This window comes from Shewanella sp. BJSY2023SW007 (genome assembly GCF_047314525.1).
Taxonomy (GTDB): domain Bacteria; phylum Pseudomonadota; class Gammaproteobacteria; order Enterobacterales; family Shewanellaceae; genus Shewanella; species Shewanella chilikensis.
In genome coordinates, this window is record NZ_JBKORL010000050.1 from 1 (window position 1) to 57,413 (window position 57,413).

A 57,413-nucleotide genomic window follows, 5' to 3' on the forward strand; every position below is an offset into this window, starting at 1 on the left:
TATAGGCGGTTAGCGGATTGCTGGGTTTATAGCGCCGTCATGCAGGGTTCAAATCCCTGCTCCTTTGCCATATTCAGAGAGGCCCGCTTGTGTAAGCAGGCGGGCTTTTTCGCATCTCAGTTTTGATGATAGCGATTAGCCTGGTATAGGCGGTTAGCGGATTGCTGGCTTTCTCGCGCCGTCATGCAGGGTTGAAATCCCTGCTCCTTTGCCATATTCAGAGAGGCCCGCTTGTGTAAACAGGCGGGCTTTTTCGTATCTCAGTTTTGATGATTGTTATTCGTTTGGTGTTGTTTGGGGAGATTTCAGGGGGGATTGCTGGGTTTATAGCCCTAGCTACGGGGCAGTCCCAGCATATTTTCCCACCTAGATTGATAATGACCAATTCAACTCGACCACTACAGGGGCTGGATTACAGAGGTTACAGTTTTTGATTATGGTTCTAAGTTGGTGTTACTGCAGCTTCCACTCAATCAGCTAGCTATTTTCTTATCATATCCATGGTAAATCCGGTTTTTGAGTGAATATCCTTCAAGTAATAAATTAAATGACTCAGAATCTGCCAAGGAGACTATAACCTGGGAGAGGACAATGGTATAAATGGAGCCGATTTGTCCCTACATGTCCAATTACAGGAAAGCTGTCATGATTTTTTCTCAGATTACCGCCGCGCCGGCCGATCCCATTCTTGGTTTAACTGAGGCTTTTAAAGCCGATCCCCGCACGGATAAAGTCAACCTGGGTGTTGGCATCTATAAGGATGAGGCTGGCCAGACCCCGGTACTCAAGTCGGTCAAGTTGGCAGAGGCCAAGTTGCTCGAAGAGGAAAAGACCAAGAGCTATCTCGGTATCGAAGGGGTTGCCCTGTATAACCAAGCGGTTCAACAACTGCTATTCGGTAAAGATAGCGCCATAATCGCCGCTGGCCGGGCAGTAACGGCTCAGGCTCCGGGAGGTACAGGCTCATTGCGGGTCGCTGCGGAGTTTGTCCTTAGCAATACAGACAGTAAAACTATCTGGATCAGCAACCCAACCTGGGCCAATCATAAGAACATCTTTGAAACCGCCGGGCTTGAGATCAAAGAGTACAGCTATTATCAGGCAGAAACCCATGATCTCGACTTCGATGCTATGATGACAGATCTGCAACAGGCGAGTGAGGGGGATCTTGTGCTGCTGCACGGCTGTTGCCACAACCCGACCGGTATCGATCTGAATATCAATCAATGGCAACAAGTTGCCAAACTGTGTGCCGAAAAGGGCCTTGTCCCCCTGTTTGACTTTGCCTATCAGGGCTTTGGCACTGGAATTGAAGAAGATGCCCAAGGGCTCAGAGCCGTTGCCGCCATGGTGCCTGAGCTGCTGGTTGCCAACTCTTTCTCGAAAAACTTCGGGCTTTATAATGAGCGTATCGGTGCCGTGACTCTGGTGGCCAAAGACAGTGAGTGCGCTGCACGGGCTTTCAGTCAGGTTAAGCGCACCATTCGTGCCAACTACTCCAACCCGCCGGCTCATGGCGCCATGATTGTCAGCACTATTCTTAATGACGGTGAACTGAATGCCCTGTGGCAGCAAGAGCTGACTGAAATGCGCCAGCGCATAGCCAGCATGAGAACCCTGTTCGTTGAGAGCCTCAAGGCCGAAGGCGTCGATCGCGACTTCAGCTTCATTTCTCGTCAAAACGGTATGTTCAGCTTCTCTGGCCTCAACAAGGAACAAGTTGCCAGGCTTAAAGATGAGTTCGGCGTCTACATTGTCGGCTCTGGCCGTATCAGTGTTGCCGGGATGACCAAGACCAATATGCCCGTTATCTGCAAGGCGATAGCCAAGGTGCTCTAAGCCTGTTGGATTTTATCCACGCTTAAAAAGGACAGCTGCGGCTGTCCTTTTTACTTATCCTCCATTAACCGTTAATTTGATTTAGGCAATGAGTTTCTTCGGCTGCAGAGCTTGCACCAGCGCGTTGACCAAGGCGTCTCTGTCGTGGCAGCCACTCTGGATTGGGTCGGCTAGCAGCGAGCGATAAATCAATTCGTCCTGATATGGCTGGCCATGACACAGCACAGCATCAATACGCCCCGGGCCTATTAGTTGCTGGCACCAATCCAGTTTGGCATTGAGACTGAGTTCGCCTGCCACTGACGCCTCAGGTTTCAGATTATCGATAAATACCACTCTGGCTTGACTGCTTTTAATCGCTGTTGCCAGTTCTGGCAATAACAAAGGTGGCATCAAGCTGGTGAGAAAACTGCCCGGGCTTAAAATTATCAGTTCGGCAGCTGTCAACGCCGCTACCGCTTCCTCTGTGGCCCGAACCATAGGTTCAAGACTCATCGCCACCGGACGCTCAGCCATGCTGTCGACTTCCAGCTCACCGAACACTTTGCTCCCTGAGGCGTCAAGCGCCAGTAAGTGGGTAGGGTGTTCAGACATGGGATATAGGCGGGTGTCTATTTTAAGTAGGCCGCGGATAAGATTTATAGCCTCAAGGGGCCTGACACAGAGTTGATCCAACGCAGTCAGGATAAGGTTGCCCAGGTTATGGCCACAGAGTTCATCCTGACTATCAAACCTGTACTCGAACAATAAGGAACCGACTGAGGGTTTATGCGCCAATTGGCTGAGACAATTACGCAGATCGCCCCAGGCGATACAGTCATTACTGTTTCTTAATCTGCCTGTGCTGCCACCGTTATCTGTGGTCGCAACTATGCCTGTTAGTCGATCGCCCAGAAAAGCCAGGGATGATAGGACTCTTCCTAATCCATGGCCTCCACCAATAGCAACAACTTGCTGATATTGACTGAATAACTGCCTTTGCATAGCTGATCCTTGCCGTCGCTTTTAACTTGAACATTCTACACCAGTGCTGCATAAGAGTCAGAGAGCTATTTTGTGAAAAGTGATATCTGACATATAATGCGCGGAAATTTTCCCCTTCACTTTTGGGTAACCGGCAAAAGGAAAGACTGATTGAAAACCGGAAAACTTGGCTCATTTACCCTGGCTTTGGCTTTGGTAATACTGTCAGTATTGGCACTTAGGGTGTACCTGATACCCAGTTTGAAAACCGCCGAGCAGACTTCAGCGCCACTGATAAAGAACCAATTGGGTATCAGCTTGATCCCAGATTTCAGCAGCATAGGTAATGTCAGCGATAAGAAACAGGCGTTTTTTGACTTCTTGCGTCCGGCGGTGCAAAAGCAAAATAGCATTATCGCCGAGGAGCGTAAATTTCTCGAACAGGTGCAAAAGCACTTGCAAAACCAGCATCAGCTCAATGATGCCGAGCAATATCGTATTCAGCGTCTGGCAGAAAAGTATCAATATGCCATGCGTGCTATCGATAGCGACAGCATCAATAAATTACTGCGTCGGGTTGATGTGATCCCGGAATCTATGGTGCTTATCCAGGCAGCCAATGAAACCGGCTGGGGCAGCTCTCGGTTTGCCCGTGAAGGACTCAATTTTTTCGGTCAGTGGTGTTTCAAGAAAGGTTGTGGTTTGGTTCCGCAGTCGCGCTCTGAAGGCATGTCCCATGAAGTGGCCGTATTTAAATCGGTCGATGACTCTGTAGCTTCTTATATGCGTAATCTCAATTCTAACGCTGCCTATTCTTTGTTTCGTTCCATACGCGCTGATCTGCGTAGTCAACAGGAACCCCTTACTGCAGAGAAGTTGGTTTACGGCTTGGTGAATTATTCAGAACGCCAGGAAGCCTACATTGACGAATTATTGGATATGCTGCGTCATAACGAAGAATATTTGGTGGAGAACCATGTCGAAAAAACTGCTGTTTAGTACGCTATTATTGCTGTCCCCCTCTTTGATGGCCAGTCAGGTGTCTTTGAACTATGCCGACTTTTACGCGCGGATGAAAGTGATGAATAAAGGCAATTATCCGCTTATCGATCTGGCTTTTACGGTTCCTGAAACTCAAAACTGTCAATTAAAAAATGGCAGTATCAGCACAGAAACTGAACGCTTTCCTCTGACATTTGATGCCAGTCAGAGGTTGTTTATTCCTTTCGATGAAAAACTCAAGAGTGCCAGAGCTTTGATTAACCTTGAGTTGGCAGGAGAGGGGCAAGGCTGCGGCATTGGCATGCAGCTCAGGGTTCGTACTCCCAAACAGGAGTACAGTGGCGATGAACTGAGAAACATCAGCAATCAAATGAATGAAGCCCTGAAGCAAATGCAAGGATTTCCGATGAAGTATTTTGCCAAGCCTATTTCAGGTCTTAATATTGAATTTATCGGCAGTGAAAATGGTGCTTGGCTTGATGGGCGCTATCAAACGATCGGTAAACGCCACGAGCTCAGTAATGAGGAGATCAGTCAAATTGAAGTATTGAAATTTGACTCGGCTCCTGCAGTGATCAGTCCATGGGTCATGCCAGACAACTAACTACTTGCTTTTTATTAGGATGAGTTTCAAAGGCAGGCTATCATTTGGAATGATGTTGCTGGCAGTTTGCTGACGGTCCAGTTGCCCGGCAACTTGAGACTAGCTCTAGCTTACTGCCAATATTCAAGCTATTTATCTGCCCGTTTTTTGCTCTTTTTTATTTGAGTAACAAATCGTCGTCAATGGGACAGTAGTCGCTGGCCGCATTGAGTAGGCTCAACGAGGTTAATTCAGTAACGGAATAGATTTCAACTCGTTTGCCTTTTTGACGTAGTTTTTCGGCCAACAAGGCAAAATCACCGTCCCCGGACACCAGTACCACAATGTCCACAGCATCGGCATATTCCAGTGCATCTATGGTTATTCCCACATCCCAATCACCTTTGGCTGTACCATCAGCGCGTTGGATAAAGGGCTTCAACTTCACCTCAAAGCCAATGGCCCGTAGGATATTTTGAAACTCGCGCTGTTTTTTATCACCTCTATCTATAGCGTAGGCAAATGCTCTAACCAATTGTTTCTGATCAGTGACTTTGGACCAAAGCCGGTTGTAGTCCAGGTTTCGCCCGAAAGCTTGTCTGGTGGTGTAGTAGATGTTTTGAACATCGGCCAAGAGAAGCACTCTGCTAGGCTGATCTTTCATTGTTTATGTTCCTTATCTTCTGAACTCTGTCTCCCTTTAGCTATGGCGAGGGAAAAGCTCTTTTTTGTGTGAGCACTTAAGCCTTTTAAACCTGTTAGTTGCATTTTGTACTCTTTGTGACCTGTATGAGGACAGATTTGTTCGCCGATTATTACAGCGCCCTTGTGCCGGTAAAAATTGACACTGGCTTGGTTGTCACAATAGACGTTTAACGTCAGTTGCTCTCTTTGTTGCCTGGCATGTTCAAGTAAATTACCGCCGATCCCTAACCCCTGCATTTCGGGTTTAACAAATAACGCCGCCAACTTGTTCTCATAGAGAGAGTAGAAGCCAAGCACTTGGGTACCATGCTGATAGAGATAGTTTTCTGCCGCAGGAATATAAAATAGACGCATGTCATTCAACTGCTCTTGCCAAAATTTTGCGGCAATAAAATGATGTGCGTCGATAGAGGCTGTTAGCCAGATCTTCAATACAGCTGGCATGTCTTCCATGGTAAATGCGCGGATCATATGACTTCCTTGTGGATGGCTGGACAAAAGAGGGGATTTAACGGGTTTTGCTGCTTTTATTGACTCGCAGGCCAGGCTAAAAATTCAAAATAATATGCAGAATAACAAAGTAGGTTGAATAAAAAAATGATAAGGCGCTCAGAGTGTTGCTTTGCTTCTCCTTTGTTTACAAGCTGATGGGTGTTTGACAGCCATTTGAAGCTGTTGAGTCAAAGGCCTGCGCCGCAGATGAAAAATTTACACTGTTATTCCGATGGTTAACCGGCACTAAGGCAAAAGTGGATTACACTTTAAATCAAACATAGCGTACTGTATTGAAAAGGGCTTAATGCCGCATTGAACTATAACAGCCTTAGCATCGAATGAGCTGGATTGTACACTCGGGAAGAACTAAACCGAGAGCTAAACAGTGCTGAATACCGGGCAGGGGAAATGGTCTCCTGTGGGGTTTTGTCCTAAAGCAAGTGCGGACAAAGTGACTGAGGGATTAGTAACTATGCTAGATGATTTACTGTTTTCATCTGAAACATCACCGGAAGAAACTCATCAACGCGATACCATGTGGCGTATCTTGGCGGTGGATGATGATGTCAAATTCCAGAATTCGCTGAGTTTTGCCATTAATAAAATGACCTTGATGGGGCGTCCCCTTGAACTCATACAAGCCTACAGTATGGCAGAGGCATCCAGTCTATTGGGAAAAGATGCCGACTTTGCTGTGGTGTTGGTTGATGTCGTGATGGAAACCGAAGATGCCGGTCTCAGGTTAGTCAAAGCCGTGCGGGATTTGCTGGGAATATCCGATACCCGTTTTGTACTCTTGACCGGCCAGCCAGGAATGGCTCCGGTCGAATCTGTGATGCAGGACTATGACTTGTCTGATTATGTGCTCAAGTCAGAGCTCGCCAACCGTGGGATACGCAACATACTCACAGGTGCAGTACGTAATTATCATCATCTCAAGACAATTTCTTCTGCTCGTCGTGGTTTGCAGCTCATTGTGGAGTCCAGCAATCGTTTGTTGGGGCTGAGAACGCTTACGCAAATAGCCTCGGTTACTTTGAGTGAAATTGCTAATCTTATCAATGTCGCCGACGAAGGCTTGGTTTGTGTTAATCGCGGCCCTCACACAGTGGATAGCTCAGGTCGGGAGATCTACGAACCCCTAACCATAGCCTGTAGTGGTCGCTTTCGTCAGTATATTAATCGTGCATTGAGGGAATTGCCGGATCCGACTATTCAATCCATGGTTGAGCAGGCACTCAGGGAAAAGCGTTTTGTCAGTACCGATGAAAGCCAGGTGCTATTCTTCCCTAAATCGGCAGCACTGGCTGAGTTTGCCATCTATGTGGCTACCAACCGCACGCTGGATGATACAGAGATGGAGTTGCTTAAAGTTTTTGCGGCCAATGTTTCCAAAGGCTTTGGCAATGTAGCCTTGATTAGCCGGCTCGATAAAGTGGCGTATCTGGATGAGTTGTTGAGAATTCCCAACCGCAGTGCCCTGCTGCGTGAATTGTCCAGGTTGCAGGCTATGTCCAGCGCTGATGCCCATAATCTGCTGCTATTGGATCTCGATCATTTTTCCGGGCTTAACAATTTATTTGGCTGTGTATTTGGCAATCAGGTATTACAGGCTGTGGCTCAAAGGTTACAGGAGGCATTTCCTCAACCGATAGTCATAGGAAGATTGCACTCGGATCTGTTTGCCATTATCGGCCATAAAGAACAGGTCAATATTGACAGGGCCCAAGAGGTGTTTGGCGCGCCCTTTGAAATTGATAATAGTCGCCATATTCTCACCGCCTGCATGACGGAAGTCTCTTTGGCTATCAGTCGTGGGCAGGATCCCGCGGAGTTATTACGAACAGCCGGAACAGGGCTGAGGAATGCCAAGTCTCGAGGCCCTGGAAGCATACAGGCGTTTGATCCTGAATTTGAACATCAAGCCGCCCACAGGTTTAAGTTGATGCAGCGTTTACACAGCGCCATTCAACGTCAGGAGTTTGTGTTGCATTATCAGCCACAGATCGACCTCAATACTGGTGAGGTTGTTGGGGTTGAGGCTTTATTACGCTGGCAGACCGAAGAGGGTATGGTGCCACCCGGCACCTTTATTCCGCTGGCAGAACAGTCGTCCTACATTCACGGGATAGGCGACATAGTGGTTGCTTTGTCCTGTCAGGCTGTGCATGCACTGGATCTGGCAGGGTTTAGCGACATTCTTATCAGCGTCAATTATTCAGCCCGGCAACTGGATAAGCCGGATGTTTTAGACAGGCTCAAACAACAATGTCGTCTGGCCGGGGTAGAGCCGAGCCGGCTGTGTTTGGAAGTCACTGAAACCGCTATGATGCAGTCTTTTCAACAGGTAGCCAATATTCTCCAGCGTCACCGAACTTCGGGAGGCACAGTGGCGATAGATGACTTCGGCACCGGGCTTTCATCACTCGAATATTTGCTGCAACTGCCGGCCGATCACCTGAAGATTGATATGACTTTTGTCGCCAGGTTGGATGAAGATGAACGTAGTCGCTTCCTGGCATCAATGATTATTGAACTGGGAAGGCGACTGAATATTTCGGTTGTTGCCGAAGGGGTTGAGACTCACAGCCAGGCTAATTGGCTCAGAGAACATGGTTGCCACATAGGTCAAGGATGGTTGTATGGAAAGGCCATGCCATTGGATGAGTTATTGCAGTGGCTCAATAATCGCTGAATGGAATCTTGCTAATGTCGATAGAGTTGCCCGAACAAGCTTTAATGGCACCGCTGAACTCTGAGGGCGTATCTTCAGGACGAACAAGGCGAAATTCTTGGCTGACTTGGGTGAGTTATTTGCTGCCCTGGTGGTTACTGGTGCCACTGGGTAGCTGGCTTATGTATCACTATGCCTCCCAATGGCAGATAGATCAGGTGCGTTATGCCCAGCAGGAGTTGGTAGACAGAGATACTCTGGTACTCAGCGCTACACTTACCAGAGTTCATCAGGACGTCAGTTTACTATCACAGATGACCGCATCGGTATTAGCAGATAACAGGCTCGGTGAGACTGAACAGCTGGAACTATTGCAGCGTCTATTTGTTGACTTCAGCAGCGCCTATCCCAGCTATATGCAAGTGCGCTGGATTGGAAATTCCGGCGTTGAGCGGGTGAGGGTTGACTATATAGATAATCAAAGGCGAGTTGTCGCTGCTGATGCATTACAGGATAAATCATCGCGTTATTATGTCATTGAGGCCAAGCGCTTGGTTTCGGGGGCGGTTTATTATTCTCCTTTTGATCTCAATATCGAAGCCGGTAAAATAGAGATCCCCTATCGACCTACCTTACGTGCTGCTACCAAGGTAATGGACAGCAACGGCAAGGCACTCGGGCTGGCACTATTGAATCTGGATGGCAGTGGTTTACTCGAACGTTTGCGCCAATCCGGTAAGACTATGTTGTTGAACGCTGAAGGCTATTGGTTGCTGTCAACTTTGGGTCACAGAGAGTGGGGCTTTATGTTCGACGCTCCTGAACAGCGTCTGGCAGTTATTCATCCTGAAGTTTGGCGGCGTATACAAGAGGAACCACAGGGGCAGTTCATCGATGAAACCGGGATGTGGACTTTCTCCCGTGTGGCGCCAATACTGAATGGTGACAGCAAGGTCCCCATGCTTTACGCCCTATCTCATGATGAACAGCCACTGCTCATTCAAGCCAGACTACAACGGCTTTATGCCGGTGTTGGTGCAGTAGTTTTTTTATGCATGACTTTGCTGGGGGCGTTTTTAGCGCGCTCCAACCTGCGTTTGGAAGACAAGGCTCATGAGTTACAGCAAAGTAACGCGGCGCTGGCAATGACGTTGGCTCAGTTGAAGACATCGCAGCAGGAGTTGGTTCGTACCGAGAAATTATCATCCTTGGGGTTGATGGTGGCCGGGGTAGCTCACGAACTCAATACACCTATTGGTGCGGCAATGCTGTGTGTCACCGCACTGAATGACAGGCTAGGTGAACTCATGCGGGATTATCACAACGGTACTATCAAACGCTCGCAACTGGAGGAATTTATTCAATACCAGGAGGAAGGTTTGACCCTGGCTGAACGCAACCTCAAACGCTCGGCGCTACTCATTCAACAGTTTCGTCAGGTAGCTGCCGACAGAGCTAATGCTGACCGGCAAGCCTTTTGGTTGCATGAGTTGGTGACGGACATTCTGGCGCTGAATCATGGTCAGTGGAAGCACAGTCATCATAAGCTGACCACTGATATTCCCTCGGATATCCATATGCACAGTTATCCCGGACCTTTGGGTCAGGTACTTCAGAATTTGGTGCACAATGCACTCATACATGCTTTTGAAGATACTGAGCGGGGAGAGATCCATATCTGTGCCCGTAAACTTCAGCATAAGGTTGAGATCTGTGTGATGGATAATGGTGTAGGGATTGAAGAGCAGGATTGTCAGCGAGTGTTTGATCCCTTTTATACCACCAAGCGCAATAGCGGCGGCACCGGGCTTGGCCTGCATATAGTGCATCATTTGACCACTGAAGTATTGGGGGGAAGTGTGCGGATTTCAAGAGGAGTCAATGGTATAGGTACTTCGATGATTTTGTTGTTGCCGCTTGAGCAGGTCGATGGCAAATCGGAAAAGGCGGCTAACGGGAGTATGGCTTCCTGAACAAACCGCATAGATGTCGAGATTTATAGCGCTTGAGAGTGCTTTAAAAACAAAATTGGTGTCTATCTACTCCTTGGTAAGGAACATACTGACAACACCCTGTGTAACGAAACGGGCATACATAATCGTGGGGTCACTCGCAGTGGGTTGGCTTAACGGTTTGGCTGTTGAAGTGTTGTTCGATCGAGGTAGGGTTGAGACAGACAAGGTTGGATGCAGGACGATACCGTTTCTATTGAGCACAAAAGGTATCGTCCTTGATGGAGAAGTTTAACTTGGATTAAAGCAGGTTGTTTTCTCTGACGTAGGCTTCAAACTCTGTGCAGCCGCCAACGTGCTCTTTGTCGACAAAGATCTGTGGCACAGTCTCAACCGGCTTGCCTACGGTTTTTTCCAGGTCGGCCTTGGTGATGCCTTCGGCGTGAATATCGACATACTTAAACTTGAAATCATCACGTTTTTCTGCCAGTTGCTCAGAAAGTTGCACTGCACGTACACAATATGGGCAACCTGGACGACCGAAAATAACTACAAACATATTGACTCCCATGGACTTGATTTGCAGCAGTTATACCACAGCTTAAAGGCCTATGCTAAGTTGCTTGATCCCAAGAATGATTTTTCGGTTTGAAACCTGCCTTGATAATCAAAGAAAGATTGTAATAAATCCCAGCGTCGCGCTTGTTTTTTCAGCAGCAGCATATCCGGTGCCCGAAACCGCGCCGCGTCATCGACCAGTTGTTGTGGTTGACTGTATTTCGGCAGTTTCAGCCCAGGTGTTTTACTGTGGGGATGGATAAAACAAGCAAACAGTGCCCGGCGTTGAGCACTGGTTTCCATTTTAAAATACTGGTTGAAGTCATTGCCGTCATAATCCAGATACTGAACTCTTAGGCGCCCCTCTTCGGCGTGCAGCAACATTTGCTGCACCTTGAACAGGTGGTGATGCTGTTTTGACAACACCTCTTTGAGGCGTTTGTCCGGGTCGACCAGAGTCGATTGGCACTGGTGGCAAATCTTGGCGGCGATATCGTTTTCGGCGCCGCAATCCGGGCATGACTTGGAGCGATAGCGATAACTGCATTGACTATTGTCCTGTAACAGTCCCTGGCAGCGGCGGCCGAAGTGCTCGATGATGTCGCCATCCTCATCCGTCTTGCCCCAGAAGATATTGGCAAAACCGCACTCGGGGCAGGGAACCTGTACCGGCACCGAGTTTGCAGCGGGCTTGGGAGTGCCAACCTCGGGATAGAACAGGTCAAAGCCGCTGGCGGCATAATCTATGACCAGGCAGTCCTGTTTGCCTTCGGCTAACCTCAGGCCGCGGCCAACCATCTGTTGAAACAGGCTCACAGATGCCGTGGGCCGCATGATGGCAATAAGGTCCACATGGGGCGCATCAAACCCGGTTGTGAGCACGGCCACATTGACCAGAAACTTAAGTTCCTGAGCCTTAAAGGCACGGATGATGGCATCCCTTTGTTGCATCTCAGTGGTCGCTGTGATGAGCGCTGCCTGTTCGTCAGCCAGCAGCGTTAACACTTCTTCGGCGTGACGCACAGTGGCGGCAAAAATAATCACTCCCTTGCGGGTGTTGGCCAGTTGCCTTAGTTGGTTAACAATGGCCTTGGTCGCGCGGCCACTGTGACTGAGCAGGGCATCGACCTTAGCCTCATCGTACTCCCCATTGCTGTTACTCGGCAGGCTGCTGAAGTCATACTGAGCGCTCAGGCCATCGTAAAGCCTGGGCGGCGTCAGATAGCCTTGTTTAATTAGGGGCCTTAAGGGCAACTCAAAGATGCAGTCATCGAAAATCCCTCGGTCGGGATTACCGACCCGGCCGTGATAGTGGCGGCGATAAATAAAACCCAGTCCAAGGCGATAAGGGGTGGCCGTCAACCCCAGCAGCTTAAGTTTGGGGTTATGGGATTTGAGGTGTTCAAGCAGTTGCTGATACTGGCTGTCCTGCTCAAGGCTCACTCTGTGACACTCGTCTATGACCACCAGGGAGTAGTGGCTGTCAAAGGCTTCCAGGTTGCGCCCGGCGGATTGCACGCTGGCGACAACGGTTTTGCCTTGGGTGAGCTTTTGCCTCAGGCCGGCCGAGTAGATACTGGCTTCATCGGTTAATAGGGCAACTTTTTCGGCGTTTTGGGCGACCAGCTCTTTGACATGAGTCAGTACCAGTACCTTGCCTTTGGCGATGCGAGCCAGTTCAGCAATCACCAAACTCTTACCGGCGCCAGTGGGCAGCACTATAACAGCCGAGCCTGATTGAGCGCGGAAATAACGTACCGCAGCATCTACGGCTTGCTGCTGATAATCACGTAGGCGAATGCCGGTCTTGGCGGTATCTTCTGCCTGAGTGTTTGTCGTCGCTTTCTGAGTTGCTGGCTTTTTACTATCTGTTGACACTGACTTGCGAAGAGGAATTGACCATGGGGCGAGCTTATCACAGACGCGTCTGGGTACTGTGGTTTTCCGGCTTTATTGGCGACTTTTTATTCTCGGGCACTACTGCTCGTCCGGCTCAAGACATCAATGGTTAAAAAAAGCACTTTTTCTAGGCAATTCATTTGCTAAAATACCTCACGCCACTGGTCAAAGACCCGTGGCTAACGTAAAATTCCACTCTTTTACTGTTTTAATTCAAACAGACACCAAAATCGCCGCCTACGGGCCGGCATGCACTGGAAGAGAAGATGCAGCAGTTAACTGAGATCGTAGAACAGGCCTTAGCCGCCATCGAAGGGGCCAGTGATCTGAAAATCCTTGATGACATCCGCGTCGATTATCTTGGCAAGAAGGGCAAGATCACCGACATGATGAAGTTGATGGCGACCCTGAGTCCACAAGAAAAGCCCGCCTTCGGCCAGAAGGTCAACGAAGCCAAGCAAAAGGTACAGCAGTTCCTTAATCAGCGCATTGAAGGGCTGAAAGCCGCCGAGTTGGAGCAGAAGCTCCAGACAGAGAAAATCGATGTTACCCTGCCGGGACGTCGCCTGGACAACGGTGGTTTACATCCGGTCACCCGTACCATAGAACGAATTGAAAGCTTTTTTGGTGAGTTGGGCTTTAGTGTCGTACAGGGGCCGGAAATCGAAGATGATTATCATAACTTCGATGCTCTGAATATTCCTGAGCATCATCCAGCCCGGGCTGATCATGATACTTTCTACTTCAATCCCAAGTTAGTGTTGCGTACCCAGACTTCAGGGGTGCAAATTCGCACCATGGAAGTGGAAAAGCCGCCGTTGCGAATCATCTCTCCCGGCCGTGTCTATCGTAATGACTATGATATGACCCACACGCCAATGTTCCATCAAGTGGAAGGTCTGCTGGTGGACGAGAATGTAAACTTTGCCGAACTGAAAGGCATTTTGCACGACTTCCTGCGTAACTTCTTTGAAGAGGATTTGGAGATACGTTTCCGTCCTTCATACTTCCCCTTCACCGAGCCGTCTGCCGAAGTGGATGTAAAAGGCAAGAATGGTTGGCTGGAAGTGCTCGGTTGCGGCATGGTGCACCCCAATGTGCTCCGTGGTGTGGGAGTCGATCCTGATAAATACTCCGGTTTTGCTTTTGGTATGGGTGTCGAGCGTCTGGCCATGTTGCGCTATGGTGTCAACGACCTGCGTGCCTTCTTCGAAAACGACCTGCGTTTTCTCAAGCAATTCAAATAACGGAGCTTTAGTATTATGAAATTCAGCGAATCCTGGCTTCGTGAGTGGGTTAACCCTGCGATTAGCCGTGACGAATTAACTCATCAAATCACCATGGCCGGCCTGGAAGTGGACGACGTCATTGCCGTTGCCGGTGACTTTTCCGGCGTGGTAGTGGGTGAAGTGGTTGAATGTGGTCAACACCCGGATGCCGACAAGCTAAGGGTCACCAAGGTCAATGTCGGTGGCGAAGAACTGCTGGATATTGTTTGCGGTGCCCCTAACTGCCGTCAGGGACTCAAGGTTGCTGTGGCCGTTGTCGGTGCCGTGCTGCCCGGTGACTTCAAAATCAAGAAAGCCAAACTGCGTGGACAGCCTTCACATGGCATGCTGTGCTCTTATGGCGAGCTGGGCATAGAGATAGAAAGCGACGGCATTATTGAGCTGCCGCTGGACGCGCCTATTGGTACAGACATTCGCGAATATCTTCAGCTCAATGATGTGATTATCGATGTGGATCTGACCGCCAACCGCGCCGATTGCCTGGGTATGGTGGGACTGGCCCGCGAAGTGGGCGTGCTCAACCGTCTTAACGTGACCGAGCCAAGCTGGGAAGCTGCCAACGTCAGTAGTGAGCGTACAGTTGAAATAGAGGTCGCTAACCCGGAAGCTTGCCCAAGATATTTGGGCCGGGTGGTCAGCAATGTCAATGTCAAGGCGCAAACGCCTGACTGGATGGTGGAAAAACTGCGCCGCAGCGGTATTCGCTCGATAGATCCTATCGTGGATATCACCAACTATGTGTTGGTTGAGTTCGGCCAGCCGATGCATGCTTTTGATCTGGATAAGATTGACGGCGGCATCAAGGTACGCCTGGGTAATGGTGAAGAGAAACTGACTCTGCTCGATGGCAACGAAATTACCGTACCGGCAGATACGTTGGTGATTGCCGATAACAGCCAGGCATTGGCCCTGGCCGGTGTCTTCGGTGGTGAGGCTTCCGGTGTCAGCGAGCAAACCCGCGATATCATGCTTGAGTGTGCGTTCTTCGCGCCGCTGGCTATCATGGGCAAGGCCCGTCGTCTTGGACTGCATACCGACTCTTCGCATCGTTTTGAACGCGGCGTTGACCCAGAGCTGCAGCATAAGGCTATGGATAGAGCCACCCGTTTGGTGCTGGATATCTGTGGCGGCGAAGCCGGTCCTGTGGTTGAGGCCAAGAGCGAAGCGCATCTGCCAAAGGCTGTCGACATTAAACTGCGTCGCAGCAAACTGGATAAATTGCTCGGACATCATATCGATGACACAGATGTTGAACAAATTCTGACCCGCTTGGGCTTCCAGGTTGAAAACCAGGGCAGTGACTGGCAGGTGAAAACCGCCACTTACCGTTTCGACATGGCAATTGAAGAAGACCTTATCGAAGAAGTTGCCCGCATATACGGCTATAACAATATCCCCAATACGGCGCCACTGGCGCGCCTCTTTATGACAGATCATAAAGAAGCGGATCTGAAATTGAGCCGGGTAAGAGCTTTGTTGGTGGCACGGGGTTTCCAGGAAGCCGTCACCTACAGCTTTGTGGATCCCAAGTTGCAAAAACTGGTTCACCCCGAAAGCGAAGCTATGGTATTACCTAACCCGATTTCCAGTGAAATGTCGGCCATGCGTCTGTCCATGTTCACTGGATTGCTGAATGCCGTGGGTTACAACCAGGCTCGTCAGCAGGCTCGTGTACGCCTGTTTGAGACAGGTTTACGCTTTATTCCTGATGCACAAGCAGAATCCGGCGTAAGACAACAGACCATGCTGGGCGCGGTGATCGCCGGCCCTCAGAGTGATGAACACTGGAGCATGGAGTCGAAAACCGTTGATTTCTTCGATCTTAAAGGTGATTTAGAAGCCATTATTGGCTTGACAGTTTCCGAAGCTGAATTTAGTTTTAAAGGAGCGCAGCATCCGGCTATGCATCCGGGGCAATGTGCTGAAATATTGAGAAATGATCGGGTCATAGGCTATATAGGTGCTGTCCATCCCAGCCTCGAAAAGCCTTTTGGGCTGAATGGCAAAACCATAGTATTTGAGCTGGAATTGGACGCTTTGTTGCAGGCTAAATTGCCGCAAGCCCAGGCTGTATCTAAGTTTCCAGCCAATCGCCGCGATATCGCCATAGTGGTTGATGAAGAAGTCGCCGCAGGTGAAGTGATGACGCTGATAAGAAAAGTTGGCGAAAATCAGTTGGTTGGCTTAAACTTGTTCGATGTATACCGAGGTAAAGGTGTAGAGCAGGGCAAAAAGAGTCTGGCGATCGCACTTACGTTACAAGATAACGCTCGTACACTTGAGGAAAAAGAGATTGCTGAGATGGTTGATACAGTGGTTTCTGCGCTCAAGTCCGAGTTCAACGCATCGTTGAGGGATTAAAGTATGGCACTTACCAAGGCCGAAATGGCAGAGCATCTTTTTGAAACGCTTGGCATTAACAAGCGGGTAGCAAAAGAGATGGTTGAAGCGTTTTTCGAAGAGATCCGAACCGCGCTTGAAAATGGTGAGCAGGTCAAGTTATCTGGCTTTGGCAACTTTGACCTTAGGGATAAGAATCAAAGACCGGGAAGGAATCCCAAAACAGGTCAGGATATCCCAATTTCTGCCCGTCGGGTGGTGACATTCCGTCCGGGACAGAAACTGAAGAGTCGCGTAGAAGCCGCTAACAAAGGCAAATAACTGCTCGGTCAGTAATTTAGAACAGGGAAGCCGCTCCTGTGGGTGGCTTCCCTGTTTGTGTCTATAGAAAGTGCTTCTACCCTGTTGTGTCGCATTTTTAATGCCTGGTTTGGCATTGCATTGGGATTAAACCCAGGGGTTAAACCTTGTCAAATACACCTTCCAAGCCTAAGAAAGGCAAATACTTCGATAGGCGCTTCCGTTGGTCATTGCTGCACCCCAGATTTTGGGGTAGTTGGTTGGCGATTGGCGTACTGGTTTTGTTTGGTCTCTTGCCGGCTCTCATTAGAGATCCTATTGCCCGCGGGTTGTCGCGTTTGGTTAAACGTGTCGCCCATAAACCGATAAGTGTAGCCAGAGCCAACCTTAAAGCCTGTTTCCCCGATAAGAGTGAGTTGGAAATCGAGCAGTTGCTGGAACGCAATACCGAAGCTTTTGTAATGACGCTGCTGGCTCAATCTGAGCTGATTTTGATGCCAAGCGCTTATATTCGCAAAAGAGTGCTGGTCGAGGGTGAAGAACATATCGCGGCTGCCCGTGAAGCCGGACAGCCGATTATCTTTATCATGCCTCATGTTTGGGGCATAGAGTATGCCGGTCTGAGACTTAATTTGGACTTGCCCATGGTGTCCATGGCCAAAGCGCATCGAAATGAATTGTTCAACTGGTTCAATAACCGTATGCGTAGCTCGCAAGGCGGCAATATCTATATGCGTGAAGCCGGGATCCGGGCCTTGTTGGCTGAGCTGAAACAGGGCAACAGTTTCTTCTATCTGCCGGATGAAGACTTGGGACCGGAGCAGAGCGTATTTGCGCCATTTTTAGGAACAGTCAAGGCTACTTTGCCTGTGGTTGGCCGCTTGGCGCAGGCAGGTAACGCCCAGGTGATGCCGGTGAAAATTGGCTATGACGACCAAGTCAGGTGTTTTCGCTTGACGGTTATGCCGGCGATTGCCCCCGAGTCGATGCAAGGTAAGGAAAATGAGGCCATTGCATTAAACAAGGCCGTGGAGCAGGTGATTACCGCCTATCCCGAGCAATATATGTGGTTTCTTAAGGTGCTGCGTACCCGCCCGGAAGGCATGCCGTCTATCTATTGAGTTCAACATAGGTTTGGAGTACCAAGGAACTTAACGTCAGCATTTGCATTAAGACTTGCGTCTCATGCGGTCATTGCCATAGCAGGATAGTGGCTTATGGCAATGACTTTGCAGGCAATACAAGAAGGTGTGCTTGACAGTGGGCGCTATGCAATATCAGATAATTCCGGCACGACTTAAACGCGCGAGATTAACCCCTTTCAGTGCTGCTATTTGATTGACCAACTTATTCACTTCAAAAGCCTGACCTTTGAGGATAATGGTTTCCAGGCACCTATGATGGTCTACGTGGACATGGGTACTGCAGAGCACGTGTACTAAATGATTGTGCTGGATTTCAATCAGCTTTTCTGACAAACCTCTCTGATGATGATCGAAAACCAAGGTCAGTACACCTACAACATCCTCTTTGCTGTTGTTCCATTGCTTATCAACTATCCTGTCGCGAAACAGATCGCGAATATATTCTGAACGGGATTGATAGCCTCGCTCGCGGCTATCATTTTCTATCTCTTCAAACAGTGATTGGGGTAGGGATACGGTAAAACGTTGAGTCTCATCTGTCATGACTGTTTCTTCAGAAAAACACTATTGGTTAGTAGAGCTTACACAAGCTTTGCCACAAAATGTCCTTTTCCATTTTCAATGGGTGTGATCTACCGCAAACTTTTTATCTTTGTCTGTTTTTTGTGCTGTCACACTGAGAGGAATCGGGGTAGTGTTACTAAAAATAAATAAGTAACATCGGCGGGTAGCGTTAGGTTCCAGTCGAACATAACACTGAAAATGCTTTGTGGGCGTTTAATAAACAAGCCTAGTTAAGCAATTACGCGAGCTTTATCATTTCCTGCTGTATCCATTGGCCGGATCTGTAGCTTATATAAATAATTCCGGTTCGGCTCAAATAATCTGGTTATGCACTGAACTTGAATTGCGATCTTCTCCTTGGCAAACCAACATACAAGCTAATATCACTTTGCCACGGAACCGCCATCATATCCGTCAACGAGTCTAAAATTTTAGCCAGGTTCGGGAGTTTCAGGTGTTGTTTTCATCTGCTTATATCAATTCCAAGAGCAAACCCATTTGCCGCTCCAATCTGCAAAGGTTAGAGAAACTTGCACAGTCAAAACATGTATTCAGGTCGACAACATCAACTATGGGACTGGTGCTGTTTACTCTGTTGACGGCAGCTTTGCCTTTCCAATTGATAGCGAAAGCTATCCCGGAGCCTTTGGTCATGGTGCTGGGCGCGGAGCCCGATGGTGGCTTTGACCCCATCCTAGGTTGGGGGCGCTACAATAATCCGCTCATTCAATCTGCCCTGTTGCGCCGCTCTGGTGGCGGTGAGTTTATCGGTGATATCGCCAGCGATTGGACCTTGAGCCCCGACAGGCTCAAGTGGACAGTAACCTTGAGGCCCAATCTGGTCTTCAGCGATGGCAGTTCGCTTAACTCAGAAGATGTCGCCTTTACTTTTGAGCAGGCCAGCAAAGCGGCCGGTATGCAGGACTTGTCCAATTTGGTCAAGGTGGAACAAAAGTCTGAACTGCAAGTCGAATTCACCCTTAAGCAGGCAGATATTGGCTTTATCGATACCTTGGCTGAGCTCGCGATAGTGCCGAGCGACAGTTACGGCCCGGATTATGGTCAGCATCCCATAGGCTCGGGGCCTTATAAAATGCGCCGCTGGGATAAGGGGCAGCAGCTGATCCTGGAAGCCAACCCCAAATATCAGAGTGCCGATCCCGACCATCCGCTGCTGAAAAAACCCTATTTCGACAAATTGGTCATCGTCTTTGCCGACGAAGACAGTCGTTTTGCCATGCTCAGGACCGGACAATTGCAGCTCTCGGCGCTGGCGCCCAGATATGCCGATGCTTTGATGGCGCAGGGCAATTATCGCCTGTGGTCACAAACCAGTGTCGATAACCGCGGCATTGCCTGGCCGATGCGAGCGGAAGATAACCCGGTCACCAGTGAACTGGCGGTGCGCCAAGCCTTCGATATGGTCATCGACCGCCAGCAACTGGTTGATAATCTGCTGGGGGGCTACGCAAGAGCGGCCTGGTCAATTGCTGATGACTTGCCATGGGGCGGCGCGGCTCCAGGTTGGGCTGATTGGCAGATGAAGCAGCGTTTACTGAAAGCGTCAGAGCTCTTGGCCAACGCCGGTTGGTTGCTTGGCGCGGACGGCATTCGTGAAAAGGATGGGCAACGGCTGACATTCCCGCTCTACTATCTGGCCGGTGACAGCATACGTGAGCAGTTGGCGCTGGCCAGTGCCCAGATGGCCAGAATGGCCGGATTCCAGCTGGAGCCCAAGGCGGACAGCTGGGAAAATATCTATCGGGTGATGCATCAGGCGCCGGTGCTCTTTGGTTTTGGCAGCCTTTCGGCCAATGAAATGGCGCTTGTCTACGATAGCCGCAATGCCGGCAAAGGTTATTTCAACTCCGGCTACTATCAAAACCCGCTGGTCGATAAGGCGCTGGAAAAGGCTCGCGAGGCCGACTCTGTCGAAACTGCGATTGCATTCTGGCAACAGGTACAGCAACAGATAAGCCTGGATGTACCCTGGAGCTGGCTGGTGAATCTGCAACATCTGTATGCCGCCAACCCTTGTCTCGACTTGGGGCAACCCTTGGTGGAACCTCACGGTCATGGCTGGCCGATCACCAATAATATCAACCAGTGGCGCTGGCAATGTCCATGAAACCAATGTTGTCTGCCAACAAGCCGATAGCACCTCAAAACTGGTCTTCAGTCTGCTGGCAGGGGGCTTTGTTGCGGTCTCTGCGGCTGGCGCTGCTATTGCTGTTTGCTTGTTTGCTGGCCTTTGTGCTCTTGTCCTTGTCGCCGCTCGATCCCTTAATTCACTACCTGGGCGGTAATCTGCTGGCGGTATCCGATGCCCAGCGCACCCAGATGATCCGCGAGCTGGGGTTGGACACAGGACTTTGGCAGCAGATCACCAGCTACTTTTCCGCTCTGCTGAGTGGCGATCTGGGCCAGAGCCTGGTGTTTCGCCAGAGCGTTTCCGAAGTGATTGCCGAGCGCTTGCCGCTATCCTTGCTGTTGATGGCGCTCTCCTGGGGGGTGGCTCTGCTGCTTGGTTATGGCCTGGGGCTACTGTGTGCCATCACCGAAGGGAGTTTCTGCGATCGCTGGCTGCGACGCTTTGCCTGGCTGCTTTCGAGCATTCCGTCATTTTGGTTGGCGATGATCATGATAAGCCTGTTCTCTGTCTCTCTGGCCTGGACACCCGTGTGCTGCGCTGCACCGCTGGGGCTGAGTTTTACCGAGCAGAGCCTTGGCAGCATGTTGTTACATCTCGCTTTGCCGTTGACTGTCCTGACGCTGAGCCAACTCTCACCCTTGGTGCTGCACACCCGGGAAAAGGTGCTGGATCTCTACCACAGCGAATATGTGGGATATGCCCAAAGTCACGGCAAAGGTCGTCTGGCGGTATTCAAGAAGCATATCTTTGCCAATAGTCTAAAGCCCGCGATAGTGCTGCATTTTGCTTCTTTTGCCGAGCTGTTTGGCGGCTCTATTCTCGCCGAAACCGTGTTCAACTTCCCCGGACTCGGTAGTGCTTTGGTCAAGGCAGGACTCGGCAACGATGCGCCCTTGCTGATGGGGATCACCCTGTTTTCGGCGCTGTTTGTGTTTTGCGGTAACCTGGCCGCCGAGCTTATCAGCGCCAGATTGCAACGCGGCAGGCTCAGTGGACTTTCGGCTCATGCCTCTGGAGTACAGGCATGATGGGCGGTTTAAGACTCTATTTGAAAAGCCTTCAGGCCAAGGATGGCAGTCACGCCACCATCTGGTTTTGGCCGATGTGCGGACTTCTGTTGCTGACGGCACTATGCCTGCTATTTGGCAACCATGCCAGTGAGCTTAACCTGCTGGCCAAGAGTCAGGGGCCATCCTGGACTCATCTCATGGGGACGGATTGGCTTGGGCGCGATATGGCCGAGCGTAGCGGCGCGGCTATGCTCAAAAGTCTGTGGATAGGCGCACTGGCGGTACTGCTCAGCAGCTCGCTGGCACTGCTGCTGGCCTTGCTGGCGCAAACCGGCTCCAAGTGGCGTCAAGCTGTATTGCTTTGCTGCGATCTCTGTATGTCGCTGCCACATCTGTTGCTGCTGATCTTGCTGGCGTTGGCCTTTGGCGGACAGGAATATGGGGTGATTGCGGCCCTGGCTTTGAGTCATTGGCCGAGACTGACCCGTTTACTCTTACTGGAAATGGATGAAATCCTGGCTCAGCCTTATGTCAGTTTGGCTCTGGGGTTTGGCGGCTCCAGATTCAGCACCCGCATGCGCCATTTATGGCCTCACATCATGCCACAGTGGCTGATTGGCGGGCTCAACTTGTTTCCGCACGCCTTGCTTCATGTCGCGGCGCTGAGCTTTCTTGGTTTTGGTCTCGACAGCAATGCGCCCTCCATGGGCGAACTGCTGGCTGAGGCCAATCGCTATCTCTTGCTTGGCCAATGGTGGCTGGCGCTGTTTCCCGGGATCTTGCTGCTGAGCTTTGTTTTGCTGCTGTCTAAGCTTGCCGAAAATCTGATCCAGTTTGCCAGAGATGGTATGGCTGCGCCTAAGTTACCGGGCACCAATGCCTTGAGATCTAAAGGTGATTTACTTTCCTCAAGCGATGTTAAACCCGTCGTCGCCATTCATACCCAAGTGACAGATTTAACGCTCAAGGATAGCAGTGGCAGAACTTTGCTGGATGGGCTCAATATTGAGGTGGTTCCAGGACAGGTTACCGCAGTGCTCGGTGAGAGCGGCGCCGGTAAGAGCTTGCTGGCGCTGGCTATCATGGGCAGTTTGCCAAAGGGCATAGCCATGCAATGCGCTGGTTTGATGCGGCCACAAAAGACGGCGCTCTGCGCTCAGAGTACCCAGGTGCTGGACGCCAACATTAAGATAAGCGAATTGCTCGACTGGTACTGTGATGATGCCATGCGCCCTTACCGGCAGGCTCTGTATGACGAGCTGGGTATTACAGCGGAGATCCTGGCGGCTTATCCCCCCATGCTCTCCGGCGGTATGGCCCGGCGGGTATTATTGGCCCAGGCCCTATTGCAAGCGCCGGATCTATTGCTGGCCGATGAGCCTTGTTGCGGTCTGGATGAGCTTGCTGCCACTGAGCTTTACGCCTTACTCAGCGACTTTGCCAGCGGCGCCTTGCAGCTACGATTGGGATTAGACGCCAGCCCCAAGGCGGTACTGGTTATCAGTCATAACCTCAGGGCCGTGCTGGCCTTGGATGCCGAGTTGTATCTGCTGCGCCGCGGCAGGCTCACCGAGGTGACGGATAGCGCCAGTCTGCGGGCGAGTCTTGCCGGGCATAAGCCGGGAGATGAATGTGAGAGTGACGGCTGCTATAGTGACGGTTGCTATAGTCACACCTTGCTGGCGGCATTGCCGGAAAACTGGCCGGCAGGCAGCTGTCGCTTGGCTGATGCTGAACCAAAGAGCGAGCTCAAGAGTCAACTTAATAGCCGACTCGATAACCAGTCTGCTAGTCAATTCGCTGGCCAATCTGTTAGTCAAGCCGCTAGTCAACCTGCTAGTCAACAAAAGCCCCATGGTGACAGCCTGGAGAGTTTCAACAACTCGCCTTGTCGGAGGCGCGCATGAGTCTAAGTTCTTTGCAAACAAAACCGGCTCAATCCGGCTCTGCTTTGGAGCTTGAAAGCGCGCTTTTGCCTTCTGCATCATTATCGCCGCTGCTCTCGCTTAGTGGCGGTTTGGCTTATCGGGGCCACAAGGTGATTGAGCTGCCTGATATAGCCATTAATCACGCCGAAATTCTCGGGATCTGGGGTGACAGTGGCTGCGGCAAGTCCACCATGGCGGCGATACTCACAGGCTTGATGCCGCTTGCGGCGGGAAAGCTTGAGTGCAGTCAGGCGCTCAGGCAGGTTCGCGGCCGACCTTCACCCATTCAGTGGGTTATTCAGCAGCCGGAGCAGGCGTTCAACCCAAGGTTGACCCTGGCGCAATCCTTGAATGAGAGTTGGCAGGGGCGTGATTATGCTCATCTCTTGCCCATGCTCGGCGTGGCCGAGTCCGAACTCAGGCGCTGGCTGGCATCACGCCCCGGCGGCCTTTCCGGCGGTGAGCTGCAAAGGCTCAATATTCTAAGGGCTGTGGCGCCGGAAACCCGGCTGCTTATCTGTGATGAAATCACGGCCCAGCTGGATATGGTGAGTCAGCAAAGGCTTTGGCAACAACTGCTGCAGATTGCCGGTGATAAACAGTTGACCCTGCTGGTGATCTCCCACGACAAACCTTTGCTTGGCGCGGTTTGCGACAGAGTGCAGCCCTTTAAGCCGGTGTGAAAATCCACAGTCAAACTTGATATTCAACCAATAAAAAACGCGCCCGAAAGCGCGTTTTTGGGATAAGAACTCGTTAGAAGTTGGCACTTCTTGGGGCGCGAGGGAAGGGGATCACATCGCGGATGTTGGACACACCGGTAACGTAAGACACCAGACGCTCGAAGCCCAGACCGAAACCTGAGTGAGGCACAGTGCCGTAACGGCGCAGATCTCTATACCACCAGTAATCTTCCTTGTTGAGATTCATCTCGGCCAGGCGCATATCCAGTACGTCCAAACGCTCTTCACGCTGTGAACCACCGATAATCTCACCAATGCCGGGGGCCAATACGTCCATCGCCGCCACTGTCTTGCCATCTTCGTTGAGACGCATGTAGAAGGCCTTGATATCTTTTGGATAGTTCTTCACGACCACAGGAGCCTTGAAGTGCACTTCTGCCAGATAACGCTCATGCTCGGATTGTAGATCTATGCCCCATTCGACATCGTACTCAAACTGCTTACCGCAGTTTTTGAGGATTTCAACCGCATCTGTGTAATCCACCTGGGCAAAGTCACTGCTGACAAAGTTCTCCAGACGCTCAATCACGCCTTTATCGACGCGCTGGGCAAAGAACTGCAGGTCGTCCATCCGCTCTTCCAGCACCGCCTTGAAGGCGTACTTGAGCATGGCTTCCGCCAGACCGGCAATGTCGTTCAGATCGGCAAAAGCCACTTCCGGCTCAACCATCCAGAACTCGGCCAAGTGGCGGCTGGTGTTGGAGTTTTCGGCGCGGAAAGTTGGGCCAAAGGTGTAAATCTTCGACAGGGCACAGGCGTAGGTTTCACCGTTGAGCTGACCCGATACGGTCAAAAATGCCTCTTTACCGAAGAAGTCTTCTTCGTAATTTACCTTGCCATCGGCGGTGCGTGGCAGGTTTTCCATGTCCAGCGTCGACACCCGGAACATTTCACCGGCGCCTTCACAGTCTGACGCGGTGATCAGCGGGGTAGAGACCCAGATGAAGCCGTTTTCGTGATAGAAGCGGTGAATCGCCTGTGACAGGCAGTTACGGACCCGGGCCACTGCGCCGATGATGTTGGTACGTGGACGCAGGTGCGCCAGTTCCCTCAGGTGTTCAACCGAGTGACGCTTGGCCGCCATAGGATAGGTATCAGGATCTTCCACCCAACCTGTGACTTCCACTTGGGTGACTTGCAGTTCAAAGTCCTGGCCTGAGCCAGGGCTTTCAACCACTTCACCTGTGACAATCACGGAGCAGCCGGCAGTGAGCTTCAGCACTTCGTCATTGTAATTGGGTAAGCTATTTGGCACCACGCCCTGGATAGGATCGAAACAGGAACCATCATAGACGGCAAGAAACGAGATGCCGGCCTTGGAATCACGACGGGTTCTTACCCAGCCACGTACAGTGACCTGTGAACCGACCGCATGCTCGCCTTTAAATACAGATGCGACAGATGCAATGCTCATTATTGCTTAGTTCTCCAATGAAACGTTTTATGCTTCAATTCGGCCCCGAAAATAGTTCGAGAGCAGAAATCAGGCAAATCCCTGACTATATTGATGACACAGGAAAAAATTTGGAGGTTAATATTACCTTGCTGGTGGCTTTTCTCAAGCTGAAAAAGGTATTCTGGGGACAATATCCCCCTTCAGACGGAAGGAGTTTGGATGAAAAAGGTCAAAATCTTTCAATATCTGTTGGCGAGCCTGTCGATTATTGGTTGGTCACTGGCGATTTATGCCCTGCTGATATTTGATAAGGCGCGGCCGGACAGGGCCGTAGGCTATTTCTTCAGCAAGGGGGCGCCGGTGCGTTTGTACTGGGACCCTCAGCAAACCATGTTGCTGGAATATATCATCTGGGCTTGCGCCGCCATAAGTTTCATTAGTCTTGCCTTCAACTGGTATGTGGCTCATCACAGCCGTTTGGGTTACTGGTTCAATATTCCGCTGCTGTTGCTTTCATCCACTGCCGCCGGCTTGTATCTGCGTTTCTTTATCTAACTGCCTTTATGCTGTGCTGTTAGCGCAGTTGCCGACAGAGCATATCGATAATCGCCGCGGTGGCGCCCCAGATAAAGTGTCTGCGATAAGGAATAAAGGTGACAGGGTAGAAATGGCCGCGGCGCTCGAACATCGCCGTGTGACGATTTTCCTCTTCGAGTAAAAACGCCAGCGGCACCCGAAACAGCTCCTGCACTTCGGCCGGGTCAATTTGTGCCTCAAAGGGCGATTTTACCCAGCCAAGTACAGGGGTGATCTCAAAGCCGGTAAAGGTGGGATGATTGGGAAGTTGACCTATGATTTCGACATTGTCCGGCGCCAAACCTATCTCTTCTTCGGCCTCTCTGAGGGCTGTCATGATAAGGTTCTGATCTTCGGCTTCCGGTTTGCCGCCGGGAAAGCTCACCTGGCCGGGATGAGCCTTAAGATGCTTCGGCCTCTGGGTCAGGATAAGCTCCGGTCCCTGCACACCCGGCTCCAGTGCGATAAGTACTGCGGCGGCCCTGAGTTTGGCCGGGGTCAAAGGACTCGAATGGTATCGACTCAGGGCTCTGAGTTGAAAACGGGTCAACAGCTCGTCTTTATCCATAGTGTCCTTGAAGTCGATTGAAGTAATCAATAACCAAAGCCATTACTGTCCCGTCTTCGCAAAAACTCTCAATCAGCATAAATAGCAAGCTTCAGGCTAAGGCTTGTCTGGTTCCGGGGTCAATAGCGGCAGTATTCGACTCACTTTATCATAGGTTTCCTGGTATTCGGCATCCACGTCTGAGTCGGCCACTATACCGCCACCGGCCCAGCAATAGAGCTGCCCGGAATCGGCAACCAGGGTACGAATGGTGATACTGCTGTCCATTTTGCCATCCTGGCTCAGATATCCGATGGAACCGCAGTAGAGTGAGCGGCGACTGGGTTCGAGCTCTTCGATAATTTCCATGGCGCGGATCTTGGGCGCGCCTGTGATAGAGCCGCCGGGGAAGGCGGCCCGCAGTACGTCTGTGGCCTGATAACCCGCTGCCAGTTCGGCGGTCACTGTGCTGACCAGATGGTGCACCGCCGGAAAGCTTTCTATGGCAAACAGATGCGGTACGGCCACACTGCCTGGGCTGGCGACCTTGCCAATATCGTTGCGTAGCAAGTCCACTATCATCAGGTTTTCGGCTCGGTCTTTTTCCGACCCAGCCAGCTGTTTAGCAAGCTCCCTGTCTTGCTGTTCATCGGCACTTCGAGGCAGGGTGCCCTTGATGGGCTTGGTTTCAATATGGCGATTGGAATCCAGGGCAATAAAACGCTCGGGTGAGATGGACAGGATGCAGTTGTGCTCCAGGCGGATAAAGGCAGAAAAGGGCGCGCCGTTGGCTTGTCTGAGCTTACGATAGGCTTGCCACTCATCACCTTGATAGTCGGCCTGGAATCTTTGGGTCAGATTGATCTGATAACAATCGCCGCTGTGAAGATATTGCTGCACTTTGGCAAACTTGTCGCCATATTGCTCGCGGCTGAGCTGCGAGCGCCACTCACCGCTGAGTCGGAACGCTTTTTGGTCAAGGTGCTTATTGGGGCTGTTTGTGACTTTGGACGTCAGCCGCGACAGGGTTTCAGTTAGCGCCTTTTCGCCGCGATAGTGCACCAATTGCCAACACCTTAATTCCTTATCGCGAATAAGAGCCCAGTCATAAAGACCGACATTCATTTCCGGCAGAGCGATATCGGCTGCGGCCAGTTTGGGCAGTTTTTCCAGTCTGCGGCCAAGATCGTAGCTGAAGGCGCCCACCGCACCGCCACTGAAAGGCAGATTGACTGGCATGGCATTGGGAAAATACTGTTGCAGCAGTTGTTGCAGCAAGGCAAAAGGATCGTCATTTGAGCGCCGCAGGCCGCTCGCCTCAGTGATTTGGGTAGTGTCACCTGTGGTGACTAGAGTGGCAATCGGCTCGGCAACTATGATGTCGTATCTGGCGTCACTGTGCTTGGCATCGGCCGAATCCAGCAGCATGGCCCAAGGCTCATCGCTGAAGTGGGAAAACAGCTCTAAGGTTGATAATTGCCAGTCAAGAAGGCGAATGGCGGGAGGGCAAATAGCCTGCTGGTACATCGAACGACCCTATCTGAAAATGTGATGTAGCCCAAAAAGGAACGAAAGAGTATCATAACGGCCACAAAAAACTAATAAAACCACCCCTGGCCCTTGGTGAAAACGCGTTGTATCACGGCTTTGCTGTCGTTTTGAGCATTTTTGTGTCGCAAAACCGGCAAGCAGAGCCTGAAATTCAAGGCTTTGGCTTGAAACTTATTGCGTGTTGATCCTGAGCTGAAGGGGCGGATCCTTAGGCTAATGGAGCGCCAAACATGTCTGTAATCAAGCAAGCTGACTTTATCGACAGCATCAGTGATGCCCTGCAATATATCTCCTATTACCATCCCAAAGATTTTATCGATGCCATGGCCGCCGCCTATGAGCGTGAGCAGAGTCAGGCTGCCAGGGATGCAATTGCCCAGATTTTGATCAACTCGCGCATGTCCGCTGAAGGACACAGACCCTTGTGTCAGGATACCGGCATTGTGACTTGTTATGTCTATCTGGGAATGGGCGTGCAGTGGGACAAGACAGATATGACAGTGCAGCAGATGGTGGATGAAGGCGTGCGCCGCGCTTATACCAATCCAGATAACCCGCTGCGGGCCTCAATAGTGGCCGACCCGGCCGGCAGCCGTAAGAATACCCGCGATAACACACCTTCTGTGGTGCATATTCAGATGGTTCCCGGCGATCATATCGAAGTGGCCATTGCCGCCAAGGGTGGCGGCAGTGAAAACAAGGCCAAGATGGTGATGCTCAATCCATCTGACGATATTGCCGCCTGGGTTGAGAAGACACTGCCAACCATGGGCGCCGGCTGGTGTCCACCGGGTATGCTGGGAATAGGTATTGGCGGCACCGCCGAGAAAGCCGCTGTGCTTGCCAAGGAAGCCTTGATGGAGAGCGTCGACATTCATGAACTGATGGAACGCGGCGCTGAAACTACGGAAGAGAAGCTGCGTTTGGATATCTTCGAGCGCGCCAACAACTTAGGCATTGGTGCCCAGGGCCTGGGCGGTTTGACTACTGTACTGGACGTTAAAATCAAGACAGCGCCCACCCACGCCGCCTCCAAGCCTGTGGTGATGATCCCCAACTGCGCCGCTACCCGTCATGTGCATTTCCATCTGGATGGCAGCGGCCCAGCCGAGCTGACTCCGCCAAGCCTTGATGACTGGCCGGAAATCACCTGGGAAGTGGGTGAGAGCGTGCGTAGGGTCAATCTCGATACCGTTACTCAGGAAGAGATTGAAAGCTGGAACAGCGGCGATACTCTGCTGCTCTCGGGTAAGATGCTCACCGGCCGTGACGCGGCTCACAAACGGATCCAGAGCCTGATCGAAAGCGGTGAAGGCTTGCCTGAAGGAGTTGATTTCACTGGTAAATTCATCTATTACGTAGGTCCAGTCGACCCGGTAGGTGATGAAGTGGTTGGCCCGGCCGGCCCGACAACCGCTACCCGTATGGATAAGTTCACCGATCTTATGCTGGATAAGACAGGGTTGATGGGCATGATAGGCAAGGCCGAACGTGGTCCGGCCACAGTTGAATCTATCCGCAAGCACAAGGCGGTATATCTGATGGCCGTCGGCGGCGCCGCTTATCTGGTGTCCAAGGCGATTAAGCAATCCCGCGTGGTGGCGTTTGAAGATCTCGGGATGGAAGCCATCTATGAGTTTGACGTTAAGGATATGCCTGTTACTGTAGCGGTTGACTCCAACGGGGTGAATGCCCATGAAACCGGCCCGGCAATCTGGAAGGTGAATATCCAGAACGCCAAGGCTTAAGCTGAACCTTGAGGGGCCAATTGGCCCCTTTTGCATTGCAATCAACAACCAATAAGAAGATTTATAATGAAAACCAACCCACTATTGATGGCGCTGGTAGCCGCAGGTCTGGCTTTGCCGGCGCTGGCTGCCGATAAAGCCCCTTTTACTGTCCAGGATCTGGTCAAGCTCAACAAACTCCATTCTGCCGCTGTATCCAATGACGGCACCAAGCTTATCTACGGCCTGAAGAAGGTTACCGACGATGGCAGCAGCTCAGATCTCTATCTTTTGGATCTCAGCGACAAGAACGCGGCGCCCAAGCAGCTGACTTCTGCACCGGGTACAGAGCACGATGTGGCCTTCAGCCACGATGACAAGCAAGTCTATTTTATTGCCGCCCGTGATGGCAGCAGCCAACTGTATCGCTTGCCACTGGACGGTGGCGAAGCCCAGGCCGTATCTGATTTGCCTTTGGGAATTGATGGTTACAAATTATCGGCCGATGGCAAGCAGGTGGTGATGAGCATTCGTGTTTTTCCCGAGTGCGACACCCTGGAATGTTCAAAAGCCAAGTTTGATAAAGAAGCCGAGCGCAAGAGTACAGGTCGTGAATACGATCAGTTGATGGTGCGTCACTGGGACACCTGGTCTGACCATGCCCGTAATCACCTGTTTGTGGCGCAGCTTGAAAACGGCAAGCTGGGTAAGCCGGTGGATGTGACCAAGGGCCTGGATACCGAAACCCCACCCAAGCCATTTTCCGGCATGGAAGAGGTGACATTCAGCCCGGATGGCAAACACATAGTCTACAGTGCCAAGGCTCCGAGCAAAGATCAGGCCTGGATCACCAACTACGACCTCTGGCAGGTGCCGGTCACAGGTGGCAAGGCCAAGAATCTCACCGAAGATAACCAGGCCTGGGATGCTCAGCCGGTGTTTTCCGCCGATGGTCGCTATCTGGCCTATCTGGCGATGAAAAAGCCCGGATTCGAGGCCGACAGATACCGCATCATGCTCAAAGACACAGTCACGGGTCAGAGCAAGGAAGTGGCGCCCATGTGGGACAGAAGTCCGGCCTCGCTGAGCTTTGGTAAAGATAACAACACCCTGTATGTGACGGCTCAGGATCTGGGCCAGGTGTCTGTATTTGCCATCAACACCCAGTTTGGTGATGTGCGCGCCATCTACAACGATGGCAGTAACAGCCTGGTGGGTCTGGCGGGCGATCGTTTGATCATCAATCATAAGTCTTTGGTGGAACCGGGCGATCTCTACTCCATCAACATGGAAGGGCAAAACCTGACCCGTTTGACTGAAGTCAACAAGGCCAAGCTGGACAAGGTCAAGTTCGGTGAGTTCGAGCAGTTCAGCTTCAAGGGCTGGAACAACGAAGAGGTTTATGGTTACTGGCTCAAGCCGGCCAACTTCAAGAAAGGCAAGCAGTATCCGGTGGCCTTCCTGGTACACGGCGGCCCACAAGGTTCATTCGGCAACAGTTTCAGCTTCCGCTGGAATCCTCAGCTGTGGGCCGGTGCCGGATATGCAGTGGTGATGGTGGATTTCCACGGCTCTACCGGCTATGGTCAGGCCTTTACCGATTCCATCAGCCTGGACTGGGGCGGTAAGCCTTTGGAAGATTTGCAAAAAGGTCTGGCTGCGGTTGCTAAACAGCAGAAGTGGATCGATGCTGATAACGCCTGTGCCCTCGGTGGCTCCTACGGCGGTTACATGATGAACTGGATCCAGGGCAACTGGAACGACGGTTTCAAGTGCCTGGTTAACCACGCCGGCTTGTTTGATATGCGCTCCATGTATCATGTGACCGAGGAACTCTGGTTCCCTGAGCATGAGTTTGGCGGCAGCTACGAGCAGGCCAAGGATCTTTATGAGAAGTTCAATCCGGCTAACTATGTGGAAAACTGGAAGACTCCTATGCTGGTCATCCACGGTGAGAAAGACTTCCGGGTACCTTACGGTCAGGGTTTGGCGGCGTTCAGCTATATGCAGCGCAACAATATCCCTTCGGAGTTGCTGATCTATCCGGATGAAAACCACTGGATCCTCAACCCCAATAACCTTGAGCAATGGTACGCCAAGGTATTGGGCTGGATGGACCGCTGGACCAAATAAAATAGGGAAAAGCCGAACCATAAAGAGTTAAATCCGACGACTTCAGGTTGTCGGATTTTTTGTGTCTATAAGTAAAAATTTGATATCAGCGACGGTTAATAGCCGTTTTTAATAGGATGTTTTGCTAACAGAGAAAACGCTATCTATACGACAAGCATAAAGGCGTCATTTTCTTGGGAATGAGATCTACTGTTAACTTCCGAATAAGGGGCCAATCATCTGATTGTTTTACCTATTTTAATGCTGTGTAGACTAATTTTTACGCCTGGGTTAATAATGTCCCCATTTATTCTTTAAGTTTTGATGCTAGTTATCTTGAATGAAGACCAACTATTGAAGTGAAGAATGGGAAGGGCAATAAAAATGCCGCTCACAATTGCGAACGGCATTTTATTTTTCCGCTGAATACTATCGACAGTCTTTATGCGGCTTGTTCTTCGCGGTTTTCCGGCTCCAGGCTCTGGGCCTTGAGTTCGGCGGGGTCAAAGTCATCCACGTTGATGGATTTCATTCGGCCGATTTCAGCGCGCTCCAGCAGGGCCACTTCAGCATCGCTCAGAACACCCAGCGCCTTGCCTTCGGCGGCCACTTTATCCAGCCACATGAAGGGCAGACGTTTGCCGGCAGCCTTACAGACTTTGTCATACAAGGGCTCTGCCGCCAGTATGTCTTTGAAGGTCTGCTCCTGAATACCTACGGCATTATTGTCGCAGGCTTCCCAGAATTGTCCCTTGCCCAGACGGTCACGGCTGGCGCAAGGGGTCTGCATTATCTTGGCTACCTTGTGGTCCAACACATCACTTGGGCGCTTCAGTGGTCGACCGAAGGGGAACAACACCAGGCGCAGCAAGCCGCCGAGGCCAGCAGGGAAGTTATCCAGCAGATCATCCAGAGAAGACTGCAACTTATAGAGCGCGTCTTCAACCGCCCACTGTACCAGTGGCAGATCTTCACTCTGACGGCCTTCATCCTGATAACGCTTGAGGGTTGCCGATGCCAGATACAGCTGGCTGAGCAAGTCACCCAGGCGGGCAGAGATCCGCTCTTTCCGTTTGAGGTTACCCCCTAAGGTCGCCATCGCCAGATCCGACAGCAAGGCCAGGTTGGCACTGAAGCGGTTCATATGCTGGTAGTAACGCTTGGTCTTGTCGGCAAAAGGCGCATTGGAGAAGCGACTGCCGGTGAGGCCCATCCACAGGCTGCGGATAAAATTACTTGTAGTAAAGCCGATATGACCAAACAGCGCCGCATCAAAGTTATTCAGGCCGCGGTTTACGTCGCTATCAAAGGCCGATTCCATCTCTGCCAGCACATACGGATGGCAGCGAATGGCGCCTTGACCATAGATAATCATGGAGCGGGTCAGAATGTTGGCCCCTTCAACCGTGATGGCGATAGGTGCCGCTTGATATCCGCGTCCCAGATAGTTGTTGGGGCCAAGACATACCCCTTTACCACCGTGAATATCCATGGCGTCGATAACGCATTTCTGCATTCTGTCGGTCAGGTGATATTTGACTATCGCCGAGATGACGGAAGGCTTTTCACCCAGATCAATACCTGTGGTGGTCAAGGAGGTTACAGCGTCCATCAGATAGGCGTTACCGCCGATGCGCGCCATTGGCTCTTCAATGCCTTCCAGCTTACCGATAGGCAGCTTGAACTGACGACGAATGCGGGCATAGGCACCGGTTGCCAAAGCCGCGGTTTTAACGCCACCGGCTGAGTTGGAGGGCAGGGTGATGCCGCGGCCAACCGACAGGCATTCCACCAGCATGCGCCAGCCTTGTCCCGCCATTTTCGGGCCACCTATGATAAAGCTCAGAGGAACAAACACCTCTTTGCCTCGGGTAGGACCATTTTGGAACATACAGTTGAGCGGGAAGTGGCGACGGCCGGTTTCCACACCTTCCACATCGGTCGGGATCAAGGCGCAGGTAATGCCCAGCTCTTCCTTATCGCCCAGCAGATGCTCGGGATCTTTAAGCTTGAATGCCAACCCCAAAACTGTGGCAACAGGTGCCAGGGTGATATAGCGCTTGTTCCAGGTCAGTTTCATCCCCAGTACTTCTTCACCTTGCCATTGGCCTTTGCAGACCACACCGAAATCCGGAATGGCGCCGGCATCTGAACCGGCCTCAGGACTGGTCAGGGCAAAGCAGGGAACTTCCAAACCTTTGGCCAGGCGGGGCAGGTAGTGATCCTGCTGCTCCGGGGTACCATAGTGCTGCAGCAGCTCGCCCGGGCCCAGTGAGTTGGGCACACCTACGGTCGAGGCCAGTTCACTGCTGACACCGGCCAGCTTTTGCAGTACCCGGGATTGGGCGTAGGCAGAGAATTCCAGACCACCGTACTTCTTCTTGATGATCATCGCAAAGAAGCCTTTGTCTTTGAGGAACTGCCATACTTCGGCAGGCAAGTCCGCCAATTGATGGGAAACCATATGCTGGTTAACCATGCGGCAGACTTCCTCCACAGGTCCTTCCAGGAAGGCATGTTCTTCGGCGCTCAGACGGGCAACCGGATAGTTGTGCAGCTTCTTCCAGTTGGGATTACCGGCGAAGAGATCGGCTTCCCACCAGGTAGTACCGGCTTCAATCGCCTCTTTTTCGGTAGAAGACATCTCCGGCATGATGCCGCGATAGAGTTTAAGTAATGGCCGGGTTATCACACTCTGCCTGAAGGCACTCAGGTTCAGCGGCAGGGCAATAACCAGGAAAATTATCCAGCTAATCAGTCCAGTTACATCCAGCAGGCTGCCTGCTGCCATGACCACTGCGGCGGCTATGGTTGCGGTCAGCAGGGATACTCTGAGGTACGCTGCTGCTCCTAAAACCAAGAGCAATGCCAGGATCCATAGTAGGGTAGTCACTGTTTGTTCTCCTTAATAAAACGACCACTTTATTCAGTGTAGAACGCCTCGCTTGAGGGCGATCAAGATCACAATTATAGTATGTGGTCAGACCTGTGTCGCAATAAAATTAAACCTAAGCGAAATCGAATACAAGCATTTTTCAAACAATTGTTTAAATTTTTTATTGCAAGCAATAATTCCCCTGCCGACACGGCTTGGCTACAATGCCGCAGATAATGAAATAACAGATTCAGTGACAGGAAAAACAAGATGTGTGAGCTGCTGGCGATGAGTGCCAATGTGCCAACGGATATTGTCTTCAGCTTTACCGGGCTGGCGGAGCGAGGCGGGGTGACCGGGCCTCATGTGGATGGTTGGGGGATCACCTTTTATGAAGGTAAGGGCAGCCGCACCTTCAAGGATGCCAGCCCCAGCAGCCAGTCCCATGTGGCAAGCCTTATCAAGTCATACCCGATCAAGAGTGAAGTGGTGGTCAGCCATATTCGGCAGGCCAATCGCGGTGAAGTCTCGCTGGAAAATACCCACCCCTTTACCCGCGAGCTTTGGGGGCGTTACTGGACCTATGCCCACAACGGCCAGTTGTCTGACTATGAGCAGAAGTTTCAAAGCGGCCGCTTTCAGGCCGTGGGTGACACAGACAGTGAACAGGCCTTTTGCTGGATAATGAGCCGTCTGGTCGAACGTTTCGGCGAATCCGAGCCGGACGATATTTTGCCCGTGTTTGAGTATGTGGCCCAGCTTGCCGAGGAGATCCGTACGCTTGGGGTGTTTAATATGATCCTCAGCGATGGCCGTTATCTGATGAGTTATTGCAGCAATAACCTCTGCTATATCACCCGCCGGGCGCCCTTTGGCCGGGCGCAGCTGATAGACACGGATGTGGTAATTGATTTCGACACCCAGACCACCCCCAAGGATGTGGTCACTGTCATAGCCACCCGGCCGCTGACCGGCAACGAAAACTGGCAGCTGTTGGCGCCGGGGGATTGGAAATTATTCCGTCTTGGCGAGCTGGTTATTGACTTCCGAGCCCAGGCTCAGCTTGGCTAACTTGATATCGAGCTGCTTGCTGCCTGACTCAAAGTGGGTCAGGCGCACCGGCAGCCAGCCGAGATCCGGCGCCATCCAAATAAAGGTCTGCCGCTTGCTGCTGTCGCGGACCACTTCCAGTTTCACCGTGTTATAGATGCCACTTGCCAGTGTCATCCGCTCCTTGCCGACTATCTTGAAACTATAGTCATCTATCTCGTTGTCCTTGACCAGCTCATAGGCCAGTGGCTCCTTGCCGGCGGCGAGATCCAGCCGAAACTGCAGCTGTACCATCAGGGCATCGTAGAGAGTGCCTGAATAGTCCAATTTGCTCTTTTCATCCTTGTAGCGACTGAAAATTTTGCCCTGCTCTTTGGCAAAGGCTATCTGCTCATTGAAGTTGGGGCCTGTACCGGTTCGCTGATGGCTGAAGCGCAGCGGCGTCAGTTGACCATCCTGATAGGTAAATTCACTGCGGATATGGCGTTTATCACTCAGCACCAAGAGGCTGAGATCGCTGTCCAACTTGTATTGATAGAAGTCGCCCTCTGGCGGCAACAGCATAAAACGGGCGCCACCGAGATTGATTTCGCCATAATTGACCTGATATTCGGCGGTATGGGGTGCCAGGGGGCTGGTCTGCGCCCATAACGGCAAGGGCAGTAACAGTATCAAGAGTAGAAGTGAACGGATCAAAGGCAGTCTCCTGTGGTTAAAACGGCATGGACAAGACCAGAGTGGCCATGTCCGGCCGCCACTCATATTCAGACAGGGCAATTCTGCCTTGGTTCACTTGTACGCCTTCGCTGCGCAGCAGGCTCATCTGTAGCTGAAATGCCTGGGTATCCTTGGCAAAGGAGATTTTCCCCTGACTGTTGATAACCCTGTGCCAGGGCAGCGCCAGGCTGTCTGGCGCCTGTTTCAGTGCCCGGGAAACATAGCGTGCCCGTCCAGGCAAGCCAGCATAGTCGGCAATTTTGCCATAGCTTGCCACCCGACCTTCGGGGATCAATGCAACTATGTGCCAAATCTTCTGCATTGGACTCAGTGGCGGGGCGCTCGTTTCCGGGGTCATCTTGGCTCCTGATACTATTGGCGCAAATTATAATACCATTCCATAGCTGAGGTTACTCACTTGGCAAAAGTGCCTCGGCGGCTCTGTGCTGCACACCCAAGGTTTGCCTTTTGATGCTTTTTCGCCATAATGGCGCCCATTGAACGCCAAGTCGAGTAAATTGAGAATATAACCCTATGGCAATTATGGATATTTTGACGGTTCCCGATCCCAGGCTCAAGCGTAAAGCCAAGCCTGTTACCGAAATAGAAGCCGTGCAGCCTTTCATCGATGATCTGTTGCAAACCATGTATCACACAGACGATGGTATCGGCTTGGCCGCGACCCAGGTGGGTAGTGAACACGCGATAGTCGTCATTGATATCTCAGAAGAGCGCAATCAACCTCTGGTGCTGATCAATCCGCAGATCACTGAGTCCAGCGGCGAATTTATCGGTGAAGAGGGCTGTTTGTCCATTCCCGGTTATCGCTCCAAGGTAAAACGCTTCGAGTCGGTCACTGTCAGCTATCTGGATCGCCAGGGCCAAGCCCAGACGATCCACAGTGATGATTTCCTGGCCATAGTGCTGCAACATGAAATCGATCATCTGCACGGCAAGGTATTTATCGAGCATCTCTCCCGCCTTAAGCAGGAGATGGCACTGAAGAAGGTGCGTAAGTATACCGCCTAAGCGATAGACTTAAGTTGGGCTTCGCTGCAGTTTGGCAGTTGCAGCGGCAGCTCAAGCAATATGCTCAAACCGCCCTGAGGCCGGTTAACCGCTTGGGCCGAGCCGCCCAGGAGCTGCATACACTGGCGCACAATCGCCAATCCCAGCCCATAACCTCCCTGAGAGCTGTGACGCGCTTCATCCAAACGGGTGAAAGGGTTGAACAAGGCTTCCAGTTGCTCCTTGGGGATCCCGGGTCCATCATCGCTGACACTCAGCTGCAGTCTGCTATCACCCAATTTGTCGTCACCCAACTGAGATACCTGGATTTCCACCCGGCAGGTTTCACCGGCATATTTGAGGGCATTGCGGCAGACATTTTCCAGCGCCCGCTTCAAGTAGGCCATATCGGTATGCAAAGTTTGCTCATCAATGGGGGCCTGTGCCCAGACTATGCTTTGCTTGGGGCCAGACTCAAACTCCAGATCCTGCAGCAGTGAGCGGCGTAATTCTGTCAGGGTAAAAGGCGCTGCCGTCAGCTTAATGAAGCCGTTGCTCAGGCGGCTGAAGTCTAAAATAGTGTTGATCAATTGCGCCATCTCTTCGCCCTGGCGTCTTAGCCTGGCAAGCGGTTGTTGATGTTCCTCCCCCAAGCGATTTTCCAGCAGGTGTAAGGCCAGCTCCTGCCGGGCAAGGGGAGTGCGCAGTTCGTGGGAGACATCCCTCAGTAACCGCTGCTGGGTCTGAATGCTCTTTTGCAGCTGCTCGGCCATATGGTCAAAGTCGGTCGCCAACTGGAAAAATTCCGGCTGCTTTAGTGAAAAATGGCCGGCAATCCGGGTATCGAGTTGGCCCTGTGCCAGCTGACGGGTGGCGCTGCGCAGTAAACTCAGCGGCTGGATCAGATAGCGGCTCAGCAGACGACTGAACAATAAGAGCACCAGTAGTCCTACCAGGATACGGATAAGCCAGAGGCTTTTATCCAGTTGCTGCGCCGGATGTAAAGAAGCGTTGAGTTGCACCACCAAGAGCAGGGGATTGTCCGGATCCAGGCTATTGCGTAGTGGCAGGCCTATCAAAGGTTTTTGCACCCTGTCCCCCATAGGTTGCTGCAACTGCCTGAGGAAATTGAGTTTGTAAACAAAGTGCGGGTGCATTTCCCGCTGACTCACCGCCTGCTGCTTGCTATCCAGTACATAGAGTACAAATGCCTGACGCCCCTCCCAATCCGCCAGTCCGGCTAGATCGCCCCTGAGGATATAGTCGTTGGCCTCATCGGCCAGTTGCTGTAACTGGCTTTGGGTCTGCTGGGGCAGCAGTAACAAGCGGTTTAGCAACATGGCTTCAATACCACTGGCGAGCAGCAGGATAAGCAGTAATGACACACCAAAATAGCCAAACAGTCGCCATTGGAGTTGGGAAAACAGGCCGGAAAAGGGCAGCAAGGCAAGCTCCTGAATTATTCGCTGAAGTCGAGAATATGTTTCGATAATCATTCTCATTTATTCTATCTCGGGTTAAGGCTTTGGCGCCAGCACGACTTGTCAGTTGGCTAAAGTTAGTTATACTGTATAAAAATACAGTATCGGTGTTTTTCATGTCTCTTTCAGCCAAAACTCACTCTGTAAAATCTGATCCAGCCAAATCTCAGGCCTTGAACGGTCTGCTGGAGCGTCGGGATCTCTGGTTGGGGCCGGGCAGTCAGGGCAAAATATTGGGGTATCCCAGTGGTTTTGAAACATTGGATGCGCAGCTCAGTGATGCCGGGTGGCCAAGGCAGGGCATTTGTGAGCTTTTCAGTCAGTCTCCTGGGCACGGGGAACTCAGCCTGTTGCTGCCTTTGATGCGTTATTTACTGCCGGCTCAGTGTGGCTCTCATTCGGAAATAAATCATTCGGAAAGAAGTCAGTCCAAAAGAAATCAGTCCAGAGGGGATGAGTCCAAAGATGCCATGATAATGCTGATAGCGCCGCCACTGCAGCCGCTGGCACAGAGTTTTGCCCAGCACGGTATTGCCGCCGAGCGTATTTTGTGGCTGGAATTAACCCAGCGTAAAGAGGTGCTCTGGGCCATGGAGCAAGGGCTGAGCAGCGGCGCCTGTCCCCTGGTGCTGGCTTGGCTGGACAAGCTGACACTGAGTGAGGCCAGAAGGTTGCAACTTGCCGCAGAGCAGGGCAAAGCTCTGGGAATTTGCCAGTTGCCTATGGCTCAGGCCGACAGCAATCATCCTGTCACCCTAAAGCTGGCTATCAGCGCGGCGGGCGTTAATACCGCCAAGCTGCAAATTTTAAAGCGTCGTGGGGGTTGGCCCGTCCCTGAATTGCATCTGCGTGGCTTGCCGGCACTGGCGCTTGAACTGCCCCATGTCGAGCCGGGCGTGGTAACCCTGAGAAGCGGCAAGGCGGCTCCCAATCATAGCTTCAGTAACTCGACTTGCTCAAATCATTCAAACCATTCCGGCAACAAGGTTAATGGCACTGTGCTTCACGACTCTGGTTTTCATGGCACTGTGCTTCACGGTCCTTGGGGGATGGCGCAGTCAAGGATTGCTGCCTCCAATGAATGCGCGCCTAATCCCTGGACGGCACGGCAAGTGTCAAACAAGCCCGCGGGGCTTTCCCCAAGCGCTAATCCGCAAACGGCCAATTCTCAAACTACTCAAAGCCAAGCCACTCAAAGCCATACTGCTCAGAGTCAAGAGGCTATCTGAGATGACCCAGGTATGGATGGGAGTCTGGTTTCCACAGCTATTGCTGCAATATCAGCGTTACCGCCTGGCTATGCTGGGCAATATGGCGGGCACTATTACCGGTACTATGACAGGTACTATGACCGACACTATGACTGGAAGTATGGCAGGCAGTGGTGCGGCTCAGGTTCAAACACGCGTTCAAACTCAGTTCCAAACCCAAAATCAACCAAAAGCAGTGCCAACCGCTGCGGCGTCAGAGCCTTTTGATCCCCAAGTCCCCATGGCCTTGTATGACAGCCGGAAGCTGGTCATACATTCGGCCTGTCCCGCCGCTCAAGCAAAAGGCGTTACAGCGGGGATGAGTGTCGGCAGCGCTCAGTCGCTGCTCGGAGAGTTGCAACTTTGGCCACTGCAGGAGGTGGACAGCGAGGCGTTGCGGGATTGGTTGTGTCAGTGGAGCTATGATTTCAGCGCCAGAATCTGGCCGCCGTTGTTATCCGGGCTTACTGAACAAGCTGCCCCATATGTGGCCGATGCGCGCTGGCCTACAGATACACTGCTGCTGGAAGTGGGATCCATGGTTAAACTGTTTGGCAGTTTGAGTGCCATTGTCGAGGCTTATCTCAACAAAGTCGCCGACTATGGTCTGGAATGCTCATTGGTGCTGGCACACAGACCGCTGGATGCGGCGATATTGGCGCGGCATACTCACGTCGGCATCAGCGCGGTATCAGCTGCCTTCATGAGCTCACCCACAGCTGAAAAAGCCGGGCGCCTCAAGGTGCATCACGGCTTACCGCCGGATTTACCACTGAATTTGCTGCCATTAACCCAAGAGGAGCGGCAACGACTCGGCGCGCTTGGCCTGACGACTCTAGCCATGCTTGATGCCTTACCCCTTGCCGAGTTGGGGCGGCGCTTTGGTCAAGGTTTGCTGCAGCTGCTGGCACAAATCCAGGGGCGCTTGCCCTGTTGCCGCAAGGGATATGAGTTACCCGAACAGTTTCAGGCAAGGTTGACCTTGCTGCATGATGTTGAGTGGGTTCAGGGATTGCTGTTTCCATTGCAAAAGCTGCTGGGGGAATTGGCAACCTATTTGCGGATCAGGCAGTTGGCGGTGCAACAGTTGGAGTTGTGGCTGAAGTTTCGCGAGCCAGAGCCCCCGGCGCTGCAACTGACACTCAACTATCCCTTCGGGGAATATCAACTGCAGGGGTTGTCTCAGCTCTGCCGTTTACAGCTGGAAGGATTGCAACTGCCGAGCCCGGTCGTCGATATTGAGCTGCGATCCAGGCAGTTTGTGTCGCAGCAGCTGGGCAGTCGAGAGTTGACCGAGTCCAGAGAAGGGCAGCAACAGGATGCCAATCAATTACTCGCCAGATTACAGGCCAGGTTAGGTAGCCATAAGGTGCGCTCTTTGGTGTTGGCGGCCGATCCCATGCCAGAACTGGCCAGCACTGCGGCTTCCCTGACTTGCTGGCCGCCACCGGCAAGGCCGCCCGTTCAGCCGTCGCTGGCATTGCGGCCTCTTTGGCTGCTGCAAGAGCCGCAAGCCATTGCTCCTGAAGCTGTGGAGCTGCTTAGGGGACCGGAAAGGTTACAGAGCCCCTGGCATTCAGGGTCTTTTCCCTGCCGGGATTATTTTCTTGCCCATCATAAGGAGAGCGGTGGTCTGTGTTGGCTGTTTCGCACCGCTAATGGGCTCTTTCTTCATGCTTGGTTCAGCTGATGTACGCCGAATTGCATGCTATTTCCAATTACAGCTTTTTGCGCGGGGCTTCTCACCCGGATGAGTTGGTGCAGCAGGCCGCCAAACTGGGCTATGAGGCCATAGCCATTACCGACGAATGTTCTCTGGCGGGTGTGGTCAAGGCGCATGAGGCCGCCAAACAAAGCAGTATCAAGCTGATTGTCGGCGCCGAATTCCACCTGCCGGAAGGCTGCCTGGTGCTGCTGGCAAAAAATCGCCGGGGCTATGGTCTTATCAGCACTCTGATAACTAAAGGGCGGCGCCGGGCCGAAAAGGGCAAGTATCGGTTAACCCTGGATGACTTTGCGACCATTGACCGCGGCTGCTTTTGCCTGTGGCGGCCGCCATCAGTGAGCGAGTTGCTGGCGCAAGCCGACTTGCAAAGCACTGAGCACCAGAGTCTTGGTCAGCAGAATGTCGATCATCAGAACTCTACAAACCAGGGAATAGGCAACCAGAGCCCAAGTCAGCAAACCCCTTGGCTGACGCAGCTGCAGCAGCGCAGTCTGGCACAGTTGAATATCCTGGCGGCACGGGTCAAAGCCGCGTTTTCACTGCCGCTTTATCTCTTGATGGAGCGGCAACTGCAACCCGGAGAGGCCTGGTATCTCGAGGCCTGTGAGGCGCTGTCGAGTCATTTTTCCCTTCCTTGTGTCGCCGCCGGTAATGTGCAGATGCATCTTGCAGAGCGGCAAAGGCTGCACGATGTACTCAGCTGTATCCGCCATGGCTGCGCCGTGCCCATGGCCGGCGAGCTGTTATCAGGCAATGCCGAAATGGCGCTTAAGCCGATAACCGCTATGGCCAGGCGTCACCCTCAAGCCTGGTTGGCAAGGAGCTGTGAGCTGGCGTCCCGGTGTCATTTCAGTCTGGATGAACTCAAGTATGAGTACCCGGCCGAGTTGGTGCCAAGCGGCCTAAGTGCCAGTGAATATCTGGCGCAAGAGGTGGAAAAGGGCGCCCGCAGGCGTTTTGGCGAGGCGGTTCCACCTGAAGTGCAGACTCAGTATCGGCGCGAGCTCAAGCTGATTGCCGAGCTCAATTACGAATACTTTTTCCTGACTATCTATGATCTGGTCTGTTTTGCCGCCAGGCAAGGGATACTGCATCAGGGACGAGGTTCGGCCGCCAACTCTGTGGTCTGTTATTGCCTCGGGATCACCGAGGTGGATCCCACCAAGGTCAACATGCTGTTTGAGCGTTTTATTTCCAAGGAGCGCCATGAGCCGCCGGATATCGATGTCGATTTTGAACATGAACGCCGCGAAGAGGTGATCCAGTATATCTACCAAAAATATGGCCGCGAGCGTGCAGCCCTGGCCGCCAGTGTGATCAGTTATCGTTTCAAGAGTGCCATGAAAGATGTTGGTAAGGCCCTGGGGCTTAGCGAGCAACGGCTGGATGAGCTGATAGGCGCTGTCGATCGCCGCGATCCGCAAGTGTCTTGGCAGCAGCAGTTGCAACAAGGCAAGCTGTTGCCACAACAAGGTTTGGGGCAGTGGTTGTTGCCGCTGGTGGAGACCCTGATGGGTTTTCCAAGGCACTTGTCGCAACATGTCGGCGGCTTTGTGATTTCGGCCGGGCCATTGGCCGAGCTGGTGCCGGTAGAGAATGCCGCCATGGCCAAGCGCACTGTGATCCAATGGGACAAGGATGATCTCGAGAGTCTGGGGCTGTTAAAGGTCGATGTATTGGCGTTGGGAATGCTGACCGCGATCCGCAAATGTTTCGAGTTGATCTCCCGTCACATTCGTCCCTTTGCCATGTCGGATATTCGCTGGGAAGATCCGGCCGTCTATCGTATGTTGCAGCAGGGCGACAGCATGGGGGTGTTTCAGGTGGAGTCGCGAGCCCAGACCAGCATGCTGCCCAGGCTTAAACCCGCCTGTTATTACGATCTGGTAATACAGATAGCCATAGTGCGCCCGGGTCCGATTCAAGGAGACATGGTGCATCCCTTTCTGCGCCGCCGTGATAAAATCGAGCCGGTCACTTTTCCTTCGGCCGAGGTGGAAGGCGTGTTGTCACGCACTATGGGGGTGCCCATTTTTCAGGAGCAGGTGATCCAATTGGCCATGGTCGCCGCCGGTTTCAGTGGCGGGGAAGCCGATCAGCTGCGCCGCGCCATGGGAAGCTGGAAACGCAGTGGCGAGCTGGAGCAATTTGAACACAAGCTGCTTCAGGGGATGACGGCCCGAGGCTACAGTGACACCTTTGCCAGGCAGATATTCAGCCAGATCCGCGGCTTCGGCGAATATGGTTTCCCCGAGTCTCATTCGGCCAGCTTTGCGCTCCTGGCCTATGTTTCGGCCTTTCTCAAACACTATTACCCGGTGGCGTTTTGCTGCGCCTTGCTCAACAGTCAACCCATGGGTTTTTACAGCCCGTCACAGCTTATTCAGGATCTTCGCCATCATGGTGGTTTGGTGTTGCCGGTTTGTATCAACCTCAGCCAGTGGTACAGTACGCTGGAGCGACAAACCGATGGCTCTTTGGCACTGCGCCTCGGGTTCAGGTTGGTCAAGGGATTATCCGAGCACAGCGCCGCCAAGATAGTCGCGGGCCGGGGCGAGGGCTTTACCCACTTGTCGCAGTTGGCGGCTCTGGCACTGCCAAGGCGTGAGCAGGAGGCGCTGGCCAGCGCCAACGCCTTTGCTACCCTGGGCGGCGATCGCCATCAGATCAGGTGGCAGTTGGCCGCTCGTCAGCAGAGTTTGCCCTTGTTTGAGCAGCCGGACGAGGCCGATTTTCGCCCTGAAACCGCCTTGCCTGAGGTCACTGAAGTCGATGCCTTGCTGGCCGACTACGCCTGTACCGGGCTGACCCTGGGGCGTCATCCTCTGGCACTGCTCAGAGAGCAGGGGTTACTCGGCAAGTGTCACAGCGCCGCCTCTTTGTGGCAGTGCCGTCATGGCCAGAATGTAACTGTGGCCGGGCTGGTGGTCGGCAGGCAAAGGCCTGGCACCGCCAGTGGAGTCACCTTCATCACCCTCGAAGATGAAACCGGTAATGTTAATCTGGTGGTATGGAGTGATACGGCCAGGGCCCAGAGACAGGCTTATTTGAGCGCCAGGATCCTCAAGGTGAGCGGGGTTGTGGAATTTTCGTCCGGCGTATTGCATCTGCTGGCCGGTCGGCTGGAGGATATCTCGGGCAGTATGCTCGCGCTGGTGGTAAACTCGCGGGATTTCCATTAGCCGATAACCCATTTTAAGCTGCAACTGCCTGTGAAAATAATCCTGCTGACCCATGAAAGAGAGCTGAATCGAGCCAGTAACACAGCCACCCTGGCGCTTAATGCTTATCCGACTCTCTGTAAGCGGGTACTGTGGGCGCGTAAAGCCCCGGATGCTTGGTTAATGGAGCACTTGTCTTTGGGGCGAACCGCCTTACTCTATCCGCAAACCGAAGAAAATACTTCCGAAGAAAGCATTTCGCGAGCTCAAGCTGCAAATGAAAGCCCAAACTTAAGCCAAAACCAAAGCCCAAGTTCAAACCCAAACCAAAGCCCGGTTCAGGGCGCAACCTGGCCTCAAGACGTTGCTCAGAATTTAAATTCGCTGGTCATACTCGATGCAACCTGGCAGGAGGCCGGCAAGATGTATCGCCAAAGCCCCTATCTGCAGTTGCTTGCCAGAGTCGAACTGCAAGCAGAGCAGGGCTCGGCGTTTCGCTTACGGCGCAATCAGCGCCAGGGCGGGTTATGTACCTTGGAATGTATTGCGGCTGTTTGGCAAAACTTGGGGGGAGACTATAGTATCGCCGCCAGGCGGTTACTCAGTGAGTTTAATCAATGGCAGGCTGAAATAAGAGCTCCGGCCTAGCTGCACTAGAGTTGGCACAGCAAGCCGGAAGCCGTCTCTCTACGGCGGCACTGAGTTAAGTCTATTCGCCTGCGTTAGATCACCGTCAGATAAACACACAGGAAATGGCAAACGGCGCCGCCCAACACAAACAGATGCCAGATGGCATGATTGAAAGGGATCGCCTTGGTAGCGTAGAAGATCACCCCCAAGCTGTAGCTCAGCCCCCCTGCCAACAGCAAGTTGAACCCGGCTGTTGACAGGTTATCGATAAGCTCAGGCAACACGGCGACGCAGAGCCAGCCCATGGCCAGATACAGCACCAGGCTCAGCGCCTTGAATCTGTGAATAAAGCAGCTCTTGAACACTATTCCCCCCAATGCCAACGACCAGATGGCCACCAGCACCCATTCCTCCTGGGCATCGGCCAAAGTAATTAACATCAGCGGGGTATAGGTTCCGGCGATCAACAGATAGATGGCGCAGTGATCCAGCATCTTGAGGCGTCTTTTCCACACTGGGTGCGGAATACTGTGATACAGGGTTGAGCAGAGAAACAGCAGGATAATACTGCTGCCATAAATAGTTACACCTGTTAACTGAATGGCGTCCAGCGAATGCCAGCCTTTGAGCAACATCAACACCAAGCCCAGAATGCCGGCAATCACCCCCAAACCATGGCTGACGGCATTGGCTATCTCTTCATTTAGACTATATCCAGTTGAAAATTGGCTATTAAATTGAGATGCAGTGACTGAAGCTTTACTGTTGGACATGATTGACTCTTCTGGTTCGACCTCATTGAAAGTGAGTCTAACAGCACCACAGGACTCTGGCTAGATAAAAATGTACAGCTGTTCGCTGAGATAAATTTATTTTTTGAACCGTATCGTCTGCATTTTTTACCAACGTCTAATGTTGCACCTTAACAACTCATTGCCCGGCTTCCAAGTTGCTTTTTACAGTTATTTTGTTCAGAGGATCCCGTCAGCCTTATTAGACAAAGGGATTACCTGTTTTGCTTGAAGCCATCGATTTGAGTTTGTAGCGTAAATTGCTTTTCAAACAAGGGAATGAACTTTTTGCCGAGGGTTTTCTCTAACACTGAGTTTACATTTGGCGACGGATAAATCAGCGGCTTATGCCTCATCTTCCAGACAAGTTTATTGCCCGCCGAGACAAAAGCCCGGCGGCAATGGCAAGCTTGAGCATCAGCATTCCGTCTAGGGATGCTGCCTTTGAGCTTGGTCTGGCTGAAATCATTAATCCCTGTTCCTGCCAACCAAGCCATTCTCAATCAAATTCGATTGCCCCTTTCTTTGCCCAATCGCCTTTTAGTCAACAGCTTGGGTTTCAACCCCAATGCCTGGCGCAAGTTGGCATGGCTAAAAAAGCAGAGCAGGGGGATGGTGAGGCAAAGGGCAACGCCTTCAGCAGTTGGACTGCGGCGGGAGCCGCGCACTTATTACTATTGCTGGGGTTATCCTGGTTTTGGCAGCAAGCAGAATGGCAAAGAGTGGTGACAGAGCCTGCCAAACCCAAGGCGCTGCAATCCTATCTGTATTTCAGTCAGCCCAGCCCAAAACCGTTAACGCCAGCGCCGGAAGCCTTGGCCGAAGAAGCAATAACCCAGCCCAAGGAAGCGATAGAGGTTAAAAAAGCTGACTCAAGCAAGCGTTCTGAGCCACAAAAAACCGAGCAAAAAACTCCACAAGGCAGGGTTCAAAACCAGAAAGAGCAAAGGATCCCCAAGACTCGGGAGCAAAGCGTTAAGCCTATTGGTAGAGTCATTGAAGAAACGAAAAATGCAGCCGTATCTGCGCCAGAGCGAGCAAATGACTTTAGACCACAGCCGGCAGAGCAAGCTCAGCTGGACTTCAGTTCAAACGCATTAAAGTCTGCCCGAAAAGTATTGCAACACTCGCAACAGCAGGCGCTGCAACAGTTATCACAGCAATATGCGGATAAGGCCACGGGACGTAAGAGCCTCAGTGAAATGGATGGGGAGATGGAGGTGCTTTGGGTCAATGACGCCGATGATTTCAGCAAAGTGGCCAGTCTGGATCTGCCGCTCGACCCCAACCGTATCGTCAAGGATGGTGATACCTGCTATCGGGTCGTCAAGGTGCCGACTCCGCTCAATCCCTACGCCGAAAACTTGGGGTTTCCATTTAAGTGCGGTCAGACAGAGATGGAAAAAGCACTCAAGGAGGCGGTAGCCAGCCGTCTAAAGCGGCTTGGCAAGTGAGTTTTGCAATCAATTTATTTGATTTAAAATAAATTTACAGTCCAATTGTTTTAAATATTCCCATTTAATTCAAATGATTAAATTGTGATTTTAATGGATTCAACCCTGTGGCTCGTTTTGCTGTTGGGCTTGTTTCCCGCTTCGGCTTGTGCTTATACTCGGCAGCAATCTTGTCGGAGTGCCCTCTGGGCTGAGACCGTTTATTCGGGATCCGTTGAACCTGATCAGGCTAGCACCTGCGAAGGAAACAAGCATTCAGCTGCAGCATTACCGCAGCCACTGCGAGCAAAAATCTATGCCAAAGGCTTTAAAGAGCCGAGGCGATATCTGGCTTCTCAAGCGGACATTGAACTGACCTGAAACCACGAGGTCAGTCCGCCAACACCGCCGGAGGAGGACTCCAAATCAAGGAGTTTAACCAGTCAGCTCGCGCCGCTTATTATTCAACTCTCCTGACAAGCAATTTCATTTTCCAAAAGAGTGAGCTTGCTTATGTCAAATCGTCAATCCAATCGTCGTCAAACCCGTGAGGCCGCCCAGGCCTTTATCGATAACCTTAAACCTTTACAGCATCCCAATTCACAGAAGCTGTTCGTTCAGGGCTCCCGGGCCGATATTCAGGTAGCCATGCGCCAAATCAGGCAGACAGACACCCGAATACCAACCCAAGATGGCAGCGAGCAATTTGAACCCAATCCCGCTGTGTGTGTTTATGATTGTGCCGGCCCTTATTCAGATCCCAACGCGGCTATCAATGTGCGCCAGGGCCTGGATAAATTGCGCCAGGGCTGGATCCTAGAGCGTGATGATACGCAAGAGCTGACTTCGGTCAGCTCCAGTTTTACCCAGCAGCGGCTGGCGGATGAAGGGCTGGATCATCTGAGATTCGACGCTTTGCCCAAACCGCGCCGGGCCAAGCCGGGTAAGCGGGTGACCCAATTACATTACGCCCGCGCCGGCATTATCACTCCTGAAATGGAATATATCGCCATTCGTGAAAATATGGCCCGGGCCAACGAAGCGCTTGCCAAAGATCCGCAACTGGCCCGCAAGGCCAAAGGAGAAGCCTTTGGCGCTATAGTTGCCACGCCGATAACCCCTGAGTTTGTCCGCAGCGAAGTGGCCCGTGGCCGCGCCATCATTCCCGCCAACATCAACCATCCTGAAGCCGAGCCTATGATTATCGGCCGCAACTTTTTGGTGAAGGTCAACGCCAATATCGGTAATTCGGCAGTGACCTCTTCTATCGAGGAAGAGGTGGAAAAACTGGTGTGGGCCACCCGTTGGGGCGCCGATACGGTAATGGATCTGTCTACCGGCCGTTATATCCACGAAACCCGCGAATGGATAGTGCGCAACTCGCCTGTGCCCATAGGTACCGTGCCCATCTATCAGGCGCTGGAAAAGGTCAACGGCATTGCCGAAGATCTCAGCTGGGAAGTGTTTCGCGACACCCTGATAGAGCAGGCCGAACAAGGGGTGGATTACTTCACCATTCATGCCGGGGTCTTGCTGCGCTATGTGCCCATGACGGCCAATCGGGTGACCGGCATGGTGTCCCGTGGCGGCTCCATTATGGCCAAGTGGTGCCTGAGCCATCATAAGGAAAACTTCCTCTACAGCCATTTCCGCGACATCTGTGAGCTTTGCGCCGCCTATGATGTTTCTCTGTCGCTCGGTGACGGCATGCGCCCCGGCTCGATTGCCGATGCCAACGACGAGGCTCAGTTTGCCGAGCTGGAAACCTTGGGTGAGCTGGTGAAAATCGCCTGGGAATACGATGTGCAGACCATAATCGAAGGGCCGGGCCATATTCCTATGCAGCTGATCAAGGAGAATATGGACAAGCAGCTTGAGTACTGTGATGAGGCGCCTTTCTACACCTTGGGGCCCCAGACCACGGATATTGCGCCCGGCTATGATCATTTCACCTCTGGCATAGGCGCGGCGATGATTGCCTGGTACGGCTGCGCCATGCTCTGTTATGTGACCCCCAAGGAGCATCTGGGTTTACCTAACAAGGAAGACGTTAAACAAGGGCTTATTGCATACAAAATTGCGGCGCATGCCGCCGATGTCGCCAAGGGACATCCAGGTGCCCAGCTGCGCGACAATGCGTTGTCCAAGGCCAGATTCGAGTTTCGCTGGGAAGATCAATACAACCTGGGGTTGGATCCCGATACCGCCCGGGCGTTCCACGATGAATCTCTGCCTCAGGAGTCTGCCAAGGTGGCGCATTTTTGCTCCATGTGCGGACCCAAGTTCTGCTCGATGAAAATCACCCAGGATGTACGCGACTATGCTGCGTCTCTGGCTGCGTTTCAGGTGGCTTCGGGGGATTCGTCAGGGGCAGACTCGGCAGAGCGCCAAACCGAGCCTGTGCAGGCTGAAGAACTGACGGCACAGCCGCTGGAAGTCCTGGATGCCGAGGCGGGGATGGCGCGGATGTCGGCGCAGTTCAAGGCCGCTGGCAGCGCCCTGTATCATCCGGCTACAGCAGCCGAAAAGTCCTTGTCCAATCCCAAGTCCAATCCCGAGCCAGAGGCTACACGCTATGAAGAGGAAGCCTGAAATGGCGGCTGATAAAAGGCCGATAGTCTGGAGCATAGCCGGCTCAGACAGTGGCGGCGGCGCAGGGATCCAGGCCGATCTGGCCACCTTGAGTAATCTTGGCTGTCATGGCTGCTCTGTCATCACCACTTTGACCGCCCAGAGCAGTGTGGCAGTGACGCTAACCGAGGCGGTGAGCGAGGAGATGTTGCTGGCGCAACTCAATGCTCTGCTCGGTGACTTGCCGCCCAAGGCGATAAAAATCGGTTTGCTCGCCAATCAAGCGCAGCTGCAGCAGCTTTGTGACTGGTTGGCTCGGCACCTGCCTGATGTTCCTTTGGTGGTCGACCCCGTCATGGTGGCCAGTTGCGGCGATGCTCTCTCAAAGAGCACTGCAACGGGCGCAGCGCGGCTGGATTACCGGCCGCTGGCGGCGCTCTCCACTGTGCTGACCCCGAATATTCACGAGCTGGCGTTGCTGAGTCGCAGCGATATTCATGACTTTTCTTCCTGGCAAGATGCGGCAACTTGCCTGGCAAACGAACTGCCTTGCCATCTCTTGGCCAAGGGCGGGGATTTCGAGGCGGGGATCGCGCGCGGCCTGGCAGAAGACTTACTGCTTTTTAAAGACTTGCCTCACAGCTCCGGGTTGCATCAACGGCAGGGGTTTGTGTTGGCGAGCCCAAGACAAGCATCCAGCAACAACCATGGCAGCGGTTGCACGCTATCCAGTGCCATAGCGGCATTTTTGGCCCACGACTGGATCTTGCCCGATGCGCTGATCCTGGCCAAGGCCTATATCAATGGCGCCTTGGCGCAAAGTTATCGGGTAGGCCGTGGTCCCGGCCCCTTAGGTCGCCCCGGGGCTTGTCTGGCCGCCGAGCTTATGCCTGTCATCTGGCCGCTGGAGGATTATCCCTGGGCCAACCCAGCCCAGGTGCTCGGCGCCCCTTGGCTTGCAGCGCCAACCTCTGCTGATGCTGTTAGTGCTAAAGGCGTTGGTGTTAAAGGCGTTAGTGCTGAAGGCTTTAAAACACTGCCCCATAATCTGGGTATCTACCCGGTCGTGGCCGATGTCGAATTGCTGGAAGCCTTACTCAAGGCAGGTTGCCGCACTATTCAATTGCGGCTCAAGCAGGAAGTACAACCAGGTTCGAGCGCCGAGCAGGCGATCATTCGCGCCATCGCGCTCGGGCGCCAATATCAGGCGCGGGTGTTTATCAATGATCACTGGCAACTGGCCATTGCCCACGGCGCCTTTGGCGTGCATTTGGGCCAGGAGGATCTCAGCCAGGCATCCCTTGAGGCCATCCAAGGGGCCGGTCTGGCGCTGGGGTTATCCAGTCATGGTTATTTCGAGGCGCTGCTTGCATTGCGCCACAGGCCCAGTTATCTGGCCCTCGGGCATATTTTTGCTACCAAGACCAAAGTCATGCCATCTCTGCCCCAGGGACTGGCGCGCCTAGGCGCCTATAGCGAAACTTTCGGCTCCTTGGTGCCGACGGTCGCCATTGGCGGCATTGACGAGCATAACCTTGATGCCGTCAAGCATACCGGAGTGGCCAATGTCGCCGTGGTGCGGGCCATTACCGAGGCCGCCGAACCGGTAACGGCATTTAGGCGCCTGACACAAAGCTGGTTAGGGCGAGCAGCCACGATTGCAAGCGGGATTAGCTATGCTCAACAAAATGCCGGGCTGAGCGATCGCGACTTTATCCGTTACGGTAGCCAGTTGCTGCTGCCCAGAGTCTCAGAAGCGGGGCAGCTTGCCTTACGGGCCAAGACGGTCGCCATAGTGGGGCTCGGAGGCCTTGGTCATCATCTGGCGCGCTCTTTGGCCGCCGCCGGAGTAGGGCGTCTCATTCTTATCGATCCCGATATTGTCGAGCTGGGTAATCTGCCGAGGCAACTGCTCTACAACGAGCAGGATATTGACCGTTTGAAGGTCGACGTGGCCAAGGAAAAGCTGGGGCGCGATTATCCAAACTGCCTGATTGAGATTGAGCCCGAACTGTTTGGCCCCAAGAGCGCGGAGCTTATTCGTGAGGCGTCACTGGTATTGGATGCCAGCGATAATTTCCTTTGCCGTCATAACCTTAATCGAGCCTGTGTGAAGCTGGGCAAAGAGTTGATTGCGGCGGCGATCAGCGCCGATTCCGGCCTATTGTGTCATACATCCCCTTGGCTTAACCCCGAGGCGGGCTGTTATGAATGCCTGTTCCCGCGGGATAGCACAGGCTCGGGGCGCTGCCGCGACATGGGGGTGCTGGGTCCTGCGGTGCAAACCCTGGCGGCGATGCAGTCGCTGGCAGCCATCAATACTCTGCTTGGAGAGCGCAGCACCCTGGGACGGCTCATCAGCTTGGATTGCCGAACTTTAAGCGTACGTGAGGCTGCGCTTTGCGCCGACCCGGCATGTCTTTGCTGTCAAACCCAATCTCAGGCTGGAAATCAAACCGAAGCCCAATTTATGACAGGGCGCCCTGAGCTTAGCCGTGAGGAGAATTGCGATGCAAATTAAGATAAACAATCAAGTCAAAGAGTTGCCTGAGGCTATGACACTGTTACAGCTGCTCGAGTGGTGTGAGATAGCGCCTGGCAGCGTGGCGCTGGTACGTAATGGTGCCGTAGTGCCCAGATCTCAGTGGCCAGAGCTTGAATGTCAAAGCGGAGACAGTCTCGAGCTGTTTTCCGCCGTTGCCGGAGGTTGATATGTTGCAAATTGGCGAGTTTGAATTTCAATCCAGGCTGTTTGGCGGCACCGGCAAGTTTGCTTCGGCAGAGCTGATGCAACGCTCGCTCGTGGCCAGCGGCGCCGAGTTGGTCACAGTGGCGATGAAGCGGCTCGATTTTAACCAGGATAGCGATGAATTGCTGGCACCGCTCAAAGAGCGCGGCGTGCAGCTGCTGCCCAATACCGCCGGGGCCCGCAATGCCAGGGAGGCAATTTTTGCTGCCGAGCTGGCGCGGGAGATGCTGGGCACTCAACTATTGAAGCTGGAGATCCATCCGGATCCCCGTTATCTATTGCCGGATCCGGTAGAAACACTGGAAGCGGCCCGAGTCTTGTGCGCCGAAGGCTTCACTGTTCTGCCTTATGTGCATGCCGATCCCGTGCTGTGCTTGCGCCTCGAAGAGGTCGGCTGCGCCGCCGTGATGCCGCTTGGCAGTCCCATAGGTTCCAATCAGGGGCTGGCCACAGAACCCTTTTTGAAGATCATCATAGAGCAGGCCAATGTGCCTGTGGTGGTGGATGCCGGGATCGGCGCGCCGTCTCAGGCGATGCGGGCGATGGAGTTGGGGGCCGATGCCGTGCTGGTTAATACTGCCATCGCCTCCAGCTTGGATCCCGTGACCATGGCGGGTTGCTTCAAAGATGCGGTGCGCGCCGGGCGAGCGGCCTATCATGCCGGACTCGGGGCCATCAGCAATCGAGCCCAAAACACCAGTCCGCTGACCGGTTTTCTCAATCTGGGAGAAAACCATGGCTGACTTTCTTGAGCGTTTTACCGCTATCGACAGAGATCTATTGCGCCTTGCTATTGCCAGTGTCAGCGCCGCCGAGGTTGAGCGCTGTCTGGCGCGGCCCGAGACGATAGCGCACAATCCCTCGGCCTTGCCCGTTCTCTTGTCACCGGCGGCCCGGGAGTTTCTCGAGCCTATGGCGCAGCTCTCTGCTGCGCTCACCCGCAAGAAGTTTGGCGCCAACATAGGTCTCTATGCGCCGCTCTATGTTTCCAATCTGTGCGCCAATGATTGCGACTATTGCGGTTTCAGCATGAGCAATAAAATTCGCCGCAAGACCCTAAGCCAGGCCGAACTGGATGCTGAAATTGCCATTCTCAAGCAGCGTGGCTTTGATTCTGTGTTGCTGGTTTCCGGCGAACATGAAACCAAGGTAGGGCTGGATTATTTTGCCCAGGCGCTTTTGAGGCTCAAGCAGGACTTCAGCTATCTGGCGATTGAAGTGCAGCCCCTCGCCGAAGCGGGCTATCGACGCCTTGTTGATGAGGGACTGGATGCCGTGATGGTATATCAGGAGACCTATCAGCCCGCCACCTATGACCGCCATCATCTCAGAGGCAATAAAAAGGACTTTGGTTTCAGGCTCAATACCCCGGACAGGGCCGCCAGGGCCGGGGTCGACAAGATAGGCCTGGGGGTCTTGCTCGGGCTGGATGATTGGCGCCTGGACTCGGCACTGATGGGATTGCATCTGGACTATTTGCAGCAAAAGTACTGGCGTAGCCGCTTCAGCGTGTCGCTGCCAAGGCTCAGGCCGTGCGTTGGCGGAGTAACGCCGGCTGTGACCCTGGATGATGCCGGACTGGTGCAGCTAATCTGCGCCATGCGCTTGTTCAGCCCGGCGCTGGAGTTGAGTCTCTCTACCCGGGAGAGCGCCTCACTCAGGGACAATCTATTGCCCCTTGGGATCACTCATGTGAGTGCCGCCAGCTCAACAGAGCCAGGTGGTTACAGCAATCCCAAGTTGCAGCTGGATCAGTTCCAGATAAGTGATGAGCGAACCGTCCCTGAGGTGGTCAGCGCCATTCGAGCGCAAGGCATGCAACCTGTGTGGAAGGATTGGGACGCGAGCTGGTTGGCGGGTACGTCCTTTACAGTAACCCATCAAGGTGCATGAACCTTTCGGGCTGTACATTTACACTGAATTGGCCAATAATCGTTCAAAGCTGTGGCTAAAATGGTAGTAACTGATTTTAACCACAGAACGAAAATCCACAGTCCAATACAGACAAGGGGCAATCATGCAAATTCCATCGGCTTTTTCGGCGGGAGTTCAAGGGCTGCAAAGCGCCCAGTCCGGCCTGACTCAGGCAACAGTGGATATCGCTCGTCCGGCACCTGCGCAGCAGGCCGATTCGGCCCGCCCGGTTGAGGAGGCAGACAAAACCTCGGCACTGGTATCGGCATTGGAACCCAAGGCCCAGGGGCAAGCTTCAGTAGAGGTGATTGAACGCGCATCCGACACCTTGGGCAGTATCATAGATATCGAGGTGTAATATATGGTTGGCGCGCTGGCCGGCGCGGGGCTGACGGCAACAGCCGTGTCCCGGCGGCCAAGCTCGTCAATTGCCAACTTAAGCAGTGGCAGCTCCATAAACCAATCGCCTATCAGCGCCAACCCTGCCGGTAAAATCTCCGCCACTCAAAATCCCTCTCAGGTAAGTGGCGTAAAGCCAAGCCCAATAAACCTGAGCCCAATAAACCTGAGCTCGGGAAATCAAAGCCCAATCAATACAAGCCCAGCCAATACAAGCGCACTCAATACAAGTTCAGTCAATTCAAGCCCGCTCCAAGGTTCAACCGCGCAACATTCAGAGCCACAAACTGTAAAGCCGCCGCGGGAAGCACTGGTCAGTTTGACTAAAGGAGCCCTGGGGGCGGCAGCCTTGTCCAGCTCAGGCCATTGGCATGGAGAGGTTCAAGCATCGATGCCGCTCGTGGGGACATCGGCTCAAGCATCTGCCTTTTCCGGCAAAGGGGCTGACATTGTCGGCGGCCCTGCGATACCAGTGACTTTAGCGGGAGAAGCGCCTGAGGTTCCCGCTTTTAATGGCAAAAATACTTCCGCCAACTCTATGAGTGGGGCAGAGCAGGCTTCCGGCAGCTCTTCGAGTCGCTCATCAAGCCAGGCTGGCAGCGAAGTAAAAGAAGGGGACGACAGGGCGGCTCGTCAGTCAACCGGGGAGCCGAATACGGCAAGCTCCGCCGAACCCAAGCCGGATGAGGCGCAACAGAAACAGCAGCAGAACCGTGAGAGTCGTGAGCAACAGGCGCTTGAGCGGGAAATTGACTCCCTGATGAAGCGCGATACCCAGGTGCGCTCCCATGAACAGGCTCATGCTGCAGTAGGCGGGATCCATGCTGGACAACCGGCATTTGAATTCGAGAAAGGACCCGATGGCAAACGTTACGCGGTGGAAGGTGAAGTTCAGATAGATGTCTCTGTGGTGAACGGCGATCCGCTGGCGACCATGGCGAAAATGAAACAGGTCTATGCGGCGGCGATGGCACCTGTCGATCCTTCCATGGCCGATATCCGGGTTGCCGCCGAGGCGATGCGTAAATATAACCAGGCAAGGGAAGACGCCGGAACCCAGAGACTTGCCGCCGCGCCAAAGCCTGAGCTGAGTCAAAACCTGTTGGGAGCCGCGGATCCGGCGGCTGAAAAGTCCGGGCCTTCCTTTTATCCCAAGGCTGGCGACTCTGCAAACTTCCCCATAGGCCTGTCTCGTTTGATGGGCGCCATAGCGCAGCAGTCAAATGCCTTGAATGAACAGGCTTTCAGTCCACCCAAGGCCGAATTGCAGCTTGAGTCGGGTTCAGTTGCCGATGTGATAGCCGCTGAGCAGCAACAGGCGCAGCGCATTCGGGATGAGAGTCGTTAGTGCTTCACATATCTTCAAGGCTAATTTGAGTTCGGCGAGAGCGCGGCATAATAACCTCCTTGTTAAATGCTTAAACAAAGGATAGTCGGAGGCTAACTACTGCGCTATTAATACTGGGAGTCCATATTCTCGTGGCCTTGTTAACCAAAATTAGCGAAAAAAATTAAGCCACCCACTGTAAAACAATAACTTAATCTTCTTTCTGTCTGTATTCAAGCACCGGTAGGGGATTTGAGTACGCTGAGGCCGAAAGATATCCA

General features: G+C 52.7%; 45 protein-coding genes and 1 riboswitch. Of the genes, 30 read left to right on the forward strand and 15 right to left on the reverse strand.

Going from position 1 to position 57,413, the window contains the following annotated elements; all coding sequences use genetic code 11:
• Positions 1-645 precede the first annotated feature (645 nt).
• Positions 646-1,839: an amino acid aminotransferase gene (locus tag ACMHXE_RS08060; RefSeq protein ID WP_101056277.1), complete on the forward strand. Its 1,194-nt coding sequence runs from the start codon at positions 646-648 to the stop codon at positions 1,837-1,839.
• Positions 1,840-1,920: 81 nt separating this feature from the next.
• Here the strand turns inward: ACMHXE_RS08060 and yvcK are convergent, their stop codons facing one another.
• Positions 1,921-2,823, reverse strand: a complete 903-nt coding sequence (yvcK, locus tag ACMHXE_RS08065; protein ID WP_101056278.1) for a uridine diphosphate-N-acetylglucosamine-binding protein YvcK — start codon at positions 2,821-2,823, stop codon at positions 1,921-1,923.
• 150 nt (positions 2,824-2,973) lie between these two features.
• Here yvcK and ACMHXE_RS08070 point away from each other — a divergent pair, with 150 nt between their 5' ends.
• Together ACMHXE_RS08070 and ACMHXE_RS08075 are read left to right on the forward strand one after the other, a co-directional pair.
• Positions 2,974-3,801, forward strand: coding sequence for a glucosaminidase domain-containing protein (locus tag ACMHXE_RS08070; protein WP_101056279.1), 828 nt, complete (start codon positions 2,974-2,976; stop codon positions 3,799-3,801).
• Positions 3,779-4,408, forward strand: coding sequence for a DUF2987 domain-containing protein (locus ACMHXE_RS08075; RefSeq protein WP_101056280.1), 630 nt, complete (start codon positions 3,779-3,781; stop codon positions 4,406-4,408). Before ACMHXE_RS08070 ends, ACMHXE_RS08075 begins: the two co-directional genes overlap by 23 nt.
• Before the next feature lie 157 nt (positions 4,409-4,565).
• On the opposite strand, the gene ACMHXE_RS08080 is transcribed toward ACMHXE_RS08075, so the two are convergent.
• Positions 4,566-5,051 (reverse strand): NYN domain-containing protein, encoded by a 486-nt coding sequence (locus ACMHXE_RS08080; protein WP_101056281.1) that lies wholly within the window; start codon positions 5,049-5,051, stop codon positions 4,566-4,568.
• Entirely contained in the window at positions 5,048-5,563 is a 516-nt protein-coding gene (locus ACMHXE_RS08085; protein WP_101056282.1) for a GNAT family N-acetyltransferase, read from the reverse strand. Before ACMHXE_RS08085 ends, ACMHXE_RS08080 begins: the two co-directional genes overlap by 4 nt.
• A gap of 496 nt (positions 5,564-6,059) precedes the next feature.
• On the opposite strand from ACMHXE_RS08085, the gene ACMHXE_RS08090 reads away from it, so the two are divergent.
• Complete coding sequence (locus ACMHXE_RS08090; protein WP_248952647.1) at positions 6,060-8,282, forward strand: EAL domain-containing protein; 2,223 nt, start codon at positions 6,060-6,062, stop codon at positions 8,280-8,282.
• A gap of 110 nt (positions 8,283-8,392) precedes the next feature.
• The gene (locus ACMHXE_RS08095; RefSeq protein WP_413731929.1) at positions 8,393-10,234 is read left to right on the forward strand and encodes an ATP-binding protein; all 1,842 of its coding nucleotides are present in this window, start codon (positions 8,393-8,395) and stop codon (positions 10,232-10,234) included.
• 280 nt (positions 10,235-10,514) lie between these two features.
• Here the strand turns inward: ACMHXE_RS08095 and ACMHXE_RS08100 are convergent, their stop codons facing one another.
• Together ACMHXE_RS08100 and ACMHXE_RS08105 are read right to left on the reverse strand one after the other, a co-directional pair.
• On the reverse strand, positions 10,515-10,772 hold the full coding sequence (locus ACMHXE_RS08100; RefSeq protein ID WP_025009626.1) for a GrxA family glutaredoxin: 258 nt from the start codon (positions 10,770-10,772) through the stop codon (positions 10,515-10,517).
• Positions 10,773-10,822: 50 nt separating this feature from the next.
• Positions 10,823-12,571, reverse strand: coding sequence for a DEAD/DEAH box helicase family protein (locus tag ACMHXE_RS08105; protein ID WP_413731960.1), 1,749 nt, complete (start codon positions 12,569-12,571; stop codon positions 10,823-10,825).
• Positions 12,572-12,936: 365 nt separating this feature from the next.
• On the opposite strand from ACMHXE_RS08105, the gene pheS reads away from it, so the two are divergent.
• The 4 genes from pheS (at position 12,937) to lpxM (ending at position 17,720) form a co-directional block, all read left to right on the forward strand.
• Positions 12,937-13,917 (forward strand): phenylalanine--tRNA ligase subunit alpha, encoded by a 981-nt coding sequence (gene pheS / locus ACMHXE_RS08110; protein WP_101056286.1) that lies wholly within the window; start codon positions 12,937-12,939, stop codon positions 13,915-13,917.
• 15 nt (positions 13,918-13,932) lie between these two features.
• Positions 13,933-16,320 carry a phenylalanine--tRNA ligase subunit beta gene (gene pheT, locus ACMHXE_RS08115; protein WP_101056287.1) on the forward strand — a complete coding sequence of 796 codons (2,388 nt, stop codon included), beginning with the start codon at positions 13,933-13,935 and terminating at the stop codon, positions 16,318-16,320.
• Positions 16,321-16,323: 3 nt separating this feature from the next.
• On the forward strand, positions 16,324-16,620 hold the full coding sequence (gene ihfA / locus ACMHXE_RS08120; protein ID WP_025009628.1) for an integration host factor subunit alpha: 297 nt from the start codon (positions 16,324-16,326) through the stop codon (positions 16,618-16,620).
• A 146-nt stretch (positions 16,621-16,766) separates the two neighbouring features.
• Positions 16,767-17,720 carry a lauroyl-Kdo(2)-lipid IV(A) myristoyltransferase gene (lpxM, locus tag ACMHXE_RS08125; RefSeq protein ID WP_165565024.1) on the forward strand — a complete coding sequence of 318 codons (954 nt, stop codon included), beginning with the start codon at positions 16,767-16,769 and terminating at the stop codon, positions 17,718-17,720.
• A gap of 156 nt (positions 17,721-17,876) precedes the next feature.
• Here lpxM and nikR read toward each other — a convergent pair whose 3' ends face one another.
• Positions 17,877-18,287 carry a nickel-responsive transcriptional regulator NikR gene (nikR, locus tag ACMHXE_RS08130; RefSeq protein ID WP_101056289.1) on the reverse strand — a complete coding sequence of 137 codons (411 nt, stop codon included), beginning with the start codon at positions 18,285-18,287 and terminating at the stop codon, positions 17,877-17,879.
• 592 nt (positions 18,288-18,879) lie between these two features.
• Between nikR and ACMHXE_RS08135 the strand changes: the two genes are divergently transcribed.
• From ACMHXE_RS08135 to ACMHXE_RS08150, 4 genes are read left to right on the forward strand one after another with little or no spacing between them, the layout of a single operon-like run.
• Positions 18,880-20,436: an ABC transporter substrate-binding protein gene (locus ACMHXE_RS08135; protein ID WP_413731932.1), complete on the forward strand. Its 1,557-nt coding sequence runs from the start codon at positions 18,880-18,882 to the stop codon at positions 20,434-20,436.
• Positions 20,427-21,488, forward strand: a complete 1,062-nt coding sequence (locus ACMHXE_RS08140; RefSeq protein WP_413731934.1) for an ABC transporter permease — start codon at positions 20,427-20,429, stop codon at positions 21,486-21,488. The genes ACMHXE_RS08135 and ACMHXE_RS08140 overlap by 10 nt, the downstream gene beginning before the upstream one ends.
• Positions 21,485-23,377, forward strand: a complete 1,893-nt coding sequence (locus ACMHXE_RS08145) for an ABC transporter permease subunit (protein WP_413731936.1) — start codon at positions 21,485-21,487, stop codon at positions 23,375-23,377. The genes ACMHXE_RS08140 and ACMHXE_RS08145 overlap by 4 nt, the downstream gene beginning before the upstream one ends.
• A complete protein-coding gene (locus ACMHXE_RS08150) occupies positions 23,374-24,081 on the forward strand; it encodes an ATP-binding cassette domain-containing protein (protein WP_224866572.1) in 708 nt (235 codons plus the stop codon). Before ACMHXE_RS08145 ends, ACMHXE_RS08150 begins: the two co-directional genes overlap by 4 nt.
• Before the next feature lie 73 nt (positions 24,082-24,154).
• Here ACMHXE_RS08150 and asnS read toward each other — a convergent pair whose 3' ends face one another.
• On the reverse strand, positions 24,155-25,555 hold the full coding sequence (gene asnS / locus ACMHXE_RS08155) for an asparagine--tRNA ligase (protein WP_039035280.1): 1,401 nt from the start codon (positions 25,553-25,555) through the stop codon (positions 24,155-24,157).
• Between the two features lie 201 nt (positions 25,556-25,756).
• On the opposite strand from asnS, the gene ACMHXE_RS08160 reads away from it, so the two are divergent.
• Positions 25,757-26,092, forward strand: coding sequence for a hypothetical protein (locus ACMHXE_RS08160; RefSeq protein ID WP_039035279.1), 336 nt, complete (start codon positions 25,757-25,759; stop codon positions 26,090-26,092).
• A 19-nt stretch (positions 26,093-26,111) separates the two neighbouring features.
• On the opposite strand, the gene ACMHXE_RS08165 is transcribed toward ACMHXE_RS08160, so the two are convergent.
• Positions 26,112-26,681 (reverse strand): CoA pyrophosphatase, encoded by a 570-nt coding sequence (locus tag ACMHXE_RS08165; protein WP_100143750.1) that lies wholly within the window; start codon positions 26,679-26,681, stop codon positions 26,112-26,114.
• 96 nt (positions 26,682-26,777) lie between these two features.
• Positions 26,778-28,187: an aminodeoxychorismate synthase component 1 gene (pabB, locus tag ACMHXE_RS08170; RefSeq protein ID WP_101056292.1), complete on the reverse strand. Its 1,410-nt coding sequence runs from the start codon at positions 28,185-28,187 to the stop codon at positions 26,778-26,780.
• Positions 28,188-28,441: 254 nt separating this feature from the next.
• Here pabB and ACMHXE_RS08175 point away from each other — a divergent pair, with 254 nt between their 5' ends.
• Positions 28,442-29,959 (forward strand): fumarate hydratase, encoded by a 1,518-nt coding sequence (locus ACMHXE_RS08175; protein ID WP_129978547.1) that lies wholly within the window; start codon positions 28,442-28,444, stop codon positions 29,957-29,959.
• Between the two features lie 66 nt (positions 29,960-30,025).
• Positions 30,026-32,071, forward strand: coding sequence for an alpha/beta hydrolase family protein (locus ACMHXE_RS08180; RefSeq protein WP_224866578.1), 2,046 nt, complete (start codon positions 30,026-30,028; stop codon positions 32,069-32,071).
• 421 nt (positions 32,072-32,492) lie between these two features.
• Here ACMHXE_RS08180 and fadE read toward each other — a convergent pair whose 3' ends face one another.
• Complete coding sequence (gene fadE, locus ACMHXE_RS08185; RefSeq protein ID WP_101056294.1) at positions 32,493-34,943, reverse strand: acyl-CoA dehydrogenase FadE; 2,451 nt, start codon at positions 34,941-34,943, stop codon at positions 32,493-32,495.
• 252 nt (positions 34,944-35,195) lie between these two features.
• Here fadE and ACMHXE_RS08190 point away from each other — a divergent pair, with 252 nt between their 5' ends.
• Positions 35,196-35,996, forward strand: a complete 801-nt coding sequence (locus ACMHXE_RS08190) for a class II glutamine amidotransferase (RefSeq protein WP_025009668.1) — start codon at positions 35,196-35,198, stop codon at positions 35,994-35,996.
• On the opposite strand, the gene ACMHXE_RS08195 is transcribed toward ACMHXE_RS08190, so the two are convergent.
• Both ACMHXE_RS08195 and ACMHXE_RS08200 read right to left on the reverse strand, forming a co-directional pair.
• The gene (locus ACMHXE_RS08195; protein WP_260847941.1) at positions 35,940-36,668 is read right to left on the reverse strand and encodes a DUF3108 domain-containing protein; all 729 of its coding nucleotides are present in this window, start codon (positions 36,666-36,668) and stop codon (positions 35,940-35,942) included. The two genes, ACMHXE_RS08190 and ACMHXE_RS08195, sit on opposite strands and share 57 nt — an antisense overlap.
• 19 nt (positions 36,669-36,687) lie before the next feature.
• The gene (locus ACMHXE_RS08200) at positions 36,688-37,050 is read right to left on the reverse strand and encodes an MGMT family protein (protein WP_224866581.1); all 363 of its coding nucleotides are present in this window, start codon (positions 37,048-37,050) and stop codon (positions 36,688-36,690) included.
• A 176-nt stretch (positions 37,051-37,226) separates the two neighbouring features.
• On the opposite strand from ACMHXE_RS08200, the gene def reads away from it, so the two are divergent.
• Positions 37,227-37,721, forward strand: coding sequence for a peptide deformylase (def, locus tag ACMHXE_RS08205; RefSeq protein ID WP_093982982.1), 495 nt, complete (start codon positions 37,227-37,229; stop codon positions 37,719-37,721).
• On the opposite strand, the gene ACMHXE_RS08210 is transcribed toward def, so the two are convergent.
• Positions 37,718-39,145, reverse strand: coding sequence for an ATP-binding protein (locus ACMHXE_RS08210; RefSeq protein ID WP_229839792.1), 1,428 nt, complete (start codon positions 39,143-39,145; stop codon positions 37,718-37,720). The two genes, def and ACMHXE_RS08210, sit on opposite strands and share 4 nt — an antisense overlap.
• 152 nt (positions 39,146-39,297) lie before the next feature.
• On the opposite strand from ACMHXE_RS08210, the gene ACMHXE_RS08215 reads away from it, so the two are divergent.
• The 4 genes from ACMHXE_RS08215 to ACMHXE_RS08230 are packed head-to-tail and all read left to right on the forward strand — an operon-like array spanning position 39,298 to position 45,966.
• Positions 39,298-40,410 carry an ImuA family protein gene (locus ACMHXE_RS08215; RefSeq protein WP_101056297.1) on the forward strand — a complete coding sequence of 371 codons (1,113 nt, stop codon included), beginning with the start codon at positions 39,298-39,300 and terminating at the stop codon, positions 40,408-40,410.
• Position 40,411: 1 nt separating this feature from the next.
• A complete protein-coding gene (locus ACMHXE_RS08220) occupies positions 40,412-42,121 on the forward strand; it encodes a Y-family DNA polymerase (RefSeq protein ID WP_413731941.1) in 1,710 nt (569 codons plus the stop codon).
• On the forward strand, positions 42,121-45,339 hold the full coding sequence (locus tag ACMHXE_RS08225; RefSeq protein ID WP_413731943.1) for an error-prone DNA polymerase: 3,219 nt from the start codon (positions 42,121-42,123) through the stop codon (positions 45,337-45,339). The genes ACMHXE_RS08220 and ACMHXE_RS08225 overlap by 1 nt, the downstream gene beginning before the upstream one ends.
• A gap of 30 nt (positions 45,340-45,369) precedes the next feature.
• Positions 45,370-45,966 (forward strand): tRNA-uridine aminocarboxypropyltransferase, encoded by a 597-nt coding sequence (locus tag ACMHXE_RS08230; RefSeq protein ID WP_229839791.1) that lies wholly within the window; start codon positions 45,370-45,372, stop codon positions 45,964-45,966.
• A gap of 74 nt (positions 45,967-46,040) precedes the next feature.
• Here ACMHXE_RS08230 and trhA read toward each other — a convergent pair whose 3' ends face one another.
• On the reverse strand, positions 46,041-46,721 hold the full coding sequence (gene trhA, locus ACMHXE_RS08235) for a PAQR family membrane homeostasis protein TrhA (protein ID WP_224866594.1): 681 nt from the start codon (positions 46,719-46,721) through the stop codon (positions 46,041-46,043).
• Between the two features lie 233 nt (positions 46,722-46,954).
• Positions 46,955-47,236 carry a hypothetical protein gene (locus ACMHXE_RS08240; protein ID WP_413731946.1) on the reverse strand — a complete coding sequence of 94 codons (282 nt, stop codon included), beginning with the start codon at positions 47,234-47,236 and terminating at the stop codon, positions 46,955-46,957.
• 90 nt (positions 47,237-47,326) lie between these two features.
• Between ACMHXE_RS08240 and ACMHXE_RS08245 the strand changes: the two genes are divergently transcribed.
• The 8 genes from ACMHXE_RS08245 to ACMHXE_RS08280 all read left to right on the forward strand — a co-directional run bounded on the left by ACMHXE_RS08245 (position 47,327) and on the right by ACMHXE_RS08280 (position 57,153).
• Entirely contained in the window at positions 47,327-48,193 is an 867-nt protein-coding gene (locus ACMHXE_RS08245; protein WP_413731948.1) for a hypothetical protein, read from the forward strand.
• 164 nt (positions 48,194-48,357) lie between these two features.
• Positions 48,358-48,457: riboswitch (TPP riboswitch) on the forward strand.
• Between the two features lie 228 nt (positions 48,458-48,685).
• On the forward strand, positions 48,686-50,764 hold the full coding sequence (gene thiC / locus ACMHXE_RS08250; RefSeq protein WP_413731950.1) for a phosphomethylpyrimidine synthase ThiC: 2,079 nt from the start codon (positions 48,686-48,688) through the stop codon (positions 50,762-50,764).
• Between the two features lies 1 nt (position 50,765).
• On the forward strand, positions 50,766-53,264 hold the full coding sequence (gene thiE / locus ACMHXE_RS08255) for a thiamine phosphate synthase (protein WP_413731952.1): 2,499 nt from the start codon (positions 50,766-50,768) through the stop codon (positions 53,262-53,264).
• Entirely contained in the window at positions 53,254-53,454 is a 201-nt protein-coding gene (gene thiS, locus ACMHXE_RS08260; RefSeq protein WP_100143590.1) for a sulfur carrier protein ThiS, read from the forward strand. Before thiE ends, thiS begins: the two co-directional genes overlap by 11 nt.
• 1 nt (position 53,455) lies before the next feature.
• Complete coding sequence (locus ACMHXE_RS08265; RefSeq protein WP_413731954.1) at positions 53,456-54,235, forward strand: thiazole synthase; 780 nt, start codon at positions 53,456-53,458, stop codon at positions 54,233-54,235.
• Complete coding sequence (thiH, locus tag ACMHXE_RS08270) at positions 54,228-55,385, forward strand: 2-iminoacetate synthase ThiH (RefSeq protein WP_165565038.1); 1,158 nt, start codon at positions 54,228-54,230, stop codon at positions 55,383-55,385. Before ACMHXE_RS08265 ends, thiH begins: the two co-directional genes overlap by 8 nt.
• Positions 55,386-55,509: 124 nt before the next feature.
• Positions 55,510-55,764 carry a chemotaxis protein gene (locus ACMHXE_RS08275; RefSeq protein ID WP_413731956.1) on the forward strand — a complete coding sequence of 85 codons (255 nt, stop codon included), beginning with the start codon at positions 55,510-55,512 and terminating at the stop codon, positions 55,762-55,764.
• 3 nt (positions 55,765-55,767) lie between these two features.
• The gene (locus ACMHXE_RS08280; protein ID WP_413731958.1) at positions 55,768-57,153 is read left to right on the forward strand and encodes a putative metalloprotease CJM1_0395 family protein; all 1,386 of its coding nucleotides are present in this window, start codon (positions 55,768-55,770) and stop codon (positions 57,151-57,153) included.
• Positions 57,154-57,413: the final 260 nt, after the last annotated feature.

What these genes read in the sequence shown, in the direction of transcription:
- ACMHXE_RS08080 (WP_101056281.1), bottom strand. Translation starts at nt 5,051, where the DNA reads ATGAAAGATCAGCCTAGCAGAGTGCTTCTCTTGGCCGATGTTCAAAAC.
- ACMHXE_RS08280 (WP_413731958.1), top strand. Translation starts at nt 55,768, where the DNA reads ATGGTTGGCGCGCTGGCCGGCGCGGGGCTGACGGCAACAGCCGTGTCC.
- ACMHXE_RS08135 (WP_413731932.1), top strand. Translation starts at nt 18,880, where the DNA reads ATGGGACTGGTGCTGTTTACTCTGTTGACGGCAGCTTTGCCTTTCCAA.
- asnS (WP_039035280.1), bottom strand. Translation starts at nt 25,555, where the DNA reads ATGAGCATTGCATCTGTCGCATCTGTATTTAAAGGCGAGCATGCGGTC.
- ACMHXE_RS08180 (WP_224866578.1), top strand. Translation starts at nt 30,026, where the DNA reads ATGAAAACCAACCCACTATTGATGGCGCTGGTAGCCGCAGGTCTGGCT.
- ACMHXE_RS08075 (WP_101056280.1), top strand. Translation starts at nt 3,779, where the DNA reads ATGTCGAAAAAACTGCTGTTTAGTACGCTATTATTGCTGTCCCCCTCT.
- ACMHXE_RS08190 (WP_025009668.1), top strand. Translation starts at nt 35,196, where the DNA reads ATGTGTGAGCTGCTGGCGATGAGTGCCAATGTGCCAACGGATATTGTC.
- ACMHXE_RS08275 (WP_413731956.1), top strand. Translation starts at nt 55,510, where the DNA reads ATGCAAATTCCATCGGCTTTTTCGGCGGGAGTTCAAGGGCTGCAAAGC.
- ACMHXE_RS08145 (WP_413731936.1), top strand. Translation starts at nt 21,485, where the DNA reads ATGATGGGCGGTTTAAGACTCTATTTGAAAAGCCTTCAGGCCAAGGAT.
- ACMHXE_RS08060 (WP_101056277.1), top strand. Translation starts at nt 646, where the DNA reads ATGATTTTTTCTCAGATTACCGCCGCGCCGGCCGATCCCATTCTTGGT.
- thiE (WP_413731952.1), top strand. Translation starts at nt 50,766, where the DNA reads ATGGCGGCTGATAAAAGGCCGATAGTCTGGAGCATAGCCGGCTCAGAC.
- ACMHXE_RS08090 (WP_248952647.1), top strand. Translation starts at nt 6,060, where the DNA reads ATGCTAGATGATTTACTGTTTTCATCTGAAACATCACCGGAAGAAACT.
- ACMHXE_RS08245 (WP_413731948.1), top strand. Translation starts at nt 47,327, where the DNA reads ATGGCTAAAAAAGCAGAGCAGGGGGATGGTGAGGCAAAGGGCAACGCC.
- ihfA (WP_025009628.1), top strand. Translation starts at nt 16,324, where the DNA reads ATGGCACTTACCAAGGCCGAAATGGCAGAGCATCTTTTTGAAACGCTT.
- yvcK (WP_101056278.1), bottom strand. Translation starts at nt 2,823, where the DNA reads ATGCAAAGGCAGTTATTCAGTCAATATCAGCAAGTTGTTGCTATTGGT.
- ACMHXE_RS08100 (WP_025009626.1), bottom strand. Translation starts at nt 10,772, where the DNA reads ATGTTTGTAGTTATTTTCGGTCGTCCAGGTTGCCCATATTGTGTACGT.
- def (WP_093982982.1), top strand. Translation starts at nt 37,227, where the DNA reads ATGGCAATTATGGATATTTTGACGGTTCCCGATCCCAGGCTCAAGCGT.
- ACMHXE_RS08220 (WP_413731941.1), top strand. Translation starts at nt 40,412, where the DNA reads ATGACCCAGGTATGGATGGGAGTCTGGTTTCCACAGCTATTGCTGCAA.
- ACMHXE_RS08165 (WP_100143750.1), bottom strand. Translation starts at nt 26,681, where the DNA reads ATGGATAAAGACGAGCTGTTGACCCGTTTTCAACTCAGAGCCCTGAGT.
- pheS (WP_101056286.1), top strand. Translation starts at nt 12,937, where the DNA reads ATGCAGCAGTTAACTGAGATCGTAGAACAGGCCTTAGCCGCCATCGAA.
- ACMHXE_RS08265 (WP_413731954.1), top strand. Translation starts at nt 53,456, where the DNA reads ATGTTGCAAATTGGCGAGTTTGAATTTCAATCCAGGCTGTTTGGCGGC.
- ACMHXE_RS08200 (WP_224866581.1), bottom strand. Translation starts at nt 37,050, where the DNA reads ATGACCCCGGAAACGAGCGCCCCGCCACTGAGTCCAATGCAGAAGATT.
- trhA (WP_224866594.1), bottom strand. Translation starts at nt 46,721, where the DNA reads ATGTCCAACAGTAAAGCTTCAGTCACTGCATCTCAATTTAATAGCCAA.
- ACMHXE_RS08225 (WP_413731943.1), top strand. Translation starts at nt 42,121, where the DNA reads ATGTACGCCGAATTGCATGCTATTTCCAATTACAGCTTTTTGCGCGGG.
- ACMHXE_RS08085 (WP_101056282.1), bottom strand. Translation starts at nt 5,563, where the DNA reads ATGATCCGCGCATTTACCATGGAAGACATGCCAGCTGTATTGAAGATC.
- ACMHXE_RS08150 (WP_224866572.1), top strand. Translation starts at nt 23,374, where the DNA reads ATGAGTCTAAGTTCTTTGCAAACAAAACCGGCTCAATCCGGCTCTGCT.
- nikR (WP_101056289.1), bottom strand. Translation starts at nt 18,287, where the DNA reads ATGACAGATGAGACTCAACGTTTTACCGTATCCCTACCCCAATCACTG.
- ACMHXE_RS08215 (WP_101056297.1), top strand. Translation starts at nt 39,298, where the DNA reads ATGTCTCTTTCAGCCAAAACTCACTCTGTAAAATCTGATCCAGCCAAA.
- ACMHXE_RS08160 (WP_039035279.1), top strand. Translation starts at nt 25,757, where the DNA reads ATGAAAAAGGTCAAAATCTTTCAATATCTGTTGGCGAGCCTGTCGATT.
- pabB (WP_101056292.1), bottom strand. Translation starts at nt 28,187, where the DNA reads ATGTACCAGCAGGCTATTTGCCCTCCCGCCATTCGCCTTCTTGACTGG.
- ACMHXE_RS08140 (WP_413731934.1), top strand. Translation starts at nt 20,427, where the DNA reads ATGTCCATGAAACCAATGTTGTCTGCCAACAAGCCGATAGCACCTCAA.
- thiS (WP_100143590.1), top strand. Translation starts at nt 53,254, where the DNA reads ATGCAAATTAAGATAAACAATCAAGTCAAAGAGTTGCCTGAGGCTATG.
- ACMHXE_RS08175 (WP_129978547.1), top strand. Translation starts at nt 28,442, where the DNA reads ATGTCTGTAATCAAGCAAGCTGACTTTATCGACAGCATCAGTGATGCC.
- ACMHXE_RS08240 (WP_413731946.1), bottom strand. Translation starts at nt 47,236, where the DNA reads ATGGCTTGGTTGGCAGGAACAGGGATTAATGATTTCAGCCAGACCAAG.
- thiH (WP_165565038.1), top strand. Translation starts at nt 54,228, where the DNA reads ATGGCTGACTTTCTTGAGCGTTTTACCGCTATCGACAGAGATCTATTG.
- pheT (WP_101056287.1), top strand. Translation starts at nt 13,933, where the DNA reads ATGAAATTCAGCGAATCCTGGCTTCGTGAGTGGGTTAACCCTGCGATT.
- thiC (WP_413731950.1), top strand. Translation starts at nt 48,686, where the DNA reads ATGTCAAATCGTCAATCCAATCGTCGTCAAACCCGTGAGGCCGCCCAG.